Origin of the sequence: Flammeovirga sp. EKP202 (assembly GCF_014534745.1) — a bacterium.
Classification (GTDB): Bacteria; Bacteroidota; Bacteroidia; order Cytophagales; family Flammeovirgaceae; genus Flammeovirga.
Map to the genome: position 1 here is coordinate 1 of NZ_JACVVP010000001.1, position 57,671 is coordinate 57,671.

A 57,671-nucleotide genomic window follows, 5' to 3' on the forward strand; every position below is an offset into this window, starting at 1 on the left:
GAGCAGTTAAGCCCTACCGTGCTGATGGTACTGGGTTAACCCCCGGGAGAGTAAGTCGGCGCCACATTCATTAAATATAGAAGGTTAGTTAACACAAGATGTTGACTAACCTTTTTTTGTGTTTATACTTTACTCAAATGTAATAATATATTAAATCAAGCTATTTTATCTATTGAGAAGTGCTTTGAAAACTTTGAATTGCTTACCTTCGCTACACAAGCGCATAACATTATAAATAATAGAAAATGAAAAAAATAATTACCTATTTATCAGCTTTACTTCTTCTGTTTTCTTGTGCGACTGAATCAAAGCAAACAGAGGAGAAACAAGAAGAAAAAACATTAGGAGTAGGAGAAGCTTCTGATGATCAAATGCCTAAACTCTATGCAGGTAAAATTGATCGACTTCCTAATTTTGAATCAAAATACATCGACAGCAGAAATGTAGATGTTTATATGCCAGAAGGGTATTCCAAAGACAAGAAATATGCAGTTCTTTATATGCATGATGGCTTAATGCTCTTTGATTCGATGGTAACATGGAACAAGCAAGAGTGGGAAGTAGATGAAAATATCACTAAATTATTGCAAGAAAATAAAATTCAAGACGTAATTGTGGTTGCTGTACCCAATAATGGAAAGTATAGATCATCTGAATATTTGCCTCAAAAATCATTGAAAGACCTCTCGGAATCTGATATGAAAGCTGTATTGAAAAAAAGAGTAGAAGGTAAATTACTGTCGGATAACTATTTGAAATTCCTTACGAGCGAATTGAAACCCTATATTGATAGTCATTATCCTACTTATTCTGATAGAGAACACACATTTGTAATGGGGTCAAGTATGGGAGGATTAATCTCGATGTATGCAATTTGTGAATACCCTGAAGTATTTGGCGGAGCTGGATGTTTATCCACACATTGGCCTATGGTTTATGCTGAAGACTTTACAGATGCAGAAAACAAAGCGGTCACAGATGGAGTAATCAATTATGTTGATAATAATCTGCCAGATCCTAAAACACATAAGATCTATTTTGATTTTGGAACAGAAACATTGGATTCTCAATATGAGCCTTATCAAAAAAGAGTAGATGTGATCATGAAAAAACATGGTTTTACATCTGATAATTGGATGACTGAAAAGTTCCCTGGTGAAAACCACTCGGAGGTAGCTTGGGCAAAACGATTAAATATCCCTTTAGAATTTTTATTGGGTAAATAAATCTAATAGTAGTAATGAAAAAAGCCAGGGTAATTAAAATTACTCTGGCTTTTTTTGTTACAAGATGTTTAATTAAACATTTGCTGGTGCCCAATCTCCACAAAGCATACCTTCAGTTGCTTTTGCAGGTTTAGAGCAGTTGTCTTTTTGGAAGAATGCACAGTTAGTACATTGAATAGCATTGATTAATTCAGATGCACTAGAGAAGCTATCACAAGTATATTTTTCGTTTACTTTAACATTGTGTACGTTACAAGTTAATGATTCAGCTAACTCAGCACAGCTTTTACAGTTTGATGATAATCTAATAGACATATTTTTATCGTTTAGGTTTAAACTTTTATTTCTTAATTGATGTTCAAATTTAAGTCATAAACTACGATTAGAACAAATTAAGCTAGATATAAATAGCTGAAAATGATCAGTTTGTATTTAGATTGTTTCTAGTTAAACTTTATTGATAACTAGTCTAGATTACCTTGTCTTATTTAGAATTAGAACAAAAAAAATCAATGAATTAACGTATTGAAAATCCATTGATTATAATATTTTGAAAGTAAAAACTGCTTTATGTAAGCGTTACTGTGAAGCTCAAGTGATCAGTAAGGTCAACTTCTACATTTTGCTTTACAGTAGTTGATAATTCATAACCAGTGAAGCTAGGAATTACAGGGAATTTATGATATCCTCTATCTACCAAAACAGCTACTTGTAACTTTTCGATTCTAATCCCTAAGAAAGGTTTAATACTATAAGCTAGAGTACGTCCAGTATTCAATACATCATCTGCTAAAAGTATCACTTTCCCCTCCATCTCTTTTAAATCTTTATCTACCTCGATAAAGGTTTGTAGTGGAGCAGTTTTATCAATCGTAATTTTAGTAATGTCAGATGGGATCGTAGAAATTTTATCAAACTCAGCTTTTAATAATTCAGCAAAGTGATAACCATTTCCTTTAATCCCTGCGAATATAATTTCTTTCGCTCCGAAGTTATCCTCATATACTTCAAAGGCTATACGGCGTATTTTCTGAACGATCTGCTCATGTTTTAAAATAACATTGCTAATAGTCGTCATGATTACTTCTTATTTTTAATATTAAACCATTAAACAATATCGAAATCAATCGATCGTTTTTCAATGTTTGTTTCTTTTACAATAACTTTTACTTCGTCTCCTAGCTGATAAGTTTCTTTGTATTTCTGTCCTGTAACAATCATTGCATCAGGATCAAAAATGAACTGATCATGAGTCATAGAAGAATATCGAACTAAACCTTCACATTTAGTGTCTTTAAGTTCAATAAACATTCCCCAATCTGTCAATCCAGAAACAGTACCCTCCATTTCTTCACCAAGGAATTCAGACATAAACTCAACTTGCTTGTATTTGATAGAGGCTCTTTCAGCGTCTGCTGCCACTTTTTCTCTAGCAGAAGAGTGTTTACAGCGATCTTCAAACTCATTTTCGTCAGCAGATTTACCCTTGTCTAAATAATGTTGTAATAAGCGATGTACCATTACATCAGGGTATCTACGGATAGGTGAAGTAAAGTGCGTATAGTGAGCAAATCCAAGTCCATAGTGCCCTTCTGGGTTGGTAGTATAAATGGCTTTTGCCATTGTACGTATGGCTTGTTGCTCAATGATGTTTTGTTCCGGCTTACCTTCAACTTCTCCAGTGAGGTTATTAAGAGAGAATGCAATTTTCTTTTCCGTAAGGTCTAGGTCATAACCAAATCGTTTTGCAAAAGTAGCAAATTGAGCAAGTTTTTCAGGGTCAGGATCACCATGCACCCTGTAAACCATAGTAACAGGCTTACCGTCTTGTTTTTTACGGAAGATAGACTCAGCTACTCTTTTATTCGCAAGAAGCATAAACTCCTCGATCATTTTATGAGCGTCTTTTCTGATTTTTGGAGTTAACCCAGTTGGTTTGCCATTTTCATCCAAATCAAATTTCAATTCAACGGATTCAAATGAAATTGCACCATTTCTAAATCGAGCATCTCTAAGTTGATGAGCGATGTCGTTTAGAATATTAATTTCTTCTTGGAAGTCACCTTCTTTAGATTCAATTCTTTCTTGTGCTTCTTCATAAGAGAAGCGTCTATCAGAATGAATCACCGTTCTACCAAATGACTGCTTATAGACTTTTCCTGTTTCATCCATCTCAAAAATCGCAGCAAAAGCTAAACGATCAACATGAGGATTTAATGAGCATAAGCCGTTAGAAAGTTTCTCTGGTAACATTGGTACCGTACGGTCTACCAAATAAACTGAAGTAGCTCTTTTGAAAGCTTCTTCCTCTAATAACGATCCAGGAGTCACATAATGAGAAACGTCGGCAATGTGAACACCAATCTCATAATGACCATTTTTCATCTTTCTGATCGAAAGAGCATCATCAAAGTCCTTTGCAGTGACTGGGTCAATCGTAAATGTGGTTCTATCTCTGAAATCTTTTCTGTTTTTGATTTCATCTTCCGGAATTTCGTCAGGAATAGCATCAGCCTCAGCATCTACTTCTTTAGGGAATTCAAATGGAAGACCGAATTCAAACATGATAGAGTGAATCTCAGTTTCATTGTCACCTGCTTTACCTAAAACCTTAGTGATTTTACCAATAGGTGATTTATCATTCTGTTTCCATTGCGTAATCTTGGCAATTACTTTATCCCCATTTTGTGCATCTCCAATTTTTTCAATAGGAATAAATAAATCATAGAACATTTTTCGATCTGAAGCGACCACAAAAGCAAAACGCTCAGAGATCTGTAGCTGTCCTACAAACTCATCTTTTTCACGCTTAATGATTTTGGTGATTTTAGCTTCATCACGTTTTCTTTGTCTATTGTAGAAAGTAGTGAACTCAACTTTATCTCCGTTGAGTGCTCTGTTCATATTGGGTAGTAACACACGTATATCCTCAACCTCTTCTCCAGCAGGAGTATCGACGATTAAGAATGCAAATTTTGGATTGACAAAATCAACCGTTGCAGTTCTGGCATTTTGTTGCTCTTCTTGCAACAATATAGATTGATATTTCTTACCTTTCAGAAGAATTTTTCCTTCATCTGCTAAGGCAATCATTATATATTTGAGTTTATCTTTATCAGTTTGACTTTTAATTCTAACATCTTTGACGATTTGTCGAAGACTAAAGCCCATATCAGGTCTTGAATTTAAAAGTTCAATGATATTTTGTATGGTATGAGAATTAAGGCTACTTCTTCTTTGTACCTTTTTCTTTGTTTTTATATTCTTTTTTCTGGTTTTTGCCATGCTTATGATTTACATCTAATAAAAGACGGATCAAGTTTGCTTGTAAAAAAGTAGGAGATGCCAACTTAATCCTTCTAATTGCTAAATTACGATAAAATCCTAGTTATAGGACGATGATTACGAAACTATGTTGAGAAGTTTTTACTTAACCCTTCAAATTTTAATTTTATTCACTTCTACTTATGCTCAGAAGTCCCAAAAACTGTGGGAAAATGAGGAGGCGTTACAGTGTGCATCGTCCATTATGGATGCTTTGTATAAATGTGATTACAAGACCTCTGATTCTTTGATGCTCAAGTATGTGGATATTATGGAGGAACATTCTTCCACAGCTATATTGAAAGGATTGAATGTTTATTGGAGAAATGTACCGTTTGATTATGAAGATGATGAAAAGGTAAGTTTATTATTTGAATATTTAGATGAATGTATAGCATTATGTGAAGCCTCTTATAGTGAGGATGAGAATGATTTTGAGTCCATTTATTTTTTACTTTTAGCTCGAAGTGTAAAAGCAAGAACGTATAACCATATTGGTTCTACATGGAAGGCTGTATCTGAGGCAAAAGAAGTTTATTCTTTGACCATTAAGGGAATGAAAAACTTGGACCGGTTTGAAGAGTTTAACTTTTCATCGGGTATCTATAATTACTATCGTGAGTTTTTCCCTGAGGCCAATCCTATTTACAAGCCATTTTTAAGTTTTTTTCCTTCGGGTGATAAAAAATTAGGAATTCAACAGTTAGAATTAGCACAACAGCGAAGTGTTTTTACATCAACTGAGGCAGGCAGGTATCTGATGTGGATTTATACTAGAAGTAAGGATAGTACAGCTTTGACTTTAGCGTATCACTTTCTAGATAATTATCCTGAAAACCATCTTTTTGTTTTTGAGGGGTTAATTGCATTGATTTTTTTTGAAGAGTTTCAACGGAAAGAAGTACTAGGCTATATAGCACTTATGGAAAATTCATCGGAAAAGTTGAATCAGATTGGCGGAATGATAATGAAGGGTATTTATTATTTTGAGAATGAGGACTATCAAGCATCAAAAGTATTATTGATGGAATCAGATAAACAGTTGCAGGAATTAGAATCGAGAAAGGAATATATAGATTCACCTCTTTATGCTTATTTATACGCTCTCAACGTACTCCAAAAGAAAAAAGATCAGTCCAAATTTTATAAAAGAAAAGCAGCTAATACTGAGTATGGAATACGAATAATAAACCACCTCAATGAGAAACTGCTTTCCAAATAATGGTATAATATTATTCGAATAAATCTTTTTGAGTGAATTTGAAAGGCAGTAAGTCAGATACAGATTGCATTTCATAAATATCTTTTTGCCCCTTCATCAACAGACGGATTGGGCTGTCTTGTTTTACCTCGTATTCTAACATAGCTTGTCTACAAGCACCACAAGGCGATATAGGAATAAAGCTTTGTTCTTCTCCTTTTCTTGCAGCAATTGCCATTGTTAATATTTTCTGATCGGGGTATTGGCCTCCTGCCCAGTAAATAGCACTACGTTCAGCACACATTCCGGAAGGGTAAGCCGCATTTTCTTGGTTATTTCCAGTGACTATTTGGCCATTTTCAAGAATTAAAGCTGCTCCAACATTAAAGTTAGAGTAAGGTGCATAAGATTTGAATGTAGCTTCCTCAGCGAGGCGTAAGAGTTCTTGATCTTCCTTGGATAATTCATCAATATTATCATAAGTGACAATTTCGATGTTAAGGTTTAATTTTTTTGCCATATCTTTTCTTATTTAGAAAATTAAGATACAGAAAAAGCCTTTAGAATTCATATCCTAAAGGCTTTCTTTATCAAAAGTACTGTTAATAATTATTTTCCAGAACCTTTTCTTTGTACATCTTTAATGTCTTTACGAACATTATCGTCATAAGCTACAATCCATGCATCTTTTACGCCCATTGCTCTCATATATTTTTTGAACTGATCAGCTTCGCCGTAATCACGGAAATATGCAATTGTATATTTTTTCAGACCGTCTTGATCTTCCATCCAGAAGTTACCTTTATCCTGGAATTTTGATAAGTCACGGTTTTTGAAAGCTCCAATTTGAACTTTATAAACAATACCTTTAGTATAATCATCACCTGAATGAGAAACGTTATTATCCATTTTCTTCTTCAGCTTCGCATTTTCCTCTTTTAAGTCAGCGATAGTATTATCTTTTTCTTTCAATTGTGAATTAAAAGAACCTTTCTCTTGCTCTAATTTTGAAATTTCAGCTTTTAAACCAGATGCTTGACCTCTAAGCGTATTTAGCTCTTGTGTCATGTCTCTGAACTTAAGGGGATCAGTATTTTTTAGCTTTTTCTTCCATTCTTTTACTTCTGCTTTTTCATTTTTCTTTGAATCAGAAGATTTGCTTTTCTTTTTCTTTTTTTGGGCGTATAGATCATTATCTACAGCTATAAAACTAAATGCGATAAAGAGTAATATAAATATCCTTTTCATGGTAAAATTATTTTTCAATACTATTTGTTAAGAATAACCTTAAATAACGTTATTTTATTTTGTTGAAGAATGAAAAAAAGCAAGAATGCTTTATAAAAAATATAAACATAATTTTTTTCATCTAAAAACATCAATGTTTATGCCACTATATTAACGAAAATTGCTCTAACAGTAAAAATCTTTTTCTAATAACCTTTAAATTCGCAACACAGAGACTTATACACTGTAATTAAGATTTTTTCAAGATAAACCATTATTTTTATGAACGCTGTATTGCAACGAGTTTCTTTCGCTAAAGTTGAAGTGGGAGGTATTGTGATTGGAGAAATTCAAAAGGGATTGATGATTTTGTTGGGCGTTAGTCAAGATGATGAAAAAGAAGATCTTCAATGGTTAGCTAAAAAAATAGTGGGAATGAGAATTTTTTCTGATGAAGAAGGGAAAATGAATAAGTCGGTGCAAGACGTAGATGGTAATATATTATTGATTTCTCAATTTACTTTGCAGGCAAGTACTAAAAAGGGCAATAGACCGTCTTATATTGGTGCAGCTCACCCCGATAAAGCGATTCCACTTTATGAAGAGATGATCAACACGCTACATCAACTTACAGGAAAAGAAATTCAGACTGGAGAATTTGGTGCTGATATGCAAGTTTCATTGTTAAATGATGGTCCAGTGACAATCGTAATAGATTCAAAAGATAAAAAATGAGATATTTTTTCTATTTACTTTTTTCAATAATTACATTTTTTGCGAGTCAAAGGAATTTGTATGCCGTTGAGTTCCCAATTCAAGATAAATGGCTGATTTACGAAAGTAAAGTCAATGGGTTTGTTCCGTATATTCCTGAAGAACACCCTTTCGTGAAAAACTTCTACCTCCTTTTAGATGTTAAAAATCTAAATGGTTTAGGAGTAGAGTTCATTATTCCAGAAAATGCTGCGGTATTTGTAAATAACCAACTCCAAGATATTTCCAAAAAAGATAACGGACTTGTTTATTTCTCTAATTCCAAACTCAAAGAGCAACAAAAAGTGACAGGGGAGCTTTTATTTGTTGTGAATACAGTAGATGGAAGTGCACCTCAAAGCTTTTTTGTTGATAAGGAAGTTCCATATGATAAGTTGAATTCTAACTCTATCATGAATAAAAGCACCTATAAAGAGAAATTTAGGTATCATTCTGATTTTAGAGAGATGCTTTTAATGTGGTCTCTGATTGTTTTTGCTTTTGTAGGTCTTGCAGCCAAGGTTGGAGGGTTAAAAACAGGAGCAAATTCATTGATAAGATCTTTTGAAGGAGTGACGATGGGAAGGGGAGATACTACAAAAATGAACACTCTTCAGTTGATCATGTTTATTTTTAGTTTTACCTTAGTAGGAAGTCTAGCATTAATGCTGTTCGGAAATGGTGAGATTTGGCTCTCTCAAGTCACCTCTGCAGAACTGAATAAAGACGTTTCAGCCTTTGCAATCAACATTTTCTATGTTATGGTTGCAATTTTAGGTTTTGTAGCGTTTCGATTGATAATAATTTATTTTTTAGGAAATATTTTTTCGAATACGAATATACCGTCGATTCATGGGGCAGAATTCTATAAATTAACATGGGTTTATGTACTGTTTTATATGATTATATGCGTTTTTTGGACACTAAATCCATTTTATATCTCTTGGGAGTTTATGAGGCTTTTTATAGGGATCGGCTTTCTTATAAAAAGTTTTTTAGTGTATATCGCTGTATCTAAACAAGTAAACTTTAGAAATAATTATTTATTTTCGTATTTTTGCGCGACCGAATTCCTTCCTTCGTTGTTAGCGGTGAAGGTTTTCATTAGTTGAATTTCTTATAACTCAAAGTAAATCTTTTTTAACTTCGATTTACTACATAAAAATAGATAAAACAACATGGCAAACGACATAGCAGGAAAAGTGGTGAAGAAAGCTGTGAAGTCAATATTGGTGTCTCAACCGGAACCCGCCAATCAAAATTCTCCTTATCACAAATTAGGAGAAAAGTATGGAATCCAAATTGATTTTCGTCCTTTTATCGAAGTAAAAGGCGTGACAGCCAAAGAATTTAGAGCTCAAAAGATTAATATCTTAGAGCATACAGCAGTGATCTTTACATCTAGAAATGCCATAGACCATTTCTTTAGATTATGTAAGGAACTGAAGGTTGAAGTGCCAGCAGATATGAAGTATTTCTGTATCTCTGAGCAAACTGCAAATTACCTTCAGAAGTATATTGTAGTCCGTAAACGTAAGTTGTTTACAGGTTACAAGACTGCTAGGGACATGTTTGATCTATTCAAGAAGTTTAAAAACGAGAAGTTCTTATTCCCTTGTTCAGATATTAGAAAAGAGGATATTCCAGATTATATGGAGTCTAATAATATCGAAATGAATGAAGCGATCATCTACCGTACGGTAGCCGCTGATTTATCAGATCTTAGCGATATTTATTATGATATGATTGCTTTCTTTAGCCCTTCAGGAATTAAATCGTTATTTACGAACTTCCCTGATTTTGAGCAAAAGGAAACAAGAATTGCTGCATTTGGCCCCACTACAGCTTCAGCTGTAAGAGATGCTGGTTTACATTTAGATGTAGAGGCACCATTACCAAATGCTCCTTCTATGACAGGTGCAATCGAGTTGTATATAAAAGAGGCGAATGAGTAAAACCTTTACGCTTTAAGATATTGAAACACCACAGTTTTGTGGTGTTTTTTTTATGTTTGATATAAGGTAATACTTTATTTTTTTGTTAATTGTAGCAGAAGATTCCTAAAAATATAGTAACTTCTAACAGCACTTTATAAACGAAGAATAGAAATCGATGTGTTAATTTCAGAATCTCAAAAGAAATTAATTCAACTTGAAGCAAAGTACTTATCCTTCTCTTTATTTAGTCTGTAAATTATTTAACTCTATCATCAATTTTAGGGAGAATTGACCTAACCTGACTTATAAATTATGCATTTGACAAAATTTTTCATCATGAGCTTTCTTGTCATGATGTGTTCTCATCTTAGCTCTCAAGCACAACAAGATCCTCAATTTACTCAATACATGTTTTCAAAACCTTTTCTGAATCCAGCAGCTGTTGGAATGACTTCGGAAGAAACAGAAGTGGTTTTATTACATCGTACACAATGGCTAGGGTATGAAGGAACTTTTGAAAACGATGGTACATTGAATACCCAGTTTTTCTCAATAACCTCACCTATTCAATCGAAGAGATTAGGGGTAGGTTTCCATTTAGTAAATGATGATGTAGGGTTGATGTCAAATCTTGAAGCGCAATTGTCTGTGTCATATTTGGTTCCCTTAAAAAGTGGTTCTTTATCTTTTGGGTTAAGAGCTGGAATTTATGACCGTAGCTTAAATACTGATAGGTTGAGATTTGTAAATGAAAATGATCCCTTATACAATGGAGGGCAGCCTTTAAATTCGATTGTGCCTGATATTTCAGCAGGAGTATATTATCAAAGTGAAAAGATTTATGCCGGTATAGGAGCAAAACATTTATTAGAATCAGACTTTGATGGTGGTAGTTCTTCCCCATTTAGTGCGTTGGGAATGTCCTTTAATGGATTATTTGGAATGTCATTGGATGTCACTAATAATCTTATTCTTCAGCCTTCTATTTTGATGAGAACGGATTTAAATACTTTTACTTTTGATTTAACTGTTTTGGCGAATCTTCAAGAGTGGGTGTATGTAGGTGCAGGACTTAGAGAAATGGAAGCTTTAAGTGCACTGGCAGGTGTTTATTTGCTGAAAAATAGAAAACTACACTTAGGCTACGCTGTTGATTTTACAGTAAAAGATCAATCAGCCAAAGCACTAACTTCTCATGAGATATTACTTTCTTTTGGTTTTGGTGCATTTGGGGGTAAATCACCTTCAGTGATTAGAACTCCACGCTATCGTCACGACTAATTTCAACTCACTATTTTAACCTGTTTTTGTTTTTTTTTTCTCAATTTTAATTTTTTGGATTCATTTTTGTTTCATTGATGTTTGATAATGTTTAGTTATAATATATTAACGTTCATTGTCTAATAGAAAAAGAAACGTATCAATCCAATAGGAGAATTTTTTATCATATGAAAAGCTTGTCAAAGAAAAGGCTAATAGGAGCGTTAAGCATTTTGGCTGTCTTAACACAAAGTTGTGGCGGCCTACTTGGAGGTGGTAGTGATTCCGATCAAGGTAACCTGATTGGTTCACAAGATCGACCTGAATGGGATCCACAAGTAATACCTTATGGAATGACTAGTGTACCAGGAGGAACATTCCACATGGGACAGGCAGATGAAGATATTACTTACTCTATGATCAACATGAACAAACAAGTTACAATTAGTGGCTTCTTCATGGATGAGACAGAGATCACAAATAATGAGTACCGTCAGTTTATTGAAGGTATGGAAGCTGAATCTGATACTAGTGCAGATTGGACTTTCGAGCAAATTCAAGAAGAATTGCGTCCTGATACAACAGTATGGGAAAAAGATTTTACTTACCACATGGGTGAGCCAATGCAAGACTATTACTATAGTCACCCTGCATTTGATGATTATCCAGTTGTAGGTGTTACAAGAAGAGCTGCGGTAGAGTTTTGTGCATGGAGAACAAGACATTACAATGGTTACAGAACAGAACAAGGACTTGCAGAGATGCCGGCGTTTAGATTACCTACAGAAGCAGAATGGGAATATTCAGCGAGAGGTGGTCTTGATATGGCTAAATACCCTTGGGGTGGTCCTTATGTGAGAAATGGTAAAGGTTGTGCTTTAGCAAACTTTAAGCCAGGTAGAGGTAACTATTATGATGACGGTTATTCTTATACATCTCCAGTCGGAGCTTACTTCCCTAACGGATTTGGTCTTTATGACATGTCAGGGAATGTAGCTGAGTGGTGTGATGATGCATACAATCCATCGGGTTATCCAATTGTTTGGGACTTAAACCCTACTTATACAGATCCAAATGAGCCAAAGAAAATCGTTAGAGGCGGTTCTTGGAAAGATATCCCATATTATATCCAAACGGGAACAAGATCATACGAGTTCGAAACACAAGCAAGATCATATATAGGGTTTAGGTGTGTTATGATTAATCTAGGTAGATCATCTGGATTAGATTATTAGTAAAGTGAACCTAAACAAGGAACACAAGTTTATCCAAAACAATCAATTTAGACAATTTTAGAAGCAAAATGAGCCATTTACACGAAACAGGAAGAGCAAAATTCTACAGAGTATACGTTCCTATTTTAACTAACCTTGGAGCAGCAGTAGTAATTGTAGGTGCAATGTTTAAAATTCTTCACCTACCTAACGGTGGACCTATTCTTGCAGCTGGTCTTATCACAGAAGCATTATTATTCTTTATCGGAGCATTCGCTCCAGCTGCACCTTTCGAAAAGCATTACGATTGGGCATTAGCTTACCCTGAATTATTATCAGAAGAAGCAGCAGCAGCTCCAAAGAAAAAAGCAGTTAAGGCTGATCCTAAGAAAGATATTGCAGCTTTAGGTGCAATGGATAAAATGCTAGCAGATGCGAAATTAACTCCAGAAGTATTCAAAAACTTTGGTGCTGGAATGGAGAACTTAAATAAATCAGTTGGTCAAATGAAGTCAGTAGCTAGCGTTGCTGGTGCTTCAGACGAGTACTCTCGTTCATTACAAGTAGCTACAAAGTCTATGGGAGACTTAAACAAGTCTTTCTCTACTACTGTTTCTGCTATGAAAACAATGGAAGGTACTGCAGCTGATTCTAAAGCTCACCAACAACAAGTTCAAGCTATCACTAAGAACTTAGGTGCATTAAATGCAGTTTATGAAATGGAATTAAAAGATGCTAATAACCATCTTAAAACAATTAATAAATTCCACGGCAACTTAGCAACTGCTGTTCAAAGCATGGATGAAGCAAGTAAAGAAGCTACTAAGTTCAAGACTCAAATGACTGCATTAACAACGAACTTAACTTCGTTGAACAATGTATATGGTAAGATGCTTACTGCAATGAAAGGCTAATTTAGTCTTTCAGACGTTCATATTTTGTATAAACCTTAACAAAGAAAAGGACTAATGGCAGGAGGAGCAAAAGAAACCCCAAGACAACGGATGATTGGTCTAATGTACTTAGTACTAATGGCCATGCTAGCGTTGAACGTGAGTAATACAGTACTTGATAAATTTATCTTTATCGAGCAATCATTAGAGAACTCTAATCATATTACTGCACAGGAAAATGATAGACAGTTACACGCAATTGAAGGTGCAGCTGCTAAAAAAGTAAATGAAACAACAAAGCAAGTTTTAGAAGATGCAAAAGCTCTTCGTAAAGAAACTGCTGAAGTTATTGCATATATCGATAATCTTAAAGAAGAAATCGTAAAGAAAACAGGTGGTTACGAGCACGGTGAACTTAAAGGTAAAAGTGATACTCAAAAACCAGCTGAGTTATTAATCGGTTTAGAAGGTAAGAAAAACGGTAAAGCATACGAATTAGAGAAGAAGTTAAATGCGTTAGCGAAACATTTTGATGATGTAGCGATAAAGCACGATACTTCTAAAACTTGGCAGGCGATCGGTAAATTAGCGAAGCCAGCTAAGGAAATGGATCAATACAAAAACGACAAGGATAATAAGAACAAAGATTTTGCTTATATCCAATTCGAAGAAACTCCGACAGCAGCATGTATGGCAATTCTTTCTGAAATGTCATCAGAAGTACTTCAAAACGAAACAAAAGTTTTAAAAGTATTAAATGATCGTGTTGGTGGTAGAGTAGTATTTGATAAAGTTGTTGCGGTTGTGAAACCTACTTCAAAATATGTTGCAGCTGGTTTAGAGTATGAAGCGACAATGTTTATTGCAGCGTCATCATCAGCAGCAAAACCAAGAATGAAATACAACGGAAGTACTATTAAAGTAGTAGATGGTATTGGTGAGGTTAAATTCCCAGTTAAGCCTGCGAAATATGATAAAAACGGTCGTTCAACTCAATCTTGGAAAGGTGAAATTACTTACACTACTCCATTTGGCGATACTACATTATTAGTGGAAGAAGAGTATGTAGTTGTTAAACCTACTATTGAAGTTAACTCTGCTACTGTAAATGCACTTTACAGAAACGTAGCAAACAAATTAGTAATTGACGTACCTGCTTTAGGTGAAGCTTACAATCCTCAATTCTCAGCAACTAATGCTAAGGTGATGAGTTCAGGTAAAGTAGCTACAATCATTCCAGATGTTAAGGCTAAAGCTGTAGCTTTAACAGTTAAGAGTAGTGGAAACACAATTGGTACTAAGAACTTTAAAACAAGAGGAGTTCCAAAACCAACAATCACTTTCCCTGGAATTGATTTAAAGAAAGGTATTAGTTCTAAAACAAGAACACTTAAAGTTCGTCCTAAACCGGACGAGGAATTCAAAGCAGCATTACCTGATGAAGCTAACTACCGTGTAGTGGAATGGGAAGTAACTGTTGCATTTGGTACAAAACCATTAGCTGGTCCAGTAAAGATCAAAGGTGGTAAGCAAGATTTCGATATTGGAAGTCTTTTGAAAAAGGCACCTAAAGGAACACCAGGTGTACGTGTTGTAGTAGATGTGAAAACAGTAGTTCGTAAAAACTCTCAGGGACAAACTGAAAAAGTTTCTGGAGTAGGTGGAATTACTACAATCTCAGTAAACTAAAGAATCAAGATTATGAAAAGTCTAAGAGGATTACTTTTACTAGCATTTGTAGCAGTTGCTAGTATGACTTACGCACAGGAGATTGATGAGAGTGAATGGAATAAACATTCAGTTAGACCTGTTCGTAATGCAGATATAATGTTTAAGAAAACGGTTTGGTATAGAGTAAACCTTTCTGATAAAATAAATCAGCCGTTCTTTGCTAAAAACCGTTGGTTACCTAAACTGATGATTGATGCAGTAAAGAGTAGTTTACTTAGACCATATGAGAATGACTCTTTAAAGAAGCGTTTAACAATAGACGAATTCAAAGAGCGTATCAAACGTCCTAACGAAGGCGGTGGTGACTCAGGCGGTGACGACTGGGGCGGCGGCGACGATTGGGGCGGCGGAGGCGGCTGGGGCGACTCAGGCGACTCAGGCTGGGGTGACTCAGGCGGAAGCGCTGGAGGAGCAGCAGTTGCAGCTAATGATGAATTATATCCTGAAGATATCTATCTAATGGATATTAAAGTAGACATCTTATTTGACCGTAGAAGAGGTAAATGGGTTCATGATATCCAAGTGATTACACTAGTACTTCCTGCTGAAAATAATGGTGGTACTCTTGAAAGAATGGTAGCTTCATTTAGTTATAAAGAAGTTGTTGAAAACCTTTTCAAAGAGAACAGAGATGCTTTATGGTACAATGATAGAAACTTAGCAGAAAGTAAGAACTTATCAGATGCTTTTGACCTATTGTTATATCAAGGTAAGATTACTAAATACACTAATACACAAGATAAAGATATTGCTTTATTGTATGGTGATGCTAAAGGTGATATTGCTTTGATGAAAGGCTTAGAATACAAATACGATCTAGTAGAATACGAGTCAGACTTATGGTCAAACTAGTATAATATTAGAACAAAATATAAAAAGAGAATCATGTGAAAATGGTTCTCTTTTTTTTGTCATAACTTTTATGATGATAATAAAACTTTTCTCTTATCTATATTATCTAATATGTGATGAAGCAAGCAAACAAATATTTTATCAAATTCTATGATAAGATTGTAGATATTATTCTGCTAGTGTAAGAGATACTTTAAAGATCACTAGAGATCACAAGTATTTCTAATTCTTATAATATTTAATGAATATGTTTGCAATAATTTATCATTACAGTAGAATAAGCTTATGGCTGAAGTTTATGAATAGTTAGGAGAAGAATTACTTTTGGAAGTTATATTTCAATAGAAGAAATAAAATTAGACATAAAAAAAGGCTAATCCATCAAATGATAGAATAGCCTTAATTATATTGATTCCTTCGTTGGAAGGAAGTTCATTACTTACCAGTTGAAACTCTGTGGAATGATTTGATCACCATACCTGATTTCACTGAACCTACGTAAGATTTTACAGATTGACCTGGCTCTTTTACGTAGTCTTGGTTCTCAAGAGTGTTCTCTTTTAAGAATTTCTTCACATATCCTTCAGCAATACGCTCTAAGATATGCTCAGGTTTACCTTCTTGACGAGCACGCTCAACACCAATTTCTCTTTCTTTAGCAACAACAGTTTGATCAACGTCTGCTTCAGATAAAGCTAATGGACGCATAGCAGCAACTTGCATACCTACGTTTTTACCAGCTTCTAATACAGCGTCGTCAGCAGCCTCAGAAAGTTCAACTAATACTGCGATAGCATTACCGTGCTTGTAAGCAGCAACAGCAGCACCCTCAACATTAGCGTAACCGCTAATTTCCATCTTCTCACCCATTTTTGCAGTTAAAGCAGTGATTGCTTCAGTAGCAGGAGCTCCGTCGATTTCTAATGCAAGTACTTCCTCAGCAGTCTTAGCGTCGGCAGCAACAGCAGCGTCAAGTAATTTTTGTCCTAAAGCTTTGAATTCGTCGTTAACTGAAACTGGTTCAGTTTCACAAGCGAATGCTAAAGCTACAGATTTAGAGTTGTCAGCGTTTTCATAAACGAAAACTTGACCTTCTGTAGTCTCTCTGTCAGCTCTTTTTGCAGCTAATTTTTGACCTTTTTTACGAAGGATTTCAACTGCTTTTTCGATGTCGCCTTCAGCCTCAGTAAGGGCTTTTTTACAGTCCATCATACCCGCACCAGTGATAGTACGTAGCTCTTTAACGTCTTTTGCTGTGATAGCCATCTCTATAAAAGATTTAAAAGAATGGTTGAAAATTGGTAGAAATACTCTACCCTTAATTTATTTACGAACGAACCCGCAAGGTACTAAGTACGATGCGGGTCCGGCTTTAAACCCTAATAAGCTTGAATTATTTCTTATTAGCTGCTAAGCCTTCTTTTACTTTAGCTTTCAATTCGGCCATCTCAGTACGGATAGCCTCAAGAGCTGCAGTATCACGCTCAGCTTTCTTCGCTTTGAAGATGTCGCCTTGCTTCACTTTTAAGTCGTGAAGTTTAGCTTCAAGCTCTTTGATATCTTTAATATCCATTGTAATCAAATTTTAAAGGTAATACGGTGAATTACTCAGCAGAAGCTTCATCAGCTGCTTTTTTCTCTGCTTCAGCAGCAGCACTTGCAGCTTCGTCACGCTCCTTCTTACGCTCGCCAATTCCTTCTTCGATTGCAGAACCTACAGCACCCATGATAGCACTTACAGATTTGAATGCATCGTCGTTTGCAGGGATTACAAAATCAACTCCTTCAGGGTTTGAGTTTGTATCAACCATTGCAAAAACTGGGATACCTAATTTTTGAGCTTCTTTTACAGCGATTGACTCACGCTTAACGTCAACGATGAATAACGCAGCAGGAAGACGAGTTTGGTCAGCGATACCGCCCAATACTCTTTCTAACTTCTCACGCTCACGTTGCATCATAAGACGCTCACGCTTAGCTAATGAATTGTACTCATCACTCTTCATTAACTTGTCAATTGATGTCATTTTTTTCAATGACTTACGTACAGTTTGGAAGTTAGTTAACATACCACCTAACCAACGCTCAGTAACGTAAGGCATTTTTAAACGTGCAGCCTCTTGTGCAACGATGTCTTTTGCTTGCTTTTTAGTAGCAACAAACATCACTTTACGACCAGACTTCACAATATTTTTTAAAGCATTTTGTGCTTGCTCTAAAGATGTCTTTGTTTTGTTCAGGTCAATGATGTGGATACCATTGCGCTCCATGAAAATGTAAGGAGCCATCTTTGGGTTCCACTTTCTGGTCAAGTGACCAAAGTGAACACCTGCGTCAAGCAGTTCTTTGTATTCTAAATTTTTCATTGTTTCTAACAAGTAGAGTTTTTTGCAAAACGTAATTTAAAGCAGTATGGCAGATAGTCTGAAAAAGACCATCTTTGCCAAAATAACTGCATAATCCAGATTAACGCTTCGAGAATTGGAATCTTCTTCTCGCTTTTCTGCGACCTGGTTTCTTTCTTTCGACCATACGAGGGTCACGAGTTAAGAAACCTTCTGGTTTCAATGTCAATCTGTGTTCTGCGTCAATTTCGCATAGCGCTTTAGAGATAGCTAAACGTACAGCTTCCGCTTGTCCGTTAATACCGCCACCTTGTACGTTTACGTTGATATCGTACTTGCCAGACTCATTAGTCAATTCTAATGGTTGTTGCACTTTGATTTGCAAAACCTCAGATGGGAAATAATCCGCAAACTCACGTTTGTTGACAGTAATTTTTCCTTCACCTTGAGACAGGTAAATTCTTGCTACAGAAGTTTTTCTTCTGCCTGAAGTGTTAATTACTTCCATCACTAAATTTTATTAAAGTTCAATTTTCTTTGGTTGTTGTGCTTCATGCTTATGCTCGCCACCTGCATATACATACAAGTTACGGTATAAATCACGGCCCAAACGTCCTTTCGGCAACATGCCTTTTACTGCGTTCTCAACTAATCTTGTTGGGAACTTTGCTTTCATTTCTGTAGCAGTTCTTGATTTAAGACCACCTGGGTAACCAGAGTAACGAAGGTATACTTTTTCGTCCCACTTTTTACCTGAAAGCTTCACTTTTTCTGCGTTGATAACAACTACGTTATCACCACAGTCAACGTTAGGTGTAAAGCTAGGCTTCTTCTTGCCACGTAAGTACATAGCAATTTCTGTAGCTAAACGACCCAATGTTTTACCTTCAGCATCGATCAAGATCCACTCTTTTTGAGCAGTTGTCTTGTTTACTGAAACAGTTTTGTAACTGAGTGTATCCACTGTGATTCTTCGTTTTATTTATTAAAACTTGAAGTATTTACATCACTGAAATACAGCTACTTGCAAATACCTCGACCTGAACACGCAATACGGGTTAACGTATGCGACGGGCAAAGGTAGAACATTATTTTGTGATTACCAATACTTTAGCAATTATATATGTTTAAATAATTCATAATCACCCCATAAAAATAAGGTGTTCATTATTGATAATGAACACCTTATGAATTAATATTTTATAAACTTAATGTAAATTTACTGTATAGTGACTGTTTTTGACCACGTTCCAAACATTGGAGTACTATTTCCAGTACACCCGATAGTGGAGTTGTAATAATTGTAAATGATTGATATTGTAAATTCATTTTGAGGTAATTCTGAATTTTCTCCAGGTCTACTTACTGTATATTCTACATTGAAATTGTAGACATAATATCCATTGCTATCTTTTTCTAGTTTATGTTCTTTTACTTCAAAACCAATTCTATTGGAATGAGGAAGTGTAGCCGGAATGTTGTCTACAACAGCATCGAACCCGCCTTCCAAGACACTAGTTCTAAATTGAATACCTGTTTGTCCGGGAATATCAACAGAGGTAGTTGTGCCATTGTATGGGAGTACAGATTTAAAAGTTCCTGTTACAGTAAACTTATCACCTTCTGTAGCTGATGAAGGCACTTTTGTACTGTCGATTTCCATGATAAAAGGTTCAGCTACTACTTTGATTTTTTGTTCCACATTTGATGTCTTCCCATCATCAGTATAAGCTGTAAATGTGATTGTGTAATCACCTTTACTGTAAGGGGCTAATTGCCTATAATTCAAATAGCCTTCATTTTCATTTAATGTAGTGTCTTGGGCTTGAATACAACTGCCATCACCTGTCGTTTCAAGGTCGCTTATTGGTTTATCGCTATTTGTTTTGGCGAGAACATCAAGATGAATTTCTTGCAGTGAGTAGATTTCTAAAATGTCTTGTTGATTTTCAATTGAAATTGATGGAGGATTATTAGGTGTTTCATTATTGTCATTACTTGAACAGCTAAATAGTTGTACAGATAGAATGGATAAAATGATGATTGATAGGTTTTTCATGGTAGTATATTATATGTTACATTATAATTAACGATTGCAGAGAATATAGGTAGAATGTATTTTACATTTGTTTTATAATTTATTGAAAATTACTCTTAAATAAAAAAAGCTAAGTCCATTGCTGAACTTAGCTTCTTATTAATTTTAGTATTCAATAAAGAGTACTAAATGTATATTTTTAATTACCACTGGAACAATGGGAATTGACGCATCCACTCATTGATTTCAGCTCTCACTTTATCAATTTCAGCATCATTTTCGTGATTCATTAACACGCGGTCGATGAAGTCAACGATTTTACCCATATCAGCTTCTTTCAAGCCACGAGTAGTAACAGCTGCAGTACCAACACGCATACCAGAAGTAACAAATGGAGATTTGTCGTCAAATGGTACCATATTTTTGTTGATAGTGATATCAGCTTTGATTAATGTATTTTCAGCGATTTTACCTGTCAAGTTCTTCGAACGAAGGTCGATCAACATCATGTGGTTGTCAGTACCGCCAGAGATGATATCATAACCTTTTGCTAAGAAATGTTTTGCCATTTCTTGAGCGTTTTTCTGAACTTGAGTAGTATAAGCATCATATTCAGGAGTTAAAGCTTCGCCAAATGCGATTGCTTTAGCAGCGATAACGTGCTCTAATGGACCACCTTGAGTACCAGGGAAAACACCTGAGTCTAATAAAGAAGACATCATACGTACTTTACCTTTTGGAGTTTTGTATCCCCAAGGGTTCTCAAAATCTTCACCCATCATGATCACACCACCTCTTGGTCCACGTAAAGTTTTGTGGGTAGTAGTAGTTACGATATGACAGTGCTTTAAAGGATCATCTAATTTACCTTTAGCGATTAGTCCTGAAGGGTGAGAAATATCGGCTAATAATAAAGCACCAATTTCGTCTGCTACAGCACGTAATTTTTTGTAGTCCCACTCACGTGAGTAAGCTGAAGCACCTGCAATGATTAATTGTGGTTTTTCTTCACGAGCAGTTTCAACAACTTTATCAAAGTCGATTAAACCAGTTTCTTTTTCTACACCATAAAATGTAGGCTTGTATAGTTTTCCTGAGAAGTTTACAGGAGAACCGTGCGTTAGGTGACCACCATGAGATAAGTCAAAACCTAAAATTTTATCACCTGGCTTTAAAACGGCTAACATAACTGCAGCGTTAGCTTGAGCACCAGAGTGTGGTTGAACATTGGCCCAAGCGGCACCAAATAATTCTTTTAGACGGTCAATAGCAAGGTTTTCTACCTCATCTACTACTTCACAGCCACCATAATAACGTTTGCTAGGCAATCCTTCAGCGTATTTGTTTGTCAATACACTGCCCATAGCATTCATCACTTGTTCTGAAACAAAGTTCTCTGAGGCGATAAGTTCAATTCCAGAAATCTGTCTTTCTTTTTCACGATCTATAAGATCAAAGATGATGTCATCTCTTTTCATGGTTGCAAAAGGGGTTTGTTCGTTTTGTTGATTCATCCCATTGTAAATAGGAGGTTGTACCTTTTTAGACATGCAAAACTACTAAAATCCTATTATTCAATAATTATAAATGACAAAAAATATTACCTAATCCATTGAAAAAAAGAAAAAAATGCAATCTACTTTCTCTTTTTTTCATAATTCGGCAACAAAAAAAGTCATTAAAGTAAGCTCAGTAAGAACTTTTAACTTTAATGACTTTGCATATGAAATCAAACCTTTACTTAATCATAAAGGTGACTAATTTTTACTAATCCTTCAGGATTGATAATTTTAATGCTTCTCTTGTTGATTTCAATTAGTTTTTCATGCTTAAATTCAGAGATAATACGAATGGCCGTTTCTTTGACTGTTCCTACTAATCCTGCTAAATCTTCACGTGTCAATGTAATGTGCTCTTTGTCTACAAACGCTTTGTCTAATACCAATAAGGCTTCCGCTATTCTTCCTCGAACAGGTTTATAAGCGATGTCAGTAATTTTAGTTTCTGCGTTGTCAATTACTTCGCATAATAAATGGACGATCTGCTGGTAAAATTCCACATTCTCATGGAGAAGCTCCATGAAAATAGCTTTGGGTATGAGACAAATGGATGAATCTTCGATTGCTATAGCAGAAGCTCTATAGCGACTCCCTTTAATAAGAGATTTGTAACCGACAAAATCGCCAGGTTTGGCAATTCTTAAAATCTGCTCTTTCCCGTTACTCCCTAGCTTTGTAACCTTTACGAGACCTTCGCTGATACAATATACTCCTGTAGGCATAGAATCTTCTTGGAAGATTGGTTGCCCCTTTTTAAAGAAGTGACATGTATTAGACTGAAGCTTCTCAAGTTGCTCAGCGGTAAGACAAGAAAACATAGATTGGTTACTCTTCACTTTACAAGCACAAGAGGGTTGTACCAATTTCATCTTTGTTTAAGTAAATGGATAATTCTGATAAAAGCACACTAAAAGTAATATCAAAATTAGAGATTTACTAAAAAAAGATGATTTTAGTTACTTTTTTGGCAAAAAAAACACAGCTGAGAACCAAATGTGTCCCCAACTGTGCGCTTTTATCAGAATTATCCACCACAAAAGTAAATTCTTATATTCAAACTCTTTATGACTTAAGTTGTTCTCAATTATGAGAGAAATCACTAAATTAGGCTTGCAAATTCTAACTTATTAACGATTCTATTCTTACTTTATCATGCAAACGATTTCATTTAGAAGTTTCTACTTCTGTTTTTTTATTATTTATTGCTATTCAACGTCTTCATTCGGGCAACGTACTTTAGTCGATTCCCAATTTGAAAATCTAGAGGATTGGAAAGGGGAAACATTTACAACAGGCAAAGACGCTCAAGGGTGGTTTGAAATTAATACTGATCACCAACTTCAATTAAACGTAACGGGAGGCTCTGGCCAAAGGTCCTCAACAGCCCTTTTTGAAACATCTTTCCAATTTGAGAATACATCAGATACACTGGTTTGGAGCATGTCTTTTATGCACAACTTTAGTGTATCAAGCAGTCTTCAAAAAAAGAATTATTCTAAGTTCATACTGTTTCAAAATCATTCAACTTCAGATACCTCAGTGTATTTGGAACTTTCTAGTGGTATAAAACTAATCCATCAAATAGATGATGAATTAGTAGTAGTTGAAGAAAAAGCTATCTCAATCGTTCCATCAACGTGGCATCAAATAAAAGTGCAAAAAGTAAAAGGATTGTGGACTGTCTATTTGGATGATGTATTTATATACGAGGTTTTTTATGATGATATTTCTTTGGCTACTTATCATACTGGCCTGTTAGCTACTTTTTCATCTTCAGCAAGAGGGCAGCATTTTTACTATGATGATTTTATACATTTGATTCGACTTAAAGCGGAAGATATTACACCTCCCAAAGTCTCAAATGTATTTTTAGAAGGAATAGATACTCTAATTGTGGAGTTTGATGAAATTGTAAATCATGATTCTTGTAAAGGTAGTTTGACTATAAATGCTGCAACTGTTGATTATCTGTCTCAGCAATCTTCACTCGTAATCCACAATCATTTTGAGATAGATAGTCTTTATACTCTTCAAATGACTGACTTTTGCGATGAAGCAGGAAATATCTTAAATGATACTACGATTTCATTGTTAGTAGAAGATACCTATCCGCCTCATATTGATTCTTTATCTGTTAAGAGTGATTATATTCTTGATCTATTTTTTGATGAACCTGTTGTCTTGACGGAGTTCTCCAACATTTTTTTGATATCAAAAAGTGATACTATTGAAGTGGTAGATACTTTGAAAAACATCAATGAAAAACAGAAGTCGTTTGTTTTGGGAAGTTCAATTCCTACGAATAAAAGTTTTGAAGTTCACATTAAAGAATTGACAGATGAGAAAGGTAATTTTCAAGACGTGACCTTTACATCTTATTTTGATACTAGACCTCCTAAATTACTTTCTTCAGAAATTCTCAATGGTGATCAAATAAATATAGAATTTGATGAGCCTGTTTCAGAGTATATTAATGACCCTTATAATTATATAATCAATGATCAGGTTGTTCCTGAAAGTATAATGATTAGTGGCCATCGACTTGACTTACTTTTTCAGTCGAATACATTCAAGCAAGATTCTGTTTATACGATAACTATTACCGCCGTTGAAGACCTGTTTGGTAATGAAATGAATACCAAAATACTAACATTAGAGTTTGATACGACAAAAGCTGAAATTCTAAATACCTTTCAAAGTACGCTTCACAACCAAATTCTTTTTGATGAAAAAATTGTTTCTATAGATAGCTCTTCACATCAATTCCAGAATATTGATTGCCCTTCTTCCATAATTATACTAGAAAAGGTATCAAGTGTAAAATTATTTGGTGTAAAGGACGAAAACCAGAATGTGATTGACTCTGTTGAAGTATTTTTTAATGATGATATTTTTATAGAAGACTTTTATTGTGCTTCTGATAGTTCAATTAGGGTAATTTCTCCTCAGTACATTAGTGATTTTGAATTAGAAAATTCAAGGATCGATTCTATTAAGAGTTTAAATGAAGTAAATGATTTATATGTTGTTCCAAAATTTCAAGATGGAGAAAATCGAGTATTGAAGTTTCAAGGAAAGGAATATATTATCAGCTATATCAAAAATGAGATTCAATCGGTCATCACTTCCAGTACTCATTCTATTACTATCGATTTTGAAAAAGAGTTAAATGAGCAACACATTCCTTTGATTTCAACTAATCCCCATATAAATATTCAAAATATTCTTATTGAAGGAGATAAACTACATTTATTTCTTAAAGATCCCATTCCAGAGAATAGAGTATATAATTTTTCAGTGGAAGGTTTAGTTTCTTGTGAAAACCAAAAATTACCACATAGTTCTTTTCAATATACCAAAGACACATCTTCACCCTTGTTAGTGGATGTTAGTTGGAAAGATAGAAATCAGCTTTTATTGCTCTTCAATGAAAAAGTTGAAAAATACTCTATCGAAAACAGGATTACTTTGTATCAAGGTGAAAAAGAAATTCATGATTTTTCACTTAAAGTAAATGAGGAATATGTTGAATTGATATTGGAAAAGGAGTATTGGGAAGAAGAAATACATTACACAATTCATAAGGGTGTAGAAGATTGGAATGGAAATAAAACATCTCTATCAGTAAATGGTAATGTGATTCCTGTAAACTCGGTAAAGAAGGGTGATTTGATTCTTACTGAAATTTTTGCAGACCCTACACCAATCATAGGGTTGCCTAATAGTGAAGCTTTAGAATTGTATAATACCTCAACAGATACTTTATCCTTACTCGGGGTGGACTTACTGATTGGAAGCGATACACTCACTTTTGACAATGAGTTTATAGCACCTGAAACTTATCTTGTTTTGGTCCCTTCTACAAAGTTGGAAATGTGGTCTGAATATCCTTTTGTAAGTGGAGTAAATCACTGGAGTGCTCTCAATAATTCAGGTGAAATTATAAAGTTGTTGAATGCTAAAAATGAATTGCTCATTGATTCTGTAAAATTTGATTTATCAACTTATAAAGATAAGATGAAATCCGAAGGAGGTTATTCGTTAGAAAGAAGAGATTTCTTTTTTGATTGTGATCCATTTTTGAATTGGGCTGCTAGTGAAGATGAAGCTGGGGGTACCTTAGGTTTTGAAAATTCAATTTTTGAAATTATTCAAGATACAATATCTTCAAAAATCACAAATATTACAGTTGTTGATGAGCATAATATGGTCATTTCCTTTGATAAAAGCCTATATATGTTTTCAACAGAAAGCACTATCCAATATAGTGTTGATAATGTTAGTAAGTATGTTGATAAGTGGTGTTTTGTTGATAACTTCAATCTTAAAGTACTTGTAAACGAAGATTTACCAAAAGGAGTGTTGGTAACTATGATTGTTGATAACTTTCAAGACTGTTTTAATAACACATTATTTTCAGAAAAAATTGATTTTGTAATTAAACCAAAGATTAATTATCAACAATTGTTGATAACTGAGTTGATGATTGATCATTCACCTATTAACAAAATGCCTGATTCTGAATATATAGAGGTTTATAATAATAGTGATTTATGGTTAAACCTTGATAAGTGTATAATGTTAATAGATGGTGATTCTGTAGAACTATCAGATAATTGGATTTTACCAAGAAATTATGCGGTCTTAGTTCCTAATGCAAATAGGCATTTATTTGATACTCTAACAGTTGAAGTGATAGGTGTTTCAAACTGGGAAACACTCTTAAATGATCAAGGAAAAGTAGTATTGGTTAATGATGAAAATGAGATAATACATAGCGTTAGTTACTCCTTAGATTATTATCATGATCAGAACAAAAAAGACGGAGGTTGGTCCATTGAGATGAGAGATGTAAAGAGTCCGTGTGTTGGCCTTGAAAACTGGCAAGCTTCTGAAGATGAAAACGGAGGAACGGCAGGTTATAAAAATTCTATAGAAGAAACAGTGATCGACCGTCATGTACCAACTCTTGAAAGTGCTCTCTTTTTGGAGAAGGAGTCCAATGTGCTCCTTCAATTTTCAGAACCAATTGCGATTACCGAACAAACTGAATTGATAATAGATGGAGAGTACATTTCGAAAGAAAATGTGACTTTGAATGGAAATCATTTGTTGATCTATTTGTCTTATGACCTATCTTATTCTTATGTGAGTATTTCAGCAATTGTTGACTGTTCGGGTAACTTCAATTCTACCGTGATGGAAAAAGAAATTCTTTACCCGATGCCCAAGGAGCAGGTATTTCTTTCTGAAATATTATTTGATCCTAGCACGTTAAATACAGATTATTTAGAAGTGTTTTTTCAGGTCGAGAAAGGAAGCTATGTTAATTTGAAGGATTGGTCTATTGGCAGGGAGAGAAATGGAGCTGTTGAGCAGGTAGTGGCTTTATCAAAAATGGATGATTATCTATTTTCTAATCAATTTCTAGTGTTCACTAAGGAAGAGGACAAGTTATTAAGTTTTTATCCTCACTTGAAGAGGGAAAATATGAGAGTGGTAAATCTTCCCTCATTTCCAAATGAGAACGGTAATGTTGTGTTGCTGCAGAATGGTGAAGTATATGAAAAGTATGAATATTCCGAAAAACATCATCAATCATTTCTTAAGAATACTGAAGATGTATCCTTAGAGAGAATTGATTTTACCGTTTCATCTTCTAACCCTAATAATTGGACTTCGGCTACAGAAAGCAGCGGTTTTGGAACACCTACCTTCATAAATTCAAGAGTAGTGAGAAATGAATTAGATGAATACCAGGATAATGTACTTGTTTTTTCTACTTCATTATTGACAACAAATGGTGATGGAAGAGATGATTACTTAAAAGTTGAAAATAATTCCATTTTTCCTCTAAGAATTTTAAGGATGGATATTTATGATATTCACGGTAATATCATCTATCCTTGGCTTAATAATTACGAACTATCGAGCCGTGATTTTGTGAAATGGGATGGTGTAGATCAAGATGGAAAACGTGTAATGGGGAAATTTTTAGTGTATTATCAATTAGTTGATCATAAAGGAAATCGTCAAGAACAGACAAAAATAGTAAGTGTAGCCCCTTGGAATTGACCCGATTAGCACTTTTTACCCTATATTCAAAGATGTTATCGAATTAATAGTCAGTTATTTTGTGTTATAAGTTTCAATCTATTACTTTTGCATTTCGATTTGGGATTACAGAAAAAGTAAAAAATATTAATAAGATGAAACAAGACATTCATCCAGATTTCAGACCAGTGGTATTCCACGATCTGACTTCTAACGAAAAGTTCCTTATTGGATCTACAGTAGCTACATCTGAGACAATTGAATTCGAAGGTGAAACTTATCCTTTATTCAAAGTCGAGATTTCTTCAGCTTCTCACCCGTTCTACACTGGTAAGAAAGCGGCTATCTCTGCTGCAGGTCGTGTTGATAAATTCAACAAAAGATACGGAAAAAAATAATTTCGTTTTTATCCATAAAAAATCCACAATTTCATACGAAGTTGTGGATTTTTTTTGTGTCTAACTTTCTTCATTGCATCTTTGTCATATCATTTTTTGTTCGTTATATCTCACTTGAGATATTTATTTTTCAGGTGTAAATCACCATTTTACAATTGCGATTTTGTGTAAAAATGGTTTAAAGTAATTATTATGAATATCATATTATTCGACAATCCGAAGACAAGAATTAAATTATTACCTTTCACATTTGTAAGACCTATTGCAGATATTAGAGTAGGTATTTTTAAGATATATGAAAAATGGGAAAAGGCTTTTAATGCAGAAATCTCATTTCTAACAGAAGAGTATTTACAAGGAAAGTTTCCTCTGAAACATGGTGCTGATCAGTTTTATATTAATGGATCACTTTGCCCGAATCCTTATTTAATACAAAAAATACAGGAGTTAAAAGAGGGGCAGGGTTTAGTTTGTGGTGAAGATTTATTGGTTTTACATACTTCTGCAAAGTTTGATCACTTAGATGCTGAACCTGGTGATTTCGAAAAAATAGAAGTTCCTGCGGAAGAGGTAGTATTAATAAAGCATCCATGGGAAATTTTTACTCAAAATAGAGAGCAAATCATGCTTGATTTCGAAGTGGTGACAAGAGGAAGAATCAGTCATCATATCGAAGATCCTCATACCGTTGTTTATGGACGTGCAAATATCTTTGTAGAAGAAGGTGTAGAAGTAAGGGCTTCTATCTTAAATGCACAGAAAGGACCGATTTATATTGGTAAAAATGCAGTGATTGAAGAAGGAGTAATTATTCAAGGTACTTGCGCTATTGGTGAGGGGACTCGTATTAATATGGGAGCTAAAATCCGTGAAGATTGTTCTTTCGGACCACATTGCAAGATTGGTGGAGAGATCAATAACTCCGTTGTATTTGGATATTCTAATAAAGCCCATGACGGCTATTTGGGGAATTCAGTAGTAGGAGAATGGTGTAACTTGGGCGCTGATACCAACAATTCCAATCTTAAGAATAACTACGGTCCAGTTAGAATCTGGAGTTACAAGGAAAGAAAATATGTAAGTACCGAACAGCAGTTTTGTGGTATGATGATGGCAGATTATTGTAAAGCTGGTATTAATACCATGTTTAATACAGGTACTGTGGTGGGTGTATCTGCACACATTTTTGGTGGTGGTTTCCCTCCAAAACATATTCCTTCATTTGCATGGGGTGCTATTGATTCTAATGAAGTAGCTCAATTGGATAAAATGATAGAGATTGCAGAAAGAGTATTCGCAAGAAGAAAAGCAGATTTTACGATTCACGACCGTCAAATTCTAGAGAAGGTGTTTGAATTAAGTAAGTTTGATAGAATGTAATCTTCATGATCAAAAAAATAGAAAAGGATCTTCTTGGCCTAAAAGGTGAAATGAAGATCCTTTTTTTATATTTATGAATTCTTCAATCATGAAGAAAACATTCATTGAAATAATGATATTTCTAAAAATCGAAAGTTGCCCTTTTTACTCGATTAATTTTTCTTTTTGTATCGAAAATATCACAATTCAGAGAGAAGTAAAAGACATTTCCAGTCAGTTGATTATAGCTAAGGTTTGTACCTTTTATATTGGCTTGATCACTTCCCCATGATTCATTAAAGAAAGGTGTCAGGTAATATTTGAACTTTAGATTTGTTCCTTCTCTAAACTGAATTCCAAACATTACGCTTTGTTGCACATTTACTCTGTCACTGAACCAGACAGAGAATTTATCTTGCTTGCTACCTCCAACAAAAGTTTTTTCTTTATAATGGATAGGTTGTTCTATTTCATACCCACCATAAATGAAAAAACTATTTAAATTCCCTAGTTTAAAACCAACGGGTAAACCTACATTGTAAGTTCTCATCTTTTTCCTCATAGTACCTGAGTATTCTCCATTTTGATATTCATTGGGGACATCAAAGATAAAACCTATATTACGAATAGATACTCCAGCAAAAAGTCCAAAATGATTACCAACATCCATGTTTATATACGATTGTCCGTTGAAAACAGGAGCAAATCGTATCACATCATTTTGAATTTCTTGATTGTTGATTTTGATGGCAGTCATTCCGGAGAAAATAATTTCCATTCCCCCGGAAAAGTAGAAGTCAGATTTCCTGGATTCTTGACCGTAGCTAGAAAGTGTGAAGGCACAAATGCCTAATACAGTAAATAGTAATTTTCTTAATTTGACCATAAGATTATAGTTTTAGATTGATTGCAGGTAGTTGGGTTAAACATCAGGATAAAGCGATTGAGATAAAGAGTGATCGCTGAAAAATTTAATTGATGTAATCATACATCTTACATTTTCTATCACTAGACTCAATATTACTTATTTGTCCTTTTGTTTAAGTTGAAAAGAGTTCCTGCTTAAATTAATTTACACTAGTTATTCTTTTAAAGACAAAGTTAGAATGATTAGGTTGCATCAGTTTTTATTTAAATCTTGTTGAATTATGAAATACACCGCATTGGACTTGGTTTTATTACCCAATCAATCTTTTACTAAGACGATGGTTGAGTATAATAAAAAACTTCCCGATACTGTATTACAATTGAGTGATGAACATACGATTCCACATTTGTCAATTTCGATGTGTAGAGTTGCCTCTGATCGAATTGATGAGTTATTAGGAAAATTACAAGATTTTTTAGAAGTAATTGATCTTTCAGAGCTATTATCATTGAATGTTCCATCAATCTATCAACATAATATAAAAACAGTAGGGTGGAATTTGGATTTAATTTCACCACTTAAGCACTTACATTATTCAATGGCTAGCTTAATGAAATCATATCATTTTGATCAAGCGAAAGAGAATAATGACTTTACTGTCATTCATCCACAAATGCCTTCTTCAGGGATTGATTATCTCAATTTATTTTTCACAAAATATGCCTTTGATAACTATCAACCCCACATTACTTTAGGGCAGGGTAGTACGCAGGTTTGTGAAGAATGGTTGAATAAAAATATTGAATTTGACCGGATCGCTCTTTTTCACATGGGAACAGGCTGTACTTGTGAAAAGTTACTTTGGGAGACGAAGATCAGTAATAATTAATGAGCTAGATTTTAGGAGAATTGATTAAAAATTGAGGATAGTAATTAATTGAAGGTGATATTGATTGTTTTTTTATTGATTTATTAGCAGATTTGGGGGGAAAACGAAAAATTAAAAATATCTTTTAGCGCTCTTACCGCTTATTGGAAGGCGCTAACACTCAACAACCGTAAGAGATGTCTCAAGAAAAAGTACTGAAAGAAGAACGTGCATTCTCCAAAGAACAATACTGGGAATGGTATGAAAATATGCTATTAGTTAGACGTTTTGAAGAGAAAACGGCGCAGTTGTACGGTCAGCAAAAAATCAGAGGTTTTTGTCACTTATATATTGGACAAGAAGCTTGTGCTGCAGGTCAAGTATCAGCTCTAACTAAGGATGATCATTATATCACTGCTTACCGTGATCACGCTCACCCAATCATGTTGGGAACTGATCCTGGTGCTGTAATGGCAGAAATGTATGGTAGAGCTACGGGTACTACAAAAGGTAAAGGTGGTTCAATGCACATTTTTGACAAATCAGTAAACTTTGCTGGTGGTCATGGTATTGTAGGTGCTCAAATTCCAATGGGTGCAGGTATTGCATTTAGTGAAAAATATAAGGGTACTAAAAACCTTTGTGTGACAATGTTTGGTGATGGTGCAATCCGTCAAGGTGCAATGCACGAAGCATTTAACATGGCAATGGCTTGGAAATTACCAGTAATCTTTATCGTAGAGAACAACGGTTACGCAATGGGTACTTCTGTTGAGCGTACTTCAAACGTAACTCACCTTTATGAATTAGGTTCTGCTTATGATATTCCATCTCGTCCAGTAGACGGTATGGATGTAGAAGAAGTACACATCGCTATGGAAGAAGCAGCTGCTCATATCCGTGCGGGTAAAGGTCCTTATTTCTTAGAATTCAGAACTTACCGTTACAAAGGTCACTCAATGTCTGACCCTGCGAAATACCGTACGAAAGAGGAAGTTGCAGAGTACAAAGCACAAGACCCGATCGAGAAAGTGAAAAACAAATTGATCGAAAAAGGTTATGCTACAGCTGAAGAGTTAAAAGAGTTTGATAAGAAAATGAAGCAAAAGGTATTGGATGCTGTGAAGTTCGCAGAGGAGTCTCCATTCCCAGATGCATCAGAAGCTTACACTGACGTATACGTTGAGCCAGATTATCCTTTCTTAGATTCTTAATTTGAGTTAGAAAATTTAAAATATACGTAAGGCATCCTTTTTAGGATGCCTTTTTTTGTGAAAAAAACATTAAAATATCAATTTTAAGTGCAAACAGTACTTAAAAATATTATGTTTCGGGAATATTTTTTAAATTTGCCGACTGATAATTTTGAAACTTTAGGCTTAGCCTATTTTATATATACATGGCGACCATGAAAGAAAAGAAACACAATACAGTGAAAGGAACTACAAATGAGGAGCACAACGAGTATGAAGTATTCGAGAGTGCTGAGGTTTTACAGGACAGATTAGTAGAGTCTCAAGATTTTTTTGAAAAGAATAAAAATGTCGTTCTTGTTGTTTTAGGCGTTGTCGTAGCAGCAATTGCGGGTTATTTCTTATACGGTGTAAACATCGAAAAGCAGAACACGGAAGCTCAAGCTGAATTGTCTCCTGCAGTTTTCTATTTCGAAAAAGATTCTTTAGGTAAAGCATTAAACGGCGACGGTAACCTTACTGGAGGTTTCTTGGAAATCGCTGATGAATATAGCGGAACAAAAGCAGCTAACTTAGCAAACTACTATGCTGGTGTTTCATTTATGAGATTAGGTGAGTACGAAAAAGCAATCTCACACTTAGAAGCATTTTCAGCTAAAGATGAGTTAGTTCAAGCGCGTGCTTATGCTTTAGTAGGTGATGCAAACGTAGAGTTGGAAGCTTATTCGAAAGCAATTTCAGCTTACAAAGAAGCGATCTCATACAAGCCAAACAAAGAGTTTACTCCTTCATACATGATGAAATTAGCTTTCACATATGAAGCAGCTGGCGATAACGCTAAAGCTTTAGATACATACAATGACTTGATTACTAAGTATCCTAAAGCACAAGAAGTAAATGACGCTAAGAAATTTGCAGCAGTATTGGCTGCGAAATAAGTATAAATCTTTTCTTATAAAAATAGGCTATCTTCAAGAAGATAGCCTATTTTTTTATGTGTGAATTTGGATGAAAAACACTCCAAAGTTAGCACTTATCTACGCTGACTCTTTCTCTGCATGTTTATTTCTATAATCACTTGGACTAAGGTTTTCCATTTTCTTAAAGAACCTACTGAATGCCTGTATATCATCATAACCTAGTTCATAAGCGATTTCAGAAATCGATTTATCTGTATAGATGATTTGTCTTCTTGCTTCCAGAATAATCCTATCTTGTATAAACTGCAAAGGGGATTTTTGCCCTAATAATTTAAAAGCATTAGAAAGTGTTTTGGGAGATTTATTCAATAATTCAGCATATTCTCCTACTGATTTCTTCTCCTTAAAGTGCAATTCGACCAAAAAGTTGAATTCCTTTACCACCGTCAATTTATCTTCGCTTAAAGTCGATAATGAAGTTTGTTTTTTCATGATACGAGTGCAAAGGATCAACAGCCTTTTTAATAACATCTGAAGCATTTCCAATTGATGGTCGTCAGTTGACTCCATTTCATTTTCAAAAACTCTCCAGAGAGACATTAATGTTTCACCATCATTGTTTGTAATACTGATCTTTGGTAATGACGATGCTCCGAAGAAAAGTATGCCCTTACAGCCAACATCTGAGTCATGATCAAGGATACAGTAGAAAGGTCTATTGAAACGAAGCATTTTACCTTTGGTAATGTTAATTTCTTCTACCTTATGAAATTCTGTAAGGAAAACTATTTCATTAGGACAAAAAGAATATAAGCGACCATCTATTCTAAGTTGGCTTTCTTCAGCAAACCACATGACACTGAGTTTACTGCTATTGTCCTCGAAAATTGATAATTCTTTTTCGTCTGTCAGTTCTTTTATTTCGAGGTACTCTCCTGTTGATTTTAAAAACTTCATAGGAATAAAAATAGGGTTAAGCGAGTAGTAAACATTTGAATGATTAAGGCTTAGACTACTAAGCTTTTATTTATTCAAGTGTTCTAACCCAATAAAGGGTATATCTACTCGCTAAACAACATTTTTATAAAAAAACTAGATAATCTAGTTCGCGATTGCCTCTAGGTGAGTTCTCAACTCTTTTTCTGCAGCCATACCTACATGTGTTTTCACTACTTCACCGTCTTTAATGAAAACCAGGTTTGGAATGCTTCTCACTTTGTAAAGTGTTGCTAACTCAGGTACTTCTTCAATGTTTACCTTTTGAATCGCAACTTTTCCTTCATATTCATCTGAAAGCTTTTCTACTGTTGGTAATAAGGCCTGACATGGTCCACACCAATCTGCATAAAAATCGATGAGGATAGGCGTGTTACTTTCGTTGATTAATTGATTGTACTCTTCAAAATTGTTTATCTTTTTCATAGTATTGTTTTTTTATCTGTTTATCTAAATGAACAATACAAAGGTGCAGGATAAAACAGAGGAGGTGTTATGCTTAAATCCCCGAAGGTTGTGCCAATTTTCCTTTTGAGTGAAGTACACTCTAATTCATGTTATTGACATGTGTGAGGAAGTTGAGAAGTACTTGTTGGGTTTCTAAAGTGGCTTCAAACATGCCCATGTGCCCCACATCATCCTTAATAAAGATGTGTGCGTTTTTAGGTAGATGAATTTCATCAATACTTTTTCGAAGTGGGACTGCATTGTCTTTTTTACCTATGATATAAAGGACAGGAATTTCTAACTTTCCAAGTAGTCCACTGTGGTCTTCCCTCAATCCCATAGCCAAGGAAATCTTGGCAATAGTCTCTACTTTTTCATGACAGGCTGTATCAATAATTTCTTGAATAATTGGTCTGTGATTTTCTCTATATTTTTCAGCAAATAAATTCCCTATCATTGGTGCGACAAAAGAGCGAATACCGTTATCTCTTACAAAGTCAGCTGCTTTTTTTCTTACTTCTTTCTTTGCATCATCATCTTCAAAAGCAGTGGAATGAAATAACCCGATCCCATTAAGAAAGCTCTCATATTTTTTTGCATAGGCTAATGTCACGTACCCTCCAAGTGAGTGACCAACCAAGGTGAATTTTGAGATAGAAAGGTCTTGTAATGTATTATGAATTTCATCAGCAAAATCAATTAAGAGAGGTTGTTCTTGCAGTATTGGGGCACTTTCACCACATCCGGGTAGATCTATGCAAATGACTCTATAGTAAGGCGTAAATACTTTTACAAAGTCTTTCCATATTTCCTTAGTCTCACAAAATCCGTGAATTAATACTAAGACTGGTTTATCTATAGCTTTATTATCTGTGTAGGACAACATCTTGTTTCGTTTTTAATGATTAATTTTTTCTTTAATAAGTACTAAATCAAAAATAAATAATAGTTCATTCTAATTTATTTTTTGTGAGTACAACGCTAAAAAACGTATTAATAGTGGTTCTATTGAAAGTTTTTTGAAGGAAGTAATCGTAAAACAATAAATAGAAAATTAGTATTAGATAATTGTGAATTTGTACTTAATAACCAAGAGAGGGCATTAAAACAAACATTATTTTTTTAAGTTATATTGAAAATGAATAATAATACTATCAACACCAACAATTTTTAAACACAATGAAAAACACAACATTTATCTCTCTTTTATTACTCTTGAGTGGACTTTCAGCACTATTGGCACTGCATACCCCCTCTAAACCTGAAAAAGTGGTACTATGCCATGCAGATGTGGAGGCTGTGAGAAAATTTGCTTTGTTTACGAATGAGGTCGAATTCAGAAATGCACATGCTATGACAAGAACACTCAATACTGATGAATTTATGGGAAAAAGAATCTCTTTTGATGTGGCTGGTGGAGCGAAAGGGGAAGCTTATTTTGTTCCTTCAAAAAAGAAATCCAACAAATATCTTTTTGTCTTTCATGAATGGTGGGGATTGAATGATTATGTGAGAAATGAATCGGATCGACTGTCAAAGGAATTGAAAAATGTCAATATCATTGCCTTGGATTTGTATGATGGAAAAGTGGGAACAACAAGAGAAGAAGCGAGTAAATATATGAAGGCTTGTGATCCAGATAGAGCAGCATCAATTATAAGTGGTGCTCAAGCATACGTTGGTAAAGAAGCCAAAATAGCGACTATTGGATGGTGTTTTGGTGGAGGATGGTCACTTCAATCTGCTTTACTTTTAAAACAGCAAGCAGTTGGTTGTGTGATCTATTATGGTATGCCAGTTCAAGATGTGGACCGATTATCTCAATTGAACTGTGATGTATTGGGTATTTTTGGTGAACAAGATAAATGGATCAACCCAAAAGTTGTCGCTGAATTTGAAGGTCATATGAAGGAAGCAGATAAAGGCTTAGCGGTAAAAATGTATAAAGCGAATCACGCTTTTGCAAACCCTTCTTCGGATAGATATGTAGAAGCAGATGCTCAGAATGCCAACCAAGAAGCTTTGATGTATTTGAAGAAAAGATTGAAATAAGTAAGACAACATAAGTATCGATACCATAAAGAATTACTCTAGTCTAAAAAGGAATTAGGGTAATTCTTTCTTTTTTACCCTTCTCATAATGAATTCACTTAAACGATTAGAAAAATGGTTAAGAAATTTATTATTGGAGCATTGCTACTTTTATCCTCTTTGAATATCTATGCTCAAGTACCTATGTTGCCTTCAATGTCAATCCCTTCATTGGGAGGGGGAACAAATGCTCATGCAGCAACATATACAGGAGATGGTGTTTTTGTGGGTGTGGCATCATTACATTCAAAACATTTAAATTTTGCTTCCGCTTCTTTACTTTGGAATACAGGTTGGGATGTTTTTGGAGCAAAATATTCGATGATGATTGCTCAACCCATGCTTATGAATGGAAATTATCAGCAGCATTTTTTTCCAGTAGTCTATATTACTCCCCTTCAGCTTTCTTGGGATCTAGGTAACACTAAATTACAAGGAAGTTATTCGGCTTTAATAGGAAGAGATTTACCAGTCGATGCTCATCTAATTTCAGTTAAAGCAACGCAATATCTTTTAGATGGGAAATACTCAATAACTGGAGGGGTAACCTACGAACATAGAATAGCGAGGCCTGAATTGGGACGTACTTTAGGTAGTGCAATGGTTTTTGAAGCGAATGTTTCTAGACACTTTAAAAATGGAAGTACTATGGGGATTTTTGGTTACTACAACACAAATTCTTCTCCTGAAATTATAGAAGGGAGAACATTATTCAATGATATTTCAGGGACACGAGGAATAGGTATAGATACTTCACACCCTGTTGGAAAACACCTGTTTCTCAATGGAAAATACATTTACGACCTACAACCCAACCAAGTTACACGATGTAATAAGGTCGTATTTTCAATCGCTTATAAATTTTAGATTTTTCTTTAATCAAATAAAACCTCAATAAGTAGATAATAATACTTTACTTGTTGAGGTTTTTTATTGAAAGAAAATCTATTTTGACTTCAAATTTAATTTTTCCAATATATACTCAAGTGCCTTATCTGATTCAACGTAAACATCTGGAGCAACGCCCACTTTATCCAATCTTGATCCCTTGTAAGTCTGATAATCTGCAATTGGGATAAAGACATCAAAATTCTCATTCACTCCAAATGAAGCTCCACTTAGCATTGCTCCTGCAGATGGTGTTCCTACCAATGTGGCAATTTTTTGTTCTTTGAGTAAGTAGATCAAAGGCTCACACGCACTGGCTGTATTTTCATTGATGAGAACATATACTTTTCCTTTAAAAGTTGGATTATTGTGAGAAGGGACCACCATTCTAAAGGCAGGGTTTTCCATAAACATTTTTGAAATACCAGCATAAGTGAAATCCATCAAAAAGGGCAGGGAAGTGATCTCCTCAGCTGTAGCAGGTTTTGTGTGATTTGTATACCATCCTCTAGTGAGGTAAACCCCTGCATCGATAGGATTGGGTGTTAAAAACTGACCTAAAATAACTGGAGCATCCAACGACCCACCTCCATTATCTCTTAAATCAATAATTAAATTTTCGAAAGTATCTGTTCCAATTTCTTGAAGTGCTTGATACATTTGACGAGCCCCTCCAGCAAAAGAACGAACATCAAGATAAGCAGTAGAATCGTTCATTTTTTTCCATGAAAGTTTTTCTATTTCACCTTCTGATGCTGTTGTCGTTGACTTTACTTTTTTAAGATAGAAGTGCGTAAAAGAAAGTGTTTTACACTGTCTATTGAAAGTTAAATAAAATTCCTTTTCATCAAGATTCAACGTTTCTTCAGCGTACATATGATGCTTAAATTTGATAAAACTATCTTCTTCTAACCATCTTGGATTTGCCACTCTTTGTTCTAATAATTGAAATACTTTATCAAGAAAGGCTTTGTGTTCTGACTTATTTTCTTGAGCAATTGAAGAGAAAGTAATAAATAAAGCGATGAATAACACTGTGATAGATTTCATAATAATTTTGTTTTGATTAAACACTGATTCAAAGGTATTTCAATGAATTATTATGAAAAAATGGGAGTGATGAGCTTGAAGTTTAAATGCCGAAATTGAACTCCTAGGGCTGTTTTTGAAGGGTTAGGGATGAAATTGAAGCTCTTTTTTCAATGCGGAGAAATATTTTGGTGAGACCGGAACTACCATTTCTACGTGATTTAAAACTACAGCACCTTTTCGAGTATTTCCTTTGAGTTCGTTGATGAAAACAGTGTTGATTAAAAAAGAACGATGCACCTGAGTAGCCATTGGCAGTTGATCAAAAAGTTTACTTAATGTGCTTCTTAACGTAAACTTCTTCTGTTCGCTATTCTTTGTATAAAGAAAAATATCAATATAGTTTGATTGAGATTTAGCCATGACAAACTCATCCCATTCAAACTGAATTTGCTCATTGGCATTAGCTCCTTCTATACTGATCAGTTTGTTTTCTATTTTCTCTTCACTCATTAAAATCTGTCCAAATCGGAAACGTAAGTAAGCCCAAAATGTGATAAAGATACACGCGAACGGCAAGCCATAATAAATATTCCAATAGAACAGTCCAGCCAAAGTAGGTGGAACATCATTCATGACATAACAGTTGTATAAATAGCATAACAAATTGATAAAGAAAAAGCCGAAAGTAAGAACGAATACCTCATTGAATAGTCTCCATTTTTGATCGTGTTTTTTATACCATATTTTTTCAACAGTATGTATACTCAATAAGGGTATAATCACACATAAACTATAACCGGCAAGTTTCAAATTTTTGTAGGGAGCATTGTAAGTATAAGTATCAAAAGGCTGAAGTAATATCAAAATAATACTTATAAAAACAGATAGAATAAGTGTAATGAAAATAGTGTTTTTCCAAGAGGAAGTGAAAGAGGTGATTTTGTTAGCTTGCATATTTATTATTAAAAAGTCTTAGTCATGAAAGACTGATTTCTAGCTCGTTTAAAGATAAATGAATCTATTCAGAGAACAAAAATCAGCATTAAAATGTAAAACAAAAAAAGCTCTTACCCCTTCAGAAAGGAATAAGAGCAATATCTACTTGCTATTTTAATCTTCAATACTGTTGATCACCGCAACTCTTTCAGTAAGTGCTACTAATGCAACATTATGAACCATTTCATTAGGTGCAGTACATGCATTGCCTACTACAGTGACATTGTATTTTTCAGACTCTTTTGAAATTGCAGTATGTGTTACGCAGTTTTGAGTCATGATACCAGTGATAATTAAATCAGCCACATTGTTTTCCGCTAAAACAGCTTCTAGATTAGTCTCCTTAAAACTGTTGGCAAATGTTTTTGTAACGATGACTCCATCTTGAAGATAAGGCTGTAAATCAGCGTGAAATTCACTTCCTTCAGTACCTTTTACCAAAAATCCTTCAGGAGCTTCATGTTTGATAAATACAATCAGGATTCCTTCTTGTTTCGCTTTTTCTATCGCCTTAATGGTAGGTTCTACTATTGAAGTCGTATTGAATTGAGGGTAAACTCCTCCTTCAAAATAATCATTTTGTACGTCGATGATGATTAATGCTTTTTTCATTTTTATCTATTAATTGAATGTGTATTTGATGTGGCTATTGGAATTTTAGCCATACTATTTTTTGAAGTTTTTTGCTTAATCTACTGAATCATAATAATCTCCTTCTAATAATGTACTTGATGTTAAATCATGGATTAATGATTTAAAGAATTGCAATGCTTGTGAAATAATCTTCATATTTAAAATAGTGTTTCCTTATTGTTTTTGAACGATACAAAGGTGAGAGTTTTAGGAAGGAATTTTTTATACGAATTGGGATTTGAATTACATGAAATCGTTATAATTGAGAATTGATATTTGTTTAGTTTTTAGATTGTTAGTGAACTTTAAACTCAGTTTTAGAATATTTATAGTTATTAGAAATCAGGAGATTTCTGGTGATCCGTAAGGCACAAATGACGCTGACGCTTAACATTCGCGCCAGTCAGTAGTCTATCAATTTCAGTTGGTATACCTCCTTCGGCATTGAAGGGAAAAGCGTTAAGAATTTCATGGAATGAGCCGTTAAAAATGATTTTCCTGTTTGAGCGTAGCGAGTTTAAAATCATTTAGGCGAGAGGAATGGCATTTAGCTTTTGACTTCTAAGCCTAGATTTTTTGCTTCGTTTTTCATCAATGGAAAAATGAAGAAGAAAGAAGCTTGGAAGTAGACTGTAGAAATTTCAGCAGAAAGGTTGATTGAAAGTAAAAAAAGGCTCCCACATTTCTGCAAGAACCTTTCTTCTATGATTAAGGATTCAACTCCTCCAAACTTTTCGTTTTCCTTTCCTTATAACTCTTCTTCTTTTTCACTTGAAGAATAATTTTCCGATCCCAATTCAATTGGTCCAATAAAGAATTTTGAAGGCTTTTCGTAATCATCGTTCCACCTTGACTGTATTTGATATCGGAAATTTCAGAAATCAAATCACTCAACTTATACGTCAATACTGCTTGGTAAAGTGTTTCCCTGTAATTGCTTACACTTTGATTGGGCAGGGTGTTGATCCACTGATAAAAACTTTGAATACTTTGCTCAATATTTCCTTTTCGGATATCACTTCTCAATTGACTGTAGGCTTGTTTTTCCTTATAAGTGGAAGTGGAACGGATGTCTTCCAGCTTCTTTTTGATTTTAGTGATCGGTCTGTATTTATAGAATAACCAAAGAATCACTATGCCTAAGAGGATATATTCCCAATGCTGAGGTACGTAATCTCTCCATGTTTTTTTCGGTGTTTTATCTACTTCTTCTGGAACCTGATTGAGTTTATTCAAGCTGTCTTGAAGCGATTGTAACATGCTCAGATTAGGATTTTCTTCAATGGTGATAGTTCTACTTTTTGAAGAAATATCCTTTGATTTTTTAGTGTAAGGGTGATAATAACGCACCGTAATCCCTGGTATTTCAAACGTTCCTGCTTCTTGAACTAAATAAGTGATGACTTGCTTTTGAGTACCTGAAATGTAATTGTCCTTATTGTAATTACTGTTGGTGGGATGTTCTGGATAAACACCGGCCCAGTTTAATGAATCATAAGTTCTGACTGGAATCATTGGGCCAAGCGTACTGCCGGCTGTGATACGAACCGTTCTTTTAAGGACATCCCCTACTTTTACTTGAGACAAGTCTTTGTTCCAAGTGTCAGAAATCCTAACACTTGAAGCGACCAACCATGATTTTGGATCTTCTCCAACAGGAGGAGGAACCACTTTGATTGACTTTTCTTTGGTATGAAGGGTATGTTTTTTTCCTTTAAAATCTCCCGGATCAGGGGTGGTAACTTCCAATTCCAAAGAAGGAAATACATTTTCTCCTGCCGAAAAAGGAAATACCCAATAAGTTTGTTCTACACCCGAATACTGATACTTGCCGATCTGCAAAGAGTTGGGAATTGCTCTGCCGTCTTTGACCATTAAAGCGTTGGGCAATTGAAAATCTTCAAAATTCAGCCCTTCCGTAAACCAAGTCGTGGTGTAGATAGAAAGTTTCACTTTAAAAGGTTGACCTACCATTACCTCTTTTTGATTGATGGTGGTAGTGGTAAACAGGTTGACTTTCTTCTGAGCGTAAGCATTCAAAGCCCAAAAGAACGTCAGTACGATTATAATACTTTTTCTTACCATGACTGATCTGATTTTTTAGGCTTGTCTTCATCAGTGAGGTACTGATATTGGAATTTCTTTTTGAGGTACATGGAAGGGTCGAGTTTTACCTGACGGATCATACTGGCTTTGGATTGCTGTTTGGTTTCAGAAAACTGCATCTGCAAGAGTTCTTCCATACTCGGATTAATCTCTTTTTCGCCCATTTCCTGAATAGTTTCGCTTTCTCCTTCTCCTTTTCGATCAGAATGTTGTGCGGATTCTTGCTCTTGTTCCCCTGCTTCCGGTTCATATATTTTTCCTTTGAGAGGATCTTTCTCGTTGATTTTACTCCCCTCTGACATGTGAATATTAATCATACGCATTTGTTCAGAAGCAATAGAAAGATTCTTTTCCGCTTCTTTGAATTGAGGGTCAATATCCAATGCCATTTGAAAGGCTTTTTGTGCCGCTTCCCAGTTGCCCAATTTAGCTTGAGAAACCCCTAAGTTATACATGTTGTTGGCTGTGATATCTTCCGCATAAGCATCTGCCGCTTTTTCATAATCCCCCATCTTGCTATATGCAAAACCTGCTTGGGACTGATCTGTAAAAGTTGCTACAGCAGTGGCGGTATCTCCTTTATCCAATAATGCTTGTGCTTGTTGATCTCTTGTGTAAAAAAGGTCTTTGGCTTTTAAATCGTCTTTTGGAAGTTGATCGATACTGTCACAACTGATAAAGAACATCGGAAGGAGTAAAATCCATGTCCATTGAATTAAAAGTCCTTTTCTGAACCAGAATAAAAGGAAAAAAGCAACCACAAACGAAAGGTAATATCCTGCGTCTACCCAGTCTTCTTCCGCTTTAGTGCTATCTTTTGTAAAGACTAAATTGTCTTGGATATTTTTTGCATATAGCTCTACATCTGTATTGTCCAGCGTAAACGGAGTAAGATTGACATGTGGCATGGCAATCGCATTTTGAAGTTGTGCTGTATTCAGTCCAACCGTTACTGCCTTACCATTTTTATCTTTTAAAACTCTATTTCTGTAAGTTGGAATATGTGCTCCTTGAGGCGTCGCCAATACCAGTAAATTATATTGATCTTTAGTGCTTGTTCTTTGCCCAAATGCTTGTACATCTGAGGCGTTGATATCATCTGTAATCACCCAAACAAAGCTTGGAGCATCTGTGTTTTTAAGAATTTTATCAGTAAGATCTAACGCCTCCGGCAAGTTACTTCCTTGCAATGGCATACTACTCGGACTTAAAGCATCCAAAGTAGAACGGAAAGTTTTATAATCTTTGGTAGGAGGAAGGGCTTCATGTGCAGAACCCGCAAAGACCACTAATCCAGTTTGAACACCTTGATTGATTTTCAGATAATCTTTGATCTTCATTTTAGCTCTTTCCAATCGACTTGGACCAATATCAGTAGCCAACATAGATCGACTCATATCCAAGACGATCACCACTTTTGCTTCCGTTTGATTTCCTGGTTTGTCTACCCTTTTCCAAGTAGGACCCGCAATGGCCACTACAATTAAAACGGCCGTAAATATCATCAGCATTTTGGGAAACCAAGCACCTCTTTTATTGCCTTTGATCAATAACAGATTTAATAACTGAGGGTTGATCAACTTTTTCCATCCTTCCGACTCACGAATGGAGATCCATGATAAGATAAATAGAACACCAACGGGAACTAAACCCCATAAATATTCTGGTCTTATAAAGTGAATATTGGTCGAAAACCCTTCGAAAAATGATGTTATTTCTTTCATGATTTTCGTCTATTAATTGATGAAATAAATTGAACCAAAATAAAAATGAACTGTGAGGAAATGGCTAAAAGGAATGCAACTCCCAAAGGAATATAAAACAGTAAACGGGTTGGTCTGTAGCCCTCGTCTTCAAACTGTATAGGTTCCATTTCATTCAGTTTATCATAGATGGTATTTAACTCTTCTACATTTCCAGCATTGAAATACTCACCGCCCGTATTTTGAGCTATCATTTTTAAGGTTTTGTCATCCAATTCGTATTGTGAACTTTTCTTTGTACCAATACCTATGGTATATATTTTAATGCTGTCTTCAGAAGCCATTTGCGAAGCGGTAATAGGAACAATTTCACTACCACTATCTTGACCGTCCGTCAGTAAGATCATTACTCTTTGATCGATAGAATCGGCTTCAAAAACTTGAGTGGAAAGTGCGATAGCATTACCAACCGCTGTTTTATGACCTGCCATTCCAATTCCAGTTTCATCTACGGTATGTTTGATAATATCCAAATCAGGAGTGAAAGGCAGGGCAAATACATCACTACCAAACATCATCAAACCGATGCGGTCGCCTTCTCTTTTATCTATAAAATCAGTCAATACATTTTGAACGGCTTTCCATCTCGTGATACGATTACCGTCGGCATCAAACCAATCGGTCGTATTCATACTCATAGAAATATCAGCGGCGATCAGCATGTTTCTCGCATTTTTTACTTTTTTGGCAGGTTCACCAATGTATTGAGGGTTAGACATTGCCGTAACCACACAACACCATGCGAGGAAATTAATAAGGTATTGAAACCATCTTCTCTTTAATATGGTTGCACTTTTTTGAGGTTTCAATCCCGTTGCTTCCGTCAACTCATCGAACTTAGGATAGTACAATGCATCTTTTTTCTGCTTGTAGGCAGGAACTAACCACCATATAAGAATCGGCAGGGGAAGCAGTGCAAACATCCACGGGTAGGCTAACTCATACATGACTTTTAATCCATTTTTTTGATGATTGAATCAATTGCGTCAGTGTTTCTTCATGATCCACGGAAAACTTCATATAAGCTCCATTGATCAACAACTCACTTTCTTTCTCGGAGAAATTGTTTTTCCAGTGGGTATTCAGAAAAGCCACCCATTCTTCACCATTTAAAGGAGCCACCTGATCACGGTCATAAGTAGTGATGGCTACTCTTTTTAATGTTGTATTAATCTGAAAAATACTTTCTTGTAAGGTCAATTTCTCATTCAATATTTTGTCTAATTCCCTATTGGCGACTCTTTTGTAAGTAGTACCGAGGTAATTGTTGTATTCCCTAATGACCACTATCAGTACTAACAAAATAGCTATTCCACCCAAGATATACCATCCTGGACCGGTAGGAGACATGTCTACCTTTTCCGGAGGAATAAAGTCCAATACTTCGCTTGCAAGCTGAGTAGAGTCCTTTAGGAATTGTAAGGAATCTTGAGGCATAATTAATGGTCTTTTAATAATTCACGAAGCTGATTTCCTGCTCTTTCATTGGTATTGAAAGTCATGACAGGAATACCATATTCGGCAAACTGATCCGTGAGCATTTCTTTTTCGTTTGTAAAAGTCTTTTGATGTTTCTCTCGGACTTTTTTCATGCTGTTTTCAATAGAAACCTGACGATCAGAATTGGATAATGAAATCGCTCTCAGTGGAAGTTCTTTTTCCCAATCATCTTCAATATGAAAAATCATGACATCGTTGTGTCTTTTCAAGTTGAAAATATGATGAATGGTTTTGTCTGAAATTCCTCTAAGGTCAGAGATAATGACGATCAAGTAATCGTGATTAACAGTACTTCTCACTTTCTGAAAAACGCTCTCTAAAATCAATGTTTTAGATTGAGGAGGTTGCTGAGCATTCAACTGATTGTTGTAAACTTCTATGGTTTTCAACATGGAAAGGACAGCCGTCGAACTTCTTTGAGGTCGGATATTTTCATATTTTGTGTCATTGAAAACAAATGCCCCAACACGGTCTCCTACGTCTACCGTTCTCCAAGCACCCAATGCGGCTAAATGAGCAGAAACTGTCGATTTTAAATAGTTTTGTGTCCCAAAAAACATGGAAGAAGATTGATCCACCACTAAAAGAACAGGGCGTTCTCTTTCTTCCGAAAATACTTTGGTATGCGTTTTTTGAGTACGAGCAGTGACTTTCCAATCAATATTTCGGATATCATCACCAGAAACATATTGACGGACTTCCTTGAAATCTAAACCTCTTCCTCTCATCGCTGATTTATGTCGACCAGCCAAAAGTGATTGCACTTTGTATTTGGGCAAGAAGCTGAAGCCAGATGCTTCAAACTGCATACCGTGCAATTCGTGGAGGGTGACATAACCCGATGTTGGATTTTCTTTTTCTGACTTGCTCATGGGATTTATGCGACCGCAACTTTACTGATCAGTTCATCAATGATTTGTTCTTTGGAAATTCCTAAAGCATTGGCTTCAAAACTGCTGACAATTCTATGGCGGAATATATCCTTGATTACCTCTTGAATATCTTCCGGCTTCACAAAATCACGACCATTTAACCAAGCTTGAACTCTCGCTACTTTGTCCAATGCGATTGTCGCACGAGGAGAACATCCTACATCGATCCATTTCGCTAAATCTTCACTGTATTTTTCAGGCGTTCTTGTTGCATAAACTAAAGCCACAATATATTTTTCAATTGCCTCCGAAACGTGTACTTCTTGCACCTCTTTACGAGCATCAAATACAATCTCTTTTGGCAGTTTTTCTTTTTCAGTAGAAGCCTTTTTCTCACCTGTCGCCTTTTCTTCATTTCTTACTAAACGAAGTACTTCCAACTCTGCTTCTTCTGATGGGTAATTGACAATGACATGCATTAGGAAACGGTCCATTTGAGCTTCTGGAAGAGGATAAGTACCTTCTTGCTCAATTGGGTTTTGAGTAGCCATTACAAAGAAAGGTTTCGGTAACTCGTAGGTATTACCAGCAACAGTCACTTGTCTTTCTTGCATCGCTTCAAGCAAAGCCGATTGTACTTTTGCAGGAGCACGGTTGATCTCATCCGCTAAAATCAAGTTATTGAAGATAGGACCTTGTTGGAATACAAAACTTTCTTCACCTTGACTTTGGTAAATCTCCGTACCTGTAATATCTGAAGGTAATAAATCTGGGGTGAATTGAATTCTGCTCAATCCTAAATCCATATTTTTGGCTAAACTATTAATGGCTCTTGTTTTAGCCAGTCCAGGAAGACCTTCTAATAGTAAATTACCATCGGAGATGAGACAAGAAATAATGCGGTTAACGACTTTTTCTTGACCTATAATTGATTTGGAGATCTGTTCTTGTAACTGTTGTATTGATTCTAATGCTGTCACGGTAATATTATTTATAGTAATAATTTCTTTATTGAATTAGAATTATTTCAAATGCTAATTGTTTATTATTAAACAAAATAACGATTTGAATTCTAACAAAGTTTTCTTATTAAGAAATATTATTCTATTGAATGAAAAGAGAACACTCAAATTTATTGCAAATAGAAAGGTTTTAGATGAGTAAAAATCTCATTTTTAGTGGTTAGGTATTTTACCTATTGGTTTTCTATCTCACTAGAAGTTAATGATTTATTACTAATTATTGTGCTTCTAAATCCAATAAATTGGTATTCTCTATTGTCATTTTTTAGAAAATAAATTTAAGTCCAGAATAAATAATGTATTCGTTATTATAAAGGTCGTATTCAGGTTCGCAGAACATATAAGTCGTAAATGATTTTGCTCTAACGGTATGTCCAAGGCCCAACCCTACAGGTATTTCATGAACTCCTGTTTGTGTATTAAAAAGCATTCTTGGATGCGTTCTTACTTCCCAGTTTCCATTTTTTGTGAATTTGTAGTAGGCTCCGTATTGAGCTTCTATCGTGCCATTGGATTGGTAAGTAAACAGTTCCACAAATTTCCATTTGTCATTCATTTGTACACCTATTGCATTTACGCCTACAGCTGTTCCATTTGCTTGTGAATTAGAAACCACTACACCAAAACCAGTTTGAATTTTCCAGTTTTCATTGTTTTTACCTAAGTCAATTACTCTAGAAACCATAAAGCTTGAGGCTTGATAATATACTTGCCCTTCATAAGGTTTAGTATAATCTAAGGCTGCTCTTATAAACCATTTGTTATTCGTATAATTGACGATGTTTTGGAGGTCAACTTGTTGAGGTTTAAAACGTCCAATTTGATAAGCATTCAATCCTTTGGTCAATGGATTACTAGCGTCAATTTCTTCTTCAGGATGCTGAACTGAAGTGCTATCTTGTCCCATTGCAATTGAAACATGAATTAAAAAGGATAGTAAGGTTAATAAAATTGTCTTGTACATATCTGATTAATTGTTTTATGATTGTACAAAAGTAGTTTCATGTAGTTTGGTATCTAACAATAAAAAGTAATAGCTTATAACATTTTGTTATACCAAGAACTAATTAGATTGAAAAGGAAATATTTGCTACACCAATAACAATTTGAGTGCTTTACTTGTTGGTGTAATACACCACAACACTATTTCACTTATGAGAATACTACTTACAGGATCGACAGGATATATAGGAAGAAGATTATTGCCTTTGTTAGTGGAGGCAGGACATGAGGTTATTTGTGTATGTAGAGATCCAAGGCGGTTTGATTTTGAAGATTTTGATTATTCCTTTCTTGATTCGGTTACAGTAGTAAAAGGAGATTTATTAAATGCGGAATCGTTAGAGAACATCCCCAAAGATTTTGATGTGGCGTATTACTTGGTGCATTCAATGAGTAACTCTTTCGCTGATTTTGAGAAAATGGAGAAAACAGCTGCCATCAATTTTAGAGACTTTATTAAAACAACAGATTGTCAGCAGATTATTTATTTGGGAGGAATAGCCAATTGTAAAAAGCTTTCGAGACATCTTCAATCAAGAGTGGAGGTGGAGCATATTTTAGGTGAAACTCAGAGTGCATTGACGGTTCTAAGAGCGGCAATAATAATTGGTTCTGGTGGAGCTTCATTTGAGATCATAAGAGATTTGGTGGAAAAATTGCCAGTAATGGTGGCTCCAAAATGGCTTTTGACCAAATGCCAACCCATAGCGATCCGAAATGTGATGGACTATTTGATGGGGGTGATGCTGAAAGAAGAAGCCTATAATAAGGTTTTTGATATAGGAGGCAAGGATGTTTTGAACTACAAAGACATGCTTTTACAGTTTGCGAAAGTGAGAGGATTACAAAGACGGATTCTAGTAGTTCCCGTTTTTACACCCAATCTATCCTCGTATTGGCTGTATTTTGTGACTTCAACTACTTACTCTTTAGCGAGAAGTTTAGTAGAGAGTATGGGCAATGAAGTGATTTGTAATGATAGTGAGATTCAGAAGATAGTTCCCGTTGAATTGTTGACGTATGAAGAAGCTTTAGAAAGTGCTTTTCAGAAAATTGCTCAAAATGAGGTAGTATCTAGCTGGAAGGAATCCATTATAGGTCCTATTCGTGAAGATTTCCTTGATTTGATTCAAGTACCGAAGTATGGTTGCTTTGTTGATTTCAGAAAATTCCCAATTGAGCGCTCCGTGGATGAAGTATTGGACAACGTTTGGGCAATTGGTGGTGAACGCGGTTGGTATTATGGTACTTGGCTTTGGAAAATCCGTGGCTTTATGGATAAAATGGTAGGCGGTGTTGGTTTGAGAAGAGGAAGAAGAAGCCAATACGATCTGAAGACCGGTGAAGCGTTGGACTTTTGGAGAGTGATCTTAGCAGATAAAAAGCATAAGAGACTATTGTTATTTGCAGAGATGAAATTGCCGGGTGAGGCTTGGCTGGAATTTAGAGTGAAGAACAAAGACGGCAAGCAATGGTTAGAGCAAAAAGCAACTTTCAGACCTTTGGGAGTTTGGGGTAGATTGTATTGGTATTTAGTATTTCCATTACACATGTTTGTCTTTCCAGGTATGGCCAAAAACATATTAGCTTATCAAGATAAACAGCTAGATAAAAAGCGTTTAAAAGTCACTTAATGACAGACTATTATAGTTTTGGATCTGATTTGATATAAAAAGTGAAGATTTAAAACTTTAACAATTTATTAACATAGATTTTTTCGATTAAGTGTACGGTCAGACACTTGCATCAATTCTATAAATGATGCAGGTACACTTCTATTTCTTTTTCTTTTTATAAGTTTAAATATCAAAATAAAATAGAATAAAGTGTTTAAATGAGCATTATTAATATTTTGTTTATATAGCTTTTAATTGTATAAATACACTTTATTAATTCGAAACTTTCCTACACCTTTGTCGTGTAATAATAATGAAAACTAAATCGAAAACATTTAAACAAAAAGAAAAATGAATAAGTTAGAAAACACAATCGTAATCATGACTCCAACAGGATTTCCAGTTGTAATTAAAACAGTAAAATAATTTGTATAACAATTAAAATAAAAGAATCATGAAAAATACAATCGTAACAATAACACCGACAGGTTACCCAGTAGTAATCAGAAAGTAATTAAAACTATATCAAGAATTAAAATTTAAGAATTATGAAAAATACAGTAATCACAACAACGCCATCAGGTTTTCCAATAGTAATCAAAACAAACAAATAAATATTTAAAATTATGAAAACAATAATAACAGTAACACCAACAGGCTTTCCTGTAAGAATTGCGGTAGCAGAGCCAAAAGTAAAAGTAGAAACAATCTCAAAAGAGATAAAGGGTACAGTTAAGCAAGGAGCTTAGACCATACCCGACTTTCCAATCGGTGGGAAGTCGAAATATGATAATGATTTGATGCCCATGAGGGCTTTTTTTATGCCCAATTTTTTTAATTAAGAGCTAATACTAATTCCAACTCTATCCTTCCAAATTACTGTCCTCTTCATTTTTTCCATTGATGAAAAAACGAAGCAAAAAAATCTAGGCTGTGAACGCAAAAGCTAAATTCCATTTCTTTCGCCTAAATGATTTTAAACTCGCTGCACTCAAACAAGAAAATCATTTTTAACGGCTCAATCCATGAAATTCTTAACGCTTTTCCATTCAATGCCACTAGAAGGAGACCTGCAAGTAAAAATCAAATTGCTAATGAATTATAAGTAATATTTTATACGATATTTTATCGCTCATTTGGTATAAACTTTAAGAAGAAAATTCCTTTTCTTTAGATACTTCTCATTCTTAATTCTTCATTGTTAATTTTTATTTCCTTTATTTTACCCTTTTCAAAAAAATCAAACATCATGACACTAGAAGAAGTACAAAAAGTAGTTGATGAATGGATCAATACTACAGGCGTTCGTTATTTCAATGAACTGACAAATACTGCAATATTAATGGAAGAAGTGGGAGAGGTAGCTAGAATTATGTCTAGAAAATATGGAGAGCAATCTTTCAAAAAATCTGATGAAGAGGTAGATCTTGGTGATGAGATGGCAGATGTATTATTTGTGTTGGTTTGTTTAGCGAATCAAACGGGTATTGATCTGACAGAGGCATTAAAGAAGAATCTTGAAAAGAAATCAATCAGAGATGCTGACAGACACAAAAACAATGAAAAGTTGAAATAAACATTCAGTTTTAAAAAAGAAAAGGTCAATTGATAAATATGAAATCAATTGACCTTTTTTAATTTTTTATTGATTAGAAATTCCCATTCCAAATTTTCCAAGAGGCTTCCGCTTGTCCAATCAGCATATCTAATCCATTTAAGGTTTTTGCACCATTTTCAGCCCCTAATTTCATGAATTCAGTAACTTCAGGGTTATAAACCACATCAAAGAAATAGTGATTTTCAGTCGTCAATTCATAAGGCAACTTAGGAGCAATCCCTTCATTAGGATGCATTCCAAGAGGAGTAGTATTGATCACTAAAGTGTGAGTTGCGTAAATCTCTTCTGTAATATCAGCATAAGAAATACTTTCCTCAGTCCTATTTCTAGACACATACTGATAAGGGATATCTAAGTCTTCTAGAGTCACTTTGATGGCTTTTGAAGCACCGCCTGTACCTAAAATCAAAGCCTTGAATTTTGTATGAGGTAAAAACTCTAAAAGTGATGTTTTAAATCCATAATAATCTGAGTTGTAACCTGTTTTTGTGCCGTCTTCCTCAAATTTAATGACATTGACTGCCCCAATTTTACCTGCAGTGGCAGGGTCCAATCGATCTAAGTAAGGAATAACATCCTGTTTGTAAGGAATAGTTACATTCAGGCCAGTTAACTCAGTATTGGAAACTAAATCAGAGAAAATGTCAATTTTTTCAAGCTCGTAAAGTTCGTATTCGCACCCTTCAATTCCTTCCTTCTGGAATTTTTCTGTAAAGTATTTTTTTGAAAAAGAATGACCCAAAGGGTATCCTATTAAACCAAATTTTTTCATAGTCTTATATTAATTTGGCCTACAATTTACGAACAAGTTTTTATTTTTTACTCTTCTATGTTCTCTTTATAGATTGTAAGAATATCTTTCTAATTTCAGAAGATTGTAACGTAAAATAGCATAAGCATTCTAGTTATCACTCATGTAATGAAATTGAACTATTATTCAAATATTTTGTTATGTAGTGTATAACCAGTTGAATTATATCATGTATGATGCATTAGATACCTACAAACTTTTAGATAAGTTAGACACCCCAATTTTTGTATTGAAAGTCACTGACTTTGAGAAGCAGGATTTTAAATTAATTTATGCCAATGAAGCCAATATTATTGCATGCGGTGTGGATTTGAAAAAATTTATAGGTGTTGACCTACGTACCAATTTTCCAGGATTATATGAAGTAGGTTTAGCGGACAAGTACTTTGAAAGCGTTATCACTCAGAAAACGCTTGAAGTAGGTGAGGTGGTTTACGGTGATGAAAATGTGAACAGGAGTGCATACACTGGTAAAGCAACTCCTATTTCAGAAGACACCGTAATGATTACTTATAAAGATATTTCGGCCTTAAAAGAAGCGGAACAAAAACTTTTACATCAGAATCGAGTCCTGAAAGAGAAGAACAAATCATTAGAAGAGTTTGCATACATCACATCTCATGATCTTCAAGAACCATTAAATACTATATCAAGTTTTGTGGAAATTCTTTTGAAAACTTACGATGAAAGAATGAATGATAATTGTCGGCAAATTTTAGGTCATATCGGTAGTTCTACCACAAGGCTGAAAAATATGATTATCAGTATTCTTGAATATTCGAGACTTGGTAATCAAAAAGAGAAAATGAATATTGACTGTAATCTTTTAGTTCAAGAAATTCAGGAAGACTTTAAGACGCTATTAGATTCAAAAGAAGTAAAATTACATATAAGCAATCTTCCTTCGGTGAATGGTTCAGCTTCAGAGATGAGGATGCTGTTTCAAAATTTAATTAGTAATGCAATAAAGTATCAAGAGAGAGGTAATATACCTGAAGTGAGCATTAATGTGGAAGATAATCAACAAGGTTATTGGATTTTTAGTGTCACTGATAATGGAATTGGAATAGCAGAAAATGACCGACAGAAAATTTTTAAGATGTTTCACCGATTACATCTTCAACAAGAATATCAGGGTGTGGGAATTGGGTTGGCGAATTGCTTAAAAATAGTTCAAAACCATAATGGAAAAATATGGGTAGAGTCAGTGTTACGTCAAGGAAGTACTTTTTATTTTACAATTCCTTATTAAAATTCTAATCGAATAACATTTTGCATTTTAAGTGAAAAGTATTTTACTGTTTCAGTATCAGTGGGATAATAACAGCTTTTTATTTGTTTTCAAACAGTAGAATAGCTAAAATCATCAATAAAACCGCTTGCTATGAGAAACACGCTTAATGCATTAAATATTTTAGAAAAGTTGCCTATACCATTAGTGGTATTCAAACTACTAGATAAGGAAACAAGGGACTTTGAATTTGTTTATGCAAACAAAGCCAACCAAAAAGCTTCAAGAGTAGATATTCAGGAGTTTATTGGGCAAAGGCTTATAGATGCGTTTCCAGGAATATACGAATTGGGTTTACCCGAACTTTACCTTCAATGTATTGAAACTCAAAAAGCCGTTGATGTTGGAGAAATTGAATTTGGAGATGAGAAAGTCAATTATGTGAAGAGATCCTATCGTATTAAAGCATTTCCTCTTACCAATGAAGAATTAATGATCTTGTATGAGGATGTATCTTCATTAAAAGAAGCAGAAGATGAGCTTCGAAAGAAAAATGCGATTCTAGAAGAAAAGAATCAATCGCTAGAAGAGTTTGCTTATATCACTTCTCATGATCTACAAGAACCTTTAGGTACAATTGCTAGTTTTGTTGAAATGCTTCTTTTAGGTTATAAAGACTTGTTAGACGATCAAGGAAAACAGATTTTGGATTACATCGGTACTTCTACACTTCGCGTCAAAGGAATGGTTCATAACATTTTGGAGTATTCTAGATTAGGAAGTGAAAAAGAAACTGTAATCATAGATTGTAATATTATACTAGATGAAATAAGAAGCGACTTAAAAAAACTATTGGATGATAAGCAGGTAGACCTAAGGGTGAATACACTTCCAACAGTTACTGGAACTCGATCTGAGATACGAATGCTCTTCCAGAATTTAATCACTAACGCAATCAAATATCAACTCAAAGACAGTGTTCCAGAAGTAGAAGTAGCTGTAAAAGAGGAAAACGATCACAGTGTTTTTTCTGTAAAAGATAACGGAATTGGTATTGCTGAGGAGAACCAACAAAAAATTTTTAGAATGTTCCAACGTCTTCATTTAGATAGTGAATATGAAGGAGTAGGTATTGGATTAGCAAACTGTATGAAAATTGTCAATAGCCATAAAGGAGAGTTGTGGGTAGAATCTGAACTAGGCAAAGGCAGTACTTTTTATTTTACCATTCCTAAATAAACAACCCACAATATCATTTTTCGTTTTAGGTAATTTACCTAAACTTTTTGAATAGGTTTTCTACTCATCTATAGGGAAGAACATTCATGCATCTTTGTAATGTGATCAATGATCATAAAACAAATAAAAAAGTTCTCTCAAAATTTAGAAAACGCATGAAACAATTATCATTATTTGTCATTGTACTACTGTTCTCCACTCAGTTAATGGCACAAAAGAAGCCGAACATCTTAGTAATTTTTGGTGACGATATCGGAATGTATAACATCAGTGCTTACAATGACGGCATTATGGGTTATAGAACTCCAAATATAGATAGAATAGCCAATACAGGTATTCGATTTACAGATAGTTATGCACAAAATAGTTGTACTGCCGGTCGTTCGGTATTCGTAACAGGTCAGAGTGCAAAAAGAACAGGTCTTTCTAAAGTCGGTTTACCAGGCGATGATTTAGGAATCCAAAAAGAGGATCCAACAATCGCAGAAATCCTAAAAAATATGGGTTATGCAACGGGTCAGTTCGGTAAAAACCACTTAGGAGATAAAGACGAATTCCTTCCAACAAATCACGGTTTTGATGAATTCTTCGGTAACCTTTACCACTTAAATGCGGAAGAGGAACCAGAACATCCAGATTATCCAAAAGATCCAGCTTTCAAAGAAAGATTTGGTCCAAGAGGTGTTATCCACTCTTATGCTGATGGTCGTATTTCTGATACAGGTCCATTGACAAAGAAAAGAATGGAAACTGTAGATAGAGAATTCTTAGCAGCTTCATTAGATTTTATTGATAGAGCACATGATGAAAAAGAACCTTTCTTTGTATGGTTCAACTCTACGAGAATGCACGTAGTGACACACCTTACAGAAGAAGCTGACGGTAAAACAGGTCAAGGCATCTATGCAGATGGTATGGTGGAACATGACGGACACGTTGGTCAATTATTGAATAAATTAGATGAATTAGGAATTACAGAAAATACAATCGTAGTATATACTACAGACAACGGAGCTGAGGTACTATCATGGCCTGACGGTGGTATGATTCCTTTCCGTGGTGAGAAAAACACAACTTGGGAAGGTGGTTTCAGAGCACCAATGATGGTGAGCTGGCCTGGTACGATCGCTCCTCAAGTATCTAACGAAATCATTTCATTAGAAGACTGGATGCCTACTTTAGTGGCAGCAGCAGGGGATGATCAAATCAAAGAAAAATTATTAAAAGGTCACAAAGCAGGTGACATGACTTATAAAGTACACTTGGACGGTTACAACTTCATGCCTTATTTCTTAGGTAAAGAAGCGAAAGGACCAAGAGAAGATTTCTTCTACTTCACTGACGGAGGTGATTTATCCGCAGTGAGAATTGGAGATTGGAAATTTATGTTCTCTATTCAAGAGCACGAAGGATTGGATGTATGGATCAAGCCTTTCACTAAGTTGAGAGCTCCTTTGATCATCAACTTGAGAAGAGATCCTTTCGAAAGAGCAATTGATGAAGCTGGATACATGGACTTCTTTATTGAGCATATGTTCTTGATGTCTCCAACAGTTGAAAGAGTAAAAGAATATATGGGAACATTTAATGAATTCCCACCAAGACAAGCGGCCGCATCTTGGGTTGAATAGACTTATATAGATTATTCATAATATATTGAAAGGGAGTGTCAGTATTGGCATTCCTTTTTTTGCTAAAAATAAGTTTACTTTTCTTCATTGTAGAGCTCCAATTTTCTCTTAAAAATATCATTATGAAAAGCTTTTTAATCGCTACTTAGGTAATTTGCCTAATCTCAGCAGCTAGGTTTTCTTCTCAAAGATTCACCCTTGAAATTCAGTTGATTTGTAATGTGATCAAACACCATTGATCCTAAAAATTATCTTTCAAAAATCACAAATCATCATGAAAACAATATCTAGCTTTCTATCCATTATTCTAATACTGTATTTCCAAAATATCAGCGTTGCCCAAAGTATTGAAGTAGACAAATCCATTGGTTATGAATATGCACAAAAAGTGATTAAAGACATGGGTGTTTACCAAGATCAGGAGCTATCTACTTATATTGATTGTGTAGGTCAGAATTTAGTAGGAAATATTGACGACAGGAAATTCGGCTATCAATTTTTTGTTGTTGAAAATATAGAGCCGAATGCTTTTGCTTTGCCAGGTGGATATATCTTTATCACTACAGGGCTTTTACCCATTATTCAAACTGAAGATGAATTGGCTTGTATTCTTTCCCATGAAATTATTCACTCTCATCACCGACATACTGTTTCTCAGTTCAAAAAAGGGATCATTCCTCGATTGCTTGAAGTACCGGGTAACTTACTAGGGATTTTAAGTAAAGATTTAGAATCTATTTTTAATGCTCCTATCAAATCTACCAATGCGTTGTACATGGCTTCTCATGGAAGAAAAAATGAAACGGAAGCAGATCTGGAAGGAATGGAACTAGCGGCAAAGTCAGGTTATAATCCAGCGGCATTAAAAGATATCCTTCATCGTATGTCAGTTTCTATTGAATTGGTGACAGGAGAAGCAGAACAAAAAAGTTACTTTAATGACCACCCTTATACTCC

The 57,671-nt window shown here is 34.8% G+C and carries 53 protein-coding genes (1 of these 53 running past the window's edge); 25 read left to right on the forward strand and 28 right to left on the reverse strand.

The annotated features are described in order from the left end of the window. The first annotated feature begins 245 nt into the window (after positions 1-245). Positions 246-1,226 carry an alpha/beta hydrolase gene (locus tag IC221_RS00005; protein WP_223241242.1) on the forward strand — a complete coding sequence of 327 codons (981 nt, stop codon included), beginning with the start codon at positions 246-248 and terminating at the stop codon, positions 1,224-1,226. 72 nt (positions 1,227-1,298) lie between these two features. On the opposite strand, the gene IC221_RS00010 is transcribed toward IC221_RS00005, so the two are convergent. The 3 genes from IC221_RS00010 to rnr all read right to left on the reverse strand — a co-directional run bounded on the left by IC221_RS00010 (position 1,299) and on the right by rnr (position 4,511). Next, positions 1,299-1,541, reverse strand: coding sequence for a hypothetical protein (locus IC221_RS00010; RefSeq protein WP_188167024.1), 243 nt, complete (start codon positions 1,539-1,541; stop codon positions 1,299-1,301). Positions 1,542-1,794: 253 nt separating this feature from the next. Continuing rightward, positions 1,795-2,304 carry a phosphoribosyltransferase family protein gene (locus IC221_RS00015; RefSeq protein ID WP_044211770.1) on the reverse strand — a complete coding sequence of 170 codons (510 nt, stop codon included), beginning with the start codon at positions 2,302-2,304 and terminating at the stop codon, positions 1,795-1,797. Positions 2,305-2,333: 29 nt separating this feature from the next. Continuing rightward, a complete protein-coding gene (gene rnr / locus IC221_RS00020; protein WP_188167025.1) occupies positions 2,334-4,511 on the reverse strand; it encodes a ribonuclease R in 2,178 nt (725 codons plus the stop codon). A 127-nt stretch (positions 4,512-4,638) separates the two neighbouring features. On the opposite strand from rnr, the gene IC221_RS00025 reads away from it, so the two are divergent. Beyond that, complete coding sequence (locus IC221_RS00025; RefSeq protein ID WP_188167026.1) at positions 4,639-5,772, forward strand: hypothetical protein; 1,134 nt, start codon at positions 4,639-4,641, stop codon at positions 5,770-5,772. A gap of 10 nt (positions 5,773-5,782) precedes the next feature. Here the strand turns inward: IC221_RS00025 and cdd are convergent, their stop codons facing one another. After that, positions 5,783-6,271: a cytidine deaminase gene (cdd, locus tag IC221_RS00030; RefSeq protein ID WP_044211776.1), complete on the reverse strand. Its 489-nt coding sequence runs from the start codon at positions 6,269-6,271 to the stop codon at positions 5,783-5,785. Between the two features lie 89 nt (positions 6,272-6,360). Continuing rightward, on the reverse strand, positions 6,361-6,999 hold the full coding sequence (locus IC221_RS00035) for an Ezrin/radixin/moesin family protein (RefSeq protein WP_188167027.1): 639 nt from the start codon (positions 6,997-6,999) through the stop codon (positions 6,361-6,363). Between the two features lie 261 nt (positions 7,000-7,260). On the opposite strand from IC221_RS00035, the gene dtd reads away from it, so the two are divergent. The 8 genes from dtd to IC221_RS00075 all read left to right on the forward strand — a co-directional run bounded on the left by dtd (position 7,261) and on the right by IC221_RS00075 (position 15,618). Continuing rightward, positions 7,261-7,713, forward strand: a complete 453-nt coding sequence (gene dtd, locus IC221_RS00040) for a D-aminoacyl-tRNA deacylase (RefSeq protein ID WP_044211779.1) — start codon at positions 7,261-7,263, stop codon at positions 7,711-7,713. Further along, the gene (locus IC221_RS00045; protein WP_188167028.1) at positions 7,710-8,843 is read left to right on the forward strand and encodes a DUF4271 domain-containing protein; all 1,134 of its coding nucleotides are present in this window, start codon (positions 7,710-7,712) and stop codon (positions 8,841-8,843) included. Before dtd ends, IC221_RS00045 begins: the two co-directional genes overlap by 4 nt. A 66-nt stretch (positions 8,844-8,909) precedes the next feature. After that, positions 8,910-9,686 carry a uroporphyrinogen-III synthase gene (locus IC221_RS00050; RefSeq protein ID WP_044211785.1) on the forward strand — a complete coding sequence of 259 codons (777 nt, stop codon included), beginning with the start codon at positions 8,910-8,912 and terminating at the stop codon, positions 9,684-9,686. Between the two features lie 318 nt (positions 9,687-10,004). After that, positions 10,005-10,949, forward strand: a complete 945-nt coding sequence (locus IC221_RS00055; protein WP_188167029.1) for a type IX secretion system membrane protein PorP/SprF — start codon at positions 10,005-10,007, stop codon at positions 10,947-10,949. Between the two features lie 167 nt (positions 10,950-11,116). Beyond that, positions 11,117-12,163: an SUMF1/EgtB/PvdO family nonheme iron enzyme gene (locus IC221_RS00060; protein ID WP_172665954.1), complete on the forward strand. Its 1,047-nt coding sequence runs from the start codon at positions 11,117-11,119 to the stop codon at positions 12,161-12,163. Positions 12,164-12,231: 68 nt separating this feature from the next. Then, positions 12,232-13,056: a gliding motility protein GldL gene (gene gldL, locus IC221_RS00065; protein WP_044211791.1), complete on the forward strand. Its 825-nt coding sequence runs from the start codon at positions 12,232-12,234 to the stop codon at positions 13,054-13,056. 54 nt (positions 13,057-13,110) lie between these two features. Then, the gene (gene gldM, locus IC221_RS00070) at positions 13,111-14,724 is read left to right on the forward strand and encodes a gliding motility protein GldM (protein WP_044211794.1); all 1,614 of its coding nucleotides are present in this window, start codon (positions 13,111-13,113) and stop codon (positions 14,722-14,724) included. 12 nt (positions 14,725-14,736) lie between these two features. Then, complete coding sequence (locus IC221_RS00075; protein WP_188167030.1) at positions 14,737-15,618, forward strand: gliding motility protein GldN; 882 nt, start codon at positions 14,737-14,739, stop codon at positions 15,616-15,618. Between the two features lie 435 nt (positions 15,619-16,053). On the opposite strand, the gene tsf is transcribed toward IC221_RS00075, so the two are convergent. The 8 genes from tsf to IC221_RS00115 form a co-directional block, all read right to left on the reverse strand. Then, positions 16,054-16,884 (reverse strand): translation elongation factor Ts, encoded by an 831-nt coding sequence (gene tsf / locus IC221_RS00080; RefSeq protein WP_169655500.1) that lies wholly within the window; start codon positions 16,882-16,884, stop codon positions 16,054-16,056. A gap of 127 nt (positions 16,885-17,011) precedes the next feature. Then, positions 17,012-17,191: a hypothetical protein gene (locus IC221_RS00085; RefSeq protein ID WP_044211810.1), complete on the reverse strand. Its 180-nt coding sequence runs from the start codon at positions 17,189-17,191 to the stop codon at positions 17,012-17,014. Positions 17,192-17,222: 31 nt separating this feature from the next. Next, positions 17,223-17,984: a 30S ribosomal protein S2 gene (gene rpsB, locus IC221_RS00090; protein WP_062619111.1), complete on the reverse strand. Its 762-nt coding sequence runs from the start codon at positions 17,982-17,984 to the stop codon at positions 17,223-17,225. A gap of 100 nt (positions 17,985-18,084) precedes the next feature. Further along, entirely contained in the window at positions 18,085-18,471 is a 387-nt protein-coding gene (gene rpsI / locus IC221_RS00095) for a 30S ribosomal protein S9 (protein ID WP_044211815.1), read from the reverse strand. Between the two features lie 12 nt (positions 18,472-18,483). After that, entirely contained in the window at positions 18,484-18,927 is a 444-nt protein-coding gene (gene rplM, locus IC221_RS00100; RefSeq protein ID WP_062619110.1) for a 50S ribosomal protein L13, read from the reverse strand. A gap of 255 nt (positions 18,928-19,182) precedes the next feature. Beyond that, positions 19,183-20,022 (reverse strand): hypothetical protein, encoded by an 840-nt coding sequence (locus IC221_RS00105; RefSeq protein WP_188167031.1) that lies wholly within the window; start codon positions 20,020-20,022, stop codon positions 19,183-19,185. A 182-nt stretch (positions 20,023-20,204) separates the two neighbouring features. After that, positions 20,205-21,479, reverse strand: a complete 1,275-nt coding sequence (gene glyA, locus IC221_RS00110; RefSeq protein ID WP_044211847.1) for a serine hydroxymethyltransferase — start codon at positions 21,477-21,479, stop codon at positions 20,205-20,207. Between the two features lie 263 nt (positions 21,480-21,742). Beyond that, positions 21,743-22,429, reverse strand: coding sequence for a Crp/Fnr family transcriptional regulator (locus tag IC221_RS00115; protein ID WP_044211821.1), 687 nt, complete (start codon positions 22,427-22,429; stop codon positions 21,743-21,745). Between the two features lie 283 nt (positions 22,430-22,712). Here IC221_RS00115 and IC221_RS00120 point away from each other — a divergent pair, with 283 nt between their 5' ends. The 3 genes from IC221_RS00120 (at position 22,713) to IC221_RS00130 (ending at position 29,392) form a co-directional block, all read left to right on the forward strand. Beyond that, a complete protein-coding gene (locus tag IC221_RS00120; RefSeq protein ID WP_188167032.1) occupies positions 22,713-27,635 on the forward strand; it encodes a hypothetical protein in 4,923 nt (1,640 codons plus the stop codon). 134 nt (positions 27,636-27,769) lie between these two features. Then, the gene (locus IC221_RS00125) at positions 27,770-28,012 is read left to right on the forward strand and encodes a type B 50S ribosomal protein L31 (RefSeq protein WP_062619101.1); all 243 of its coding nucleotides are present in this window, start codon (positions 27,770-27,772) and stop codon (positions 28,010-28,012) included. 192 nt (positions 28,013-28,204) lie between these two features. Then, positions 28,205-29,392 (forward strand): GlmU family protein, encoded by a 1,188-nt coding sequence (locus IC221_RS00130; protein WP_188167033.1) that lies wholly within the window; start codon positions 28,205-28,207, stop codon positions 29,390-29,392. A 121-nt stretch (positions 29,393-29,513) separates the two neighbouring features. On the opposite strand, the gene IC221_RS00135 is transcribed toward IC221_RS00130, so the two are convergent. Further along, complete coding sequence (locus IC221_RS00135; protein WP_188167034.1) at positions 29,514-30,257, reverse strand: hypothetical protein; 744 nt, start codon at positions 30,255-30,257, stop codon at positions 29,514-29,516. A 262-nt stretch (positions 30,258-30,519) separates the two neighbouring features. Between IC221_RS00135 and IC221_RS00140 the strand changes: the two genes are divergently transcribed. The 3 genes from IC221_RS00140 to IC221_RS00150 all read left to right on the forward strand — a co-directional run bounded on the left by IC221_RS00140 (position 30,520) and on the right by IC221_RS00150 (position 33,238). Then, positions 30,520-31,128, forward strand: a complete 609-nt coding sequence (locus IC221_RS00140; protein WP_188167035.1) for a hypothetical protein — start codon at positions 30,520-30,522, stop codon at positions 31,126-31,128. Between the two features lie 176 nt (positions 31,129-31,304). After that, the gene (gene pdhA, locus IC221_RS00145) at positions 31,305-32,321 is read left to right on the forward strand and encodes a pyruvate dehydrogenase (acetyl-transferring) E1 component subunit alpha (protein WP_188167036.1); all 1,017 of its coding nucleotides are present in this window, start codon (positions 31,305-31,307) and stop codon (positions 32,319-32,321) included. A gap of 194 nt (positions 32,322-32,515) precedes the next feature. After that, a complete protein-coding gene (locus IC221_RS00150; protein ID WP_188167037.1) occupies positions 32,516-33,238 on the forward strand; it encodes a tol-pal system YbgF family protein in 723 nt (240 codons plus the stop codon). A gap of 99 nt (positions 33,239-33,337) precedes the next feature. Here IC221_RS00150 and IC221_RS00155 read toward each other — a convergent pair whose 3' ends face one another. From IC221_RS00155 to IC221_RS00165, 3 genes are all read right to left on the reverse strand, one after another. Further along, positions 33,338-34,177: an AraC family transcriptional regulator gene (locus IC221_RS00155; RefSeq protein WP_188167038.1), complete on the reverse strand. Its 840-nt coding sequence runs from the start codon at positions 34,175-34,177 to the stop codon at positions 33,338-33,340. Between the two features lie 144 nt (positions 34,178-34,321). Further along, positions 34,322-34,642: a thioredoxin gene (gene trxA, locus IC221_RS00160; protein ID WP_044211835.1), complete on the reverse strand. Its 321-nt coding sequence runs from the start codon at positions 34,640-34,642 to the stop codon at positions 34,322-34,324. Between the two features lie 121 nt (positions 34,643-34,763). Further along, positions 34,764-35,549, reverse strand: coding sequence for an alpha/beta fold hydrolase (locus tag IC221_RS00165; protein ID WP_188167039.1), 786 nt, complete (start codon positions 35,547-35,549; stop codon positions 34,764-34,766). 293 nt (positions 35,550-35,842) lie between these two features. On the opposite strand from IC221_RS00165, the gene IC221_RS00170 reads away from it, so the two are divergent. Both IC221_RS00170 and IC221_RS00175 read left to right on the forward strand, forming a co-directional pair. Then, positions 35,843-36,715 (forward strand): dienelactone hydrolase family protein, encoded by an 873-nt coding sequence (locus IC221_RS00170; RefSeq protein WP_223241243.1) that lies wholly within the window; start codon positions 35,843-35,845, stop codon positions 36,713-36,715. 114 nt (positions 36,716-36,829) lie between these two features. Further along, the gene (locus IC221_RS00175) at positions 36,830-37,621 is read left to right on the forward strand and encodes a hypothetical protein (protein WP_188167040.1); all 792 of its coding nucleotides are present in this window, start codon (positions 36,830-36,832) and stop codon (positions 37,619-37,621) included. A 78-nt stretch (positions 37,622-37,699) separates the two neighbouring features. Here IC221_RS00175 and IC221_RS00180 read toward each other — a convergent pair whose 3' ends face one another. The 10 genes from IC221_RS00180 to IC221_RS00225 form a co-directional block, all read right to left on the reverse strand. Next, positions 37,700-38,692, reverse strand: coding sequence for a S41 family peptidase (locus IC221_RS00180; protein WP_188167041.1), 993 nt, complete (start codon positions 38,690-38,692; stop codon positions 37,700-37,702). A gap of 123 nt (positions 38,693-38,815) precedes the next feature. Then, on the reverse strand, positions 38,816-39,628 hold the full coding sequence (locus IC221_RS00185) for a LytTR family DNA-binding domain-containing protein (RefSeq protein WP_188167042.1): 813 nt from the start codon (positions 39,626-39,628) through the stop codon (positions 38,816-38,818). A gap of 156 nt (positions 39,629-39,784) precedes the next feature. Beyond that, positions 39,785-40,282 carry a cysteine hydrolase family protein gene (locus IC221_RS00190; RefSeq protein ID WP_188167043.1) on the reverse strand — a complete coding sequence of 166 codons (498 nt, stop codon included), beginning with the start codon at positions 40,280-40,282 and terminating at the stop codon, positions 39,785-39,787. Between the two features lie 729 nt (positions 40,283-41,011). After that, positions 41,012-42,388, reverse strand: coding sequence for a BatD family protein (locus IC221_RS00195; protein ID WP_188167044.1), 1,377 nt, complete (start codon positions 42,386-42,388; stop codon positions 41,012-41,014). Beyond that, a complete protein-coding gene (locus IC221_RS00200) occupies positions 42,382-44,133 on the reverse strand; it encodes a VWA domain-containing protein (RefSeq protein WP_188167045.1) in 1,752 nt (583 codons plus the stop codon). Before IC221_RS00200 ends, IC221_RS00195 begins: the two co-directional genes overlap by 7 nt. After that, positions 44,130-45,119, reverse strand: coding sequence for a VWA domain-containing protein (locus IC221_RS00205; protein WP_188167046.1), 990 nt, complete (start codon positions 45,117-45,119; stop codon positions 44,130-44,132). Before IC221_RS00205 ends, IC221_RS00200 begins: the two co-directional genes overlap by 4 nt. Beyond that, positions 45,112-45,609 (reverse strand): DUF4381 domain-containing protein, encoded by a 498-nt coding sequence (locus IC221_RS00210; protein ID WP_188167047.1) that lies wholly within the window; start codon positions 45,607-45,609, stop codon positions 45,112-45,114. Before IC221_RS00210 ends, IC221_RS00205 begins: the two co-directional genes overlap by 8 nt. A gap of 2 nt (positions 45,610-45,611) precedes the next feature. After that, positions 45,612-46,544 (reverse strand): DUF58 domain-containing protein, encoded by a 933-nt coding sequence (locus tag IC221_RS00215; RefSeq protein WP_188167048.1) that lies wholly within the window; start codon positions 46,542-46,544, stop codon positions 45,612-45,614. A 5-nt stretch (positions 46,545-46,549) separates the two neighbouring features. After that, on the reverse strand, positions 46,550-47,524 hold the full coding sequence (locus IC221_RS00220; protein ID WP_188167049.1) for a MoxR family ATPase: 975 nt from the start codon (positions 47,522-47,524) through the stop codon (positions 46,550-46,552). A gap of 307 nt (positions 47,525-47,831) precedes the next feature. Beyond that, complete coding sequence (locus IC221_RS00225; protein ID WP_188167050.1) at positions 47,832-48,530, reverse strand: hypothetical protein; 699 nt, start codon at positions 48,528-48,530, stop codon at positions 47,832-47,834. Positions 48,531-48,720: 190 nt separating this feature from the next. Here IC221_RS00225 and IC221_RS00230 point away from each other — a divergent pair, with 190 nt between their 5' ends. The 3 genes from IC221_RS00230 (at position 48,721) to IC221_RS00235 (ending at position 51,760) form a co-directional block, all read left to right on the forward strand. Next, on the forward strand, positions 48,721-50,202 hold the full coding sequence (locus tag IC221_RS00230) for an SDR family oxidoreductase (RefSeq protein ID WP_188167051.1): 1,482 nt from the start codon (positions 48,721-48,723) through the stop codon (positions 50,200-50,202). A 608-nt stretch (positions 50,203-50,810) separates the two neighbouring features. Then, the gene (locus IC221_RS29720; protein WP_255515978.1) at positions 50,811-50,933 is read left to right on the forward strand and encodes a hypothetical protein; all 123 of its coding nucleotides are present in this window, start codon (positions 50,811-50,813) and stop codon (positions 50,931-50,933) included. Between the two features lie 500 nt (positions 50,934-51,433). Beyond that, positions 51,434-51,760 carry a nucleotide pyrophosphohydrolase gene (locus tag IC221_RS00235; protein ID WP_062619048.1) on the forward strand — a complete coding sequence of 109 codons (327 nt, stop codon included), beginning with the start codon at positions 51,434-51,436 and terminating at the stop codon, positions 51,758-51,760. A gap of 73 nt (positions 51,761-51,833) precedes the next feature. Here the strand turns inward: IC221_RS00235 and IC221_RS00240 are convergent, their stop codons facing one another. Beyond that, positions 51,834-52,574, reverse strand: a complete 741-nt coding sequence (locus IC221_RS00240) for a shikimate dehydrogenase (RefSeq protein ID WP_188167052.1) — start codon at positions 52,572-52,574, stop codon at positions 51,834-51,836. A gap of 208 nt (positions 52,575-52,782) precedes the next feature. Here IC221_RS00240 and IC221_RS00245 point away from each other — a divergent pair, with 208 nt between their 5' ends. From IC221_RS00245 to IC221_RS00260, 4 genes are all read left to right on the forward strand, one after another. Then, on the forward strand, positions 52,783-53,865 hold the full coding sequence (locus tag IC221_RS00245; protein WP_188167053.1) for an ATP-binding protein: 1,083 nt from the start codon (positions 52,783-52,785) through the stop codon (positions 53,863-53,865). A 132-nt stretch (positions 53,866-53,997) separates the two neighbouring features. Then, positions 53,998-55,083 carry an ATP-binding protein gene (locus IC221_RS00250; RefSeq protein ID WP_188167054.1) on the forward strand — a complete coding sequence of 362 codons (1,086 nt, stop codon included), beginning with the start codon at positions 53,998-54,000 and terminating at the stop codon, positions 55,081-55,083. A 155-nt stretch (positions 55,084-55,238) separates the two neighbouring features. Then, entirely contained in the window at positions 55,239-56,714 is a 1,476-nt protein-coding gene (locus tag IC221_RS00255; RefSeq protein WP_223241244.1) for an arylsulfatase, read from the forward strand. Positions 56,715-56,988: 274 nt separating this feature from the next. Then, positions 56,989-57,671 carry the 5' end (the start) of a M48 family metalloprotease gene (locus IC221_RS00260; RefSeq protein ID WP_188167055.1) on the forward strand. It continues 775 nt past the right edge of the window, so 683 of the gene's 1,458 nt are visible here — the first part of the coding sequence; it begins with the start codon at positions 56,989-56,991; its stop codon lies off the right edge, out of view.

Coding starts and splice junctions, on each gene's coding strand:
- IC221_RS00205 (WP_188167046.1), bottom strand. CDS start 45,119: ATGTATGAGTTAGCCTACCCGTGGATGTTTGCACTGCTTCCCCTGCCG.
- IC221_RS00115 (WP_044211821.1), bottom strand. CDS start 22,429: ATGAAATTGGTACAACCCTCTTGTGCTTGTAAAGTGAAGAGTAACCAA.
- IC221_RS00235 (WP_062619048.1), top strand. CDS start 51,434: ATGACACTAGAAGAAGTACAAAAAGTAGTTGATGAATGGATCAATACT.
- IC221_RS00120 (WP_188167032.1), top strand. CDS start 22,713: ATGCAAACGATTTCATTTAGAAGTTTCTACTTCTGTTTTTTTATTATT.
- IC221_RS00240 (WP_188167052.1), bottom strand. CDS start 52,574: ATGAAAAAATTTGGTTTAATAGGATACCCTTTGGGTCATTCTTTTTCA.
- IC221_RS00130 (WP_188167033.1), top strand. CDS start 28,205: ATGAATATCATATTATTCGACAATCCGAAGACAAGAATTAAATTATTA.
- IC221_RS00200 (WP_188167045.1), bottom strand. CDS start 44,133: ATGAAAGAAATAACATCATTTTTCGAAGGGTTTTCGACCAATATTCAC.
- IC221_RS00150 (WP_188167037.1), top strand. CDS start 32,516: ATGAAAGAAAAGAAACACAATACAGTGAAAGGAACTACAAATGAGGAG.
- gldL (WP_044211791.1), top strand. CDS start 12,232: ATGAGCCATTTACACGAAACAGGAAGAGCAAAATTCTACAGAGTATAC.
- rpsI (WP_044211815.1), bottom strand. CDS start 18,471: ATGGAAGTAATTAACACTTCAGGCAGAAGAAAAACTTCTGTAGCAAGA.
- glyA (WP_044211847.1), bottom strand. CDS start 21,479: ATGAAAAGAGATGACATCATCTTTGATCTTATAGATCGTGAAAAAGAA.
- IC221_RS00105 (WP_188167031.1), bottom strand. CDS start 20,022: ATGAAAAACCTATCAATCATCATTTTATCCATTCTATCTGTACAACTA.
- IC221_RS00035 (WP_188167027.1), bottom strand. CDS start 6,999: ATGAAAAGGATATTTATATTACTCTTTATCGCATTTAGTTTTATAGCT.
- IC221_RS00165 (WP_188167039.1), bottom strand. CDS start 35,549: ATGTTGTCCTACACAGATAATAAAGCTATAGATAAACCAGTCTTAGTA.
- IC221_RS00250 (WP_188167054.1), top strand. CDS start 53,998: ATGAGAAACACGCTTAATGCATTAAATATTTTAGAAAAGTTGCCTATA.
- IC221_RS29720 (WP_255515978.1), top strand. CDS start 50,811: ATGAAAACAATAATAACAGTAACACCAACAGGCTTTCCTGTAAGAATT.
- IC221_RS00175 (WP_188167040.1), top strand. CDS start 36,830: ATGGTTAAGAAATTTATTATTGGAGCATTGCTACTTTTATCCTCTTTG.
- gldM (WP_044211794.1), top strand. CDS start 13,111: ATGGCAGGAGGAGCAAAAGAAACCCCAAGACAACGGATGATTGGTCTA.
- IC221_RS00005 (WP_223241242.1), top strand. CDS start 246: ATGAAAAAAATAATTACCTATTTATCAGCTTTACTTCTTCTGTTTTCT.
- IC221_RS00125 (WP_062619101.1), top strand. CDS start 27,770: ATGAAACAAGACATTCATCCAGATTTCAGACCAGTGGTATTCCACGAT.
- rpsB (WP_062619111.1), bottom strand. CDS start 17,984: ATGAAAAATTTAGAATACAAAGAACTGCTTGACGCAGGTGTTCACTTT.
- IC221_RS00155 (WP_188167038.1), bottom strand. CDS start 34,177: ATGAAGTTTTTAAAATCAACAGGAGAGTACCTCGAAATAAAAGAACTG.
- cdd (WP_044211776.1), bottom strand. CDS start 6,271: ATGGCAAAAAAATTAAACCTTAACATCGAAATTGTCACTTATGATAAT.
- IC221_RS00075 (WP_188167030.1), top strand. CDS start 14,737: ATGAAAAGTCTAAGAGGATTACTTTTACTAGCATTTGTAGCAGTTGCT.
- IC221_RS00060 (WP_172665954.1), top strand. CDS start 11,117: ATGAAAAGCTTGTCAAAGAAAAGGCTAATAGGAGCGTTAAGCATTTTG.
- IC221_RS00180 (WP_188167041.1), bottom strand. CDS start 38,692: ATGAAATCTATCACAGTGTTATTCATCGCTTTATTTATTACTTTCTCT.
- IC221_RS00195 (WP_188167044.1), bottom strand. CDS start 42,388: ATGGTAAGAAAAAGTATTATAATCGTACTGACGTTCTTTTGGGCTTTG.
- IC221_RS00185 (WP_188167042.1), bottom strand. CDS start 39,628: ATGCAAGCTAACAAAATCACCTCTTTCACTTCCTCTTGGAAAAACACT.
- IC221_RS00215 (WP_188167048.1), bottom strand. CDS start 46,544: ATGAGCAAGTCAGAAAAAGAAAATCCAACATCGGGTTATGTCACCCTC.
- rnr (WP_188167025.1), bottom strand. CDS start 4,511: ATGGCAAAAACCAGAAAAAAGAATATAAAAACAAAGAAAAAGGTACAA.
- IC221_RS00170 (WP_223241243.1), top strand. CDS start 35,843: ATGAAAAACACAACATTTATCTCTCTTTTATTACTCTTGAGTGGACTT.
- IC221_RS00230 (WP_188167051.1), top strand. CDS start 48,721: ATGAGAATACTACTTACAGGATCGACAGGATATATAGGAAGAAGATTA.
- IC221_RS00190 (WP_188167043.1), bottom strand. CDS start 40,282: ATGAAAAAAGCATTAATCATCATCGACGTACAAAATGATTATTTTGAA.
- dtd (WP_044211779.1), top strand. CDS start 7,261: ATGAACGCTGTATTGCAACGAGTTTCTTTCGCTAAAGTTGAAGTGGGA.
- trxA (WP_044211835.1), bottom strand. CDS start 34,642: ATGAAAAAGATAAACAATTTTGAAGAGTACAATCAATTAATCAACGAA.
- IC221_RS00010 (WP_188167024.1), bottom strand. CDS start 1,541: ATGTCTATTAGATTATCATCAAACTGTAAAAGCTGTGCTGAGTTAGCT.
- pdhA (WP_188167036.1), top strand. CDS start 31,305: ATGTCTCAAGAAAAAGTACTGAAAGAAGAACGTGCATTCTCCAAAGAA.
- IC221_RS00055 (WP_188167029.1), top strand. CDS start 10,005: ATGAGCTTTCTTGTCATGATGTGTTCTCATCTTAGCTCTCAAGCACAA.
- IC221_RS00025 (WP_188167026.1), top strand. CDS start 4,639: ATGTTGAGAAGTTTTTACTTAACCCTTCAAATTTTAATTTTATTCACT.
- IC221_RS00135 (WP_188167034.1), bottom strand. CDS start 30,257: ATGGTCAAATTAAGAAAATTACTATTTACTGTATTAGGCATTTGTGCC.
- IC221_RS00045 (WP_188167028.1), top strand. CDS start 7,710: ATGAGATATTTTTTCTATTTACTTTTTTCAATAATTACATTTTTTGCG.
- IC221_RS00050 (WP_044211785.1), top strand. CDS start 8,910: ATGGCAAACGACATAGCAGGAAAAGTGGTGAAGAAAGCTGTGAAGTCA.
- IC221_RS00085 (WP_044211810.1), bottom strand. CDS start 17,191: ATGGATATTAAAGATATCAAAGAGCTTGAAGCTAAACTTCACGACTTA.
- IC221_RS00245 (WP_188167053.1), top strand. CDS start 52,783: ATGTATGATGCATTAGATACCTACAAACTTTTAGATAAGTTAGACACC.
- IC221_RS00255 (WP_223241244.1), top strand. CDS start 55,239: ATGAAACAATTATCATTATTTGTCATTGTACTACTGTTCTCCACTCAG.
- tsf (WP_169655500.1), bottom strand. CDS start 16,884: ATGGCTATCACAGCAAAAGACGTTAAAGAGCTACGTACTATCACTGGT.
- IC221_RS00225 (WP_188167050.1), bottom strand. CDS start 48,530: ATGTACAAGACAATTTTATTAACCTTACTATCCTTTTTAATTCATGTT.
- IC221_RS00210 (WP_188167047.1), bottom strand. CDS start 45,609: ATGCCTCAAGATTCCTTACAATTCCTAAAGGACTCTACTCAGCTTGCA.
- IC221_RS00015 (WP_044211770.1), bottom strand. CDS start 2,304: ATGACGACTATTAGCAATGTTATTTTAAAACATGAGCAGATCGTTCAG.
- IC221_RS00140 (WP_188167035.1), top strand. CDS start 30,520: ATGAAATACACCGCATTGGACTTGGTTTTATTACCCAATCAATCTTTT.